Genomic DNA, 55,361 nt, shown 5'->3' on the forward strand with positions numbered 1-55,361 from the left:
ACCAGACGGCTGCCGAGCACCCCGGTCAGGACCTGGAGCCTGGCGTGCCGGGCGGCCCGCCGGATCGCCTCGACCGTCAGCTCGGAGTCGCCGTCGGGCGCGGTGCCGAGGACGACGCAGACGTGTTCCGGGGAGTTCCAGCCCAGCGCCGCCGCGCGGGAGACCGCGCCCTCGTCGGCCTCGCCGGACAGCACCGCGTTCACGACGAGGGATTCCAGGCGGGCGTCCCAGGCACCGCGGGCCTCGGCGGCCTGCGCGTACACCTGGGCGGTCGCGAAGGCGATCTCGCGGGCGTACACGAGCAGGGCCTCGCGCAGGACCGACTCGTCTCCCGGCGCCGCGACCTCCTCGATCGCGGTCTCCATGACCTCGATCGTCGTGCGCACCATCTCGACGGTCTGGCGCAGGGTGATCGCCCGGGTCAGCTCGCGGGGCGCGGTGCCGAAGACGTCGGTGGAGATGGCCTGCGGGGTCTCGGGATGCCGGAACCACTCGGTGAACGCGGCGATGCCGGCCTGGGCGACCAGGCCGATCCACGACCGGTTCTCCGGCGGCATGGCCCGGTACCACGGCAGCGTCTCGTCCATGCGGGCGATCGCGTTCGCGGCGAGGCGGCCGGAGGACTTCTCCAGCCGGCGCAGGGTCGCGGTGTGCGGGTGGGCGGCGTTCGCGGCGGGCTGCTCAGGATCGGGTTGGGGCACGGGACAAGACTGCCTTATCGGAACCGCGGCCCGTCGGGCCGGGGGCTACGGTGGTCCCTGTGATTTCCGTACGGCGCTCCGCGGACCGCTTCCGCGGGGGCGACGCCCCCGCCGGCATCGAGTCCTTCCACGCCTTCTCCTTCGGGCACTTCTACGACCCCGACCACCTCCGCTTCGGCGCGGTCCTCGCCTGCAACGAGGAGCGTCTCGCGCCCGGCGCCGGATTCGACGAGCACCCGCACAGCCACACCGAGATCGTGACGTGGGTGGTGGAGGGCGAGCTGACCCACCGCGACTCGGCCGGGCACTCCACCGTCGTACGCCCCGGCGACGTGCAGCGGCTCAGCTCGGGTGCCGGGGTCCGGCACGTGGAGCGCAACGACGGCGAGGGACCGCTGGTCTTCGTGCAGATGTGGCTGGCGCCGCGGGGCCCCGGCGGCGAACCCTCGTACGAGGTCGTGCGCGGCATCGCCGACGCCACGCCGTACGCCCTGCCGGCGGCCGGCGCGCTGCTGCACGTGCGGCGCCCCGGGGCCGGCGGGCGGACGGCGGTCCCGGACGCGCCGCTGGTGTACGTCCATGTCGTACGGGGCCGCTTCGGCCTCGGGGAGCACGAGCTGGGGCCCGGCGACGCGGCCCGGATCACCGGGGCGGACGGCCTGGAGCTGGTGGCGGCCGCCGCCCCCGCCGAGGTGCTGCTGTGGGAGATGAGCGGCTGACGGTGCGTCAGCCGCGCAGTGCGCTCTTGGCCTTCCACCACTCCCAGGGCACGTTTTGGACGCCGTAGCCGTTGCCCTCGGCGACCGTCCCCTTGGTGTCCGCGCCCTTGATCTCGAACGGGTCGCCCACCCGGACCCGGCCGTAGGAGTACGCCGCGTCGGAGTCGCTCATGCCGATGCAGCCCGAGCTCATGTTGGCGTTGCCGAAGTGGGCGGCGTTCCAGGGCGCGGCGTGTGCGTACATCCCCGACCAGGCCGGACGCGTCGAGTGGTCGACCATCTTGTCGTAGGCGTCGCCCAGGCCCACCGTCTCCGAGCTCATGTCGGCGACTCCGCCCGTGACTGAAGTCGCGAGCTTCCTGCGCCGGTGGCTAAGCCTTCGCGCAGAGGACCAGCCCGGCCCTGTGCTTGACGTTCAAGGCGCCTACTGCGTCGGCGTTCTCGACGAACCCGCACCTGGCGCACTCGAACTTCGCTTGGGTGACACGGTTCTCCCTGGCGACGTGCCCGCATCCTCCGGCTGAGGGTGGGCGGGTGCGGGAGGTGTTGCGGGCACCTACCGGGATCACTCGGTGAGCGGCACTTTCAGCCTTCTGCGCCAGGATTCCGAAGAACATCCCCCGACCCGCGTCCAGGGTGCTGCGGTTCAGCCCAGCCTTGGCGTCGGCTTCGCTGCTGCTCGCCGGGTGCGGGATCCGGGCCAGCGAAGCGGTCGAGGCGGGCGGCCCGGCCGTCGTCCCCGTCGTCCCCGACCGGTTGGAGAGGATGCTGCTCTTCTTCGTCGGGCCGGACGGCAGGCCGGTCCCCGTGGCCAGGCCCCTCGACTGGGGGAACAGCCCCCCGCCGACCGCCGAGGCGCTCGCCGTGCTGCTCGCCGGCCCCACCGAGGAGGAGCGGGCTGCCGGGCTCACCACCCGGCTGCCCGCAGATCCGGAGCCGGTCGAGGCGGTGCCGGCGGCCCGGGAGGACTCCGTACCGGGCGCGCCGGAGGCGGTCCAGGTCACGACCGCGTTCGCGGTGCGCCCACTCGACGCCGCCGCCGTCCGGCAGCTGGTCTGTACGACGGCACACGCCGAGGACCCCGAGGGCCTGGTGAAAGTGGCTCTCACGGGCAGCGACGGCTCGCTGCCGGCCACCGGCTGCGTCTAGGCGGCGGCCGGGCCGAATTCGGCGAGCACGGCGTCCGTGAACTGCGGCCAGACCTCGACGGCCCACGGCCCGAACGCCCGGTCCGTCAGTGCCACGCACGCGATCCCCGCGTCCGGGTCCACCCACAGGAACGTGCCGGACTGGCCGAAGTGTCCGAAGGTGCGCGGCGAGGACGAACCGCCGGTCCAATGCGGGGACTTGGAGTCGCGGATCTCGAAGCCGAGGCCCCAGTCGTTCGGGTTCTGGTGGCCGTACCCGGGCAGCACGCCCTTCAGCCCCGGGTGGACGACGGCGGTGGCCCCGGCGACCGTACGCGTGTCGAGCAGGCGCGGGGCCTGGAGTTCGGCGGCGAACCGCGCCAGGTCGTCGACGGTCGAGACGCCGTCCTTGGCGGGCGAGCCGTCCAGCGACGTGGCCGTCATGCCCAGCGGCTCCAGCACCGCCTGGCGCAGGTACTCGGCGAAGGGAATGTCCGTCGCCTTCGCGATGTGGTCGCCGAGGACCTCGAAACCCGCGTTGGAGTAGAGCCTGCGCTCGCCGGGGGGCGCCATCACGCGGTGCTCGTCGAAGGCGAGGCCACTGGTGTGGGCGAGGAGGTGGCGGACCGTGGATCCTTCGGGGCCGGCCGGCTCGTCGAGCTCGACGGCACCCTCCTCGTACGCGACGAGCGCGGCGTACGCGGCGAGCGGCTTGGTGACCGACGCCAGCGGGAAGCGGTGCGCGGTCGGGCCGTGCGCGGCGGCGACGGTGCCGTCCGCCCGTACGACGGCGGCCGCCGCGGTGGGTACCGGCCAGTTCTCGGTCATCGCCAGGCTCTGCATGGGTACGAGCGTAAAGGCCCTAGAGGTCGAGCCGCATCGAGGGGTCGGGCTTGCGGACGAAGCCCAGCGAGGCGTAGAGCGGCTCCGCCTCCTCGGAGGCGTTGAGGCCGACGCTCACCACGCCCGCTCGCGGAACCAGTCCAGCAGCGCCTCCATGCACGCGCGGGCGTGGCCGCGGCGGCGCTGGTCCGGGTCGGTGGCGACGCTGAGGACGTGACCGACGGCGCCGTGCGGATTGCCGGAGCGCCCGATGCGGTACTCGACCGTACCGGCGGTGAGCGCGGCCAGGGCTCCCGGCCGGTCCGGGTGGTCCATGACGAAGGCGGCGAAGTTCCCGTCCGGGTCCGCCGGTCTCCCGCGCAGGGTGGGGAGGGAATCGGTGTGCCAGTCGGACGGGTGCGCCCCCCCGCCCGAGCGGAGTCGGGAGTTTGGGAGAGTGCTGGTGGGGAAGACCGAGTCGATCATCACCTGGCGCAGGCGGAGGACTTCCGCGGCGTCGGCGGCGTCGGCACGGCGTACGCGGCTCACGGGGACGGAGGATAGTGCGCACGGCCGGAAACTTCTTCAGGCTTACGGTTGCTTCGAGTGCACTCCAAGGTCCTAGCGTGGAGGCCATGACCGTGACGGAAACCGCACCCGCGCGCACCGACGTCTGCGGAGCGGCGCCCCGGGCGCACCCCCGCCCCGAAGGCCAGGACCACTACACGATCAGCGAGGTGGCGGCGCACACCGGGCTCACGGCGTACACCTTGCGCTGGTACGAGCGGATCGGCCTCATGCCGCACGTCGGCCGCTCGCACACCGGCCAGCGGCGGTTTCGCAACAGGGACCTGGACTGGCTCGCCTTCGTCGGCAAGCTGCGGCTGACCGGGATGCCGGTCGCGGACATGGTCAGGTACGCCGAACTGGTGCGGGAGGGCGAGCACACCTTCGAAGCGCGCCAGGAACTGCTGGAGGCCACCCGCAGGAACGTGCGCACGCGCATCGCCGAGCTCCACGACACGCTCGCCGTACTGGACCACAAGATCGACTTCTACGCGGACGCCCGGCGGGCGTCGGAGAGGGCCTGAAACCCACATGAGCGACAGCAGGATCCAAAAAGTCCAGCTCGGCACCGGCGGACCGGAGGTCGGCGTACAGGGCCTGGGCTGCATGGGCATGAGCTTCGCGTACGGACCCACGGACGCCGATGAGGCGCGGGCCACGCTGGAGCGGGCGCTGGAACTCGGCATCACGCTGTACGACACGGCGGACGCGTACGCGGCCGGCGAGAACGAGAGGTTCCTGGCGCCGTTCTTCAGGGCGCACCGGGACGAGGTCGTCGTCGCGACGAAGTTCGCGCTGGCGATGGACCCCCGCGACCCGGCGAAGCGGATCATCAACAACGACCCCGCCTACATCCGCCAGTGCATCGAGAACAGCCTCCGGCGCCTGGAGGTCGACGAGATCGACCTCTACTACATGCACCGGCGTGACGTGAACGTCCCCATCGAGGAGACGGTCGGCGTGATGGCCGAGCTCGTGCGCGAGGGCAAGGTCAAGCACCTCGGACTGAGCGAGGTCACCGGCAGCGAGCTGCGGGCCGCGCAGGCCGTGCACCCGATCGCGGCCGTACAGTCCGAGTGGTCGCTGTTCAGCCGCGACATCGAGGCGGGCGTCGTACCGGCGGCACGCGAACTCGGCGTCGCCCTGGTCCCGTACTCCCCGCTCGGCCGCGGCTTCCTCACCGGCTCCTTCACCAGCGCCGAGAAGGACCTGACCGAAGGCGACTTCCGCCGCAACCAGCCGCGCTTCAACGGTGACAACGCCGTCGCGAACGCCTCGCTGCTCGACCCGGTGCGCAAGCTCGCCGAGGGGCGCAATGCCACGCTCGGGCAGGTCGCGCTCGCCTGGGTGCAGCAGCAGACGCAGGTGCACGGGCTCCCCGTCGTACCGATCCCGGGAACGCGCAGGCGCACCCGGGTCGAGGAGAACGCCGCCGCCACCCGGCTCCTGCTCACCGAGAGCGAGATGGAGCTGCTCGAACCGATCGCGGACCAGGTGGCCGGCGGCCGGTACGCGGACATGACGTTCACCTCCGCCGGGCGCGAGTAGCGAGGACGGGAGGGGCCGGCGGGATCCGCACCGGCCCCTCGCTCCGGAGCCTCACGCCAGCCCCAGCGCGAACACCGCGAAGCCCGCCGCGAGCAGCCCCGCTGCCGCGCGGCGGGCCTTCGTCGTCCTCGTCCACGGCGTCTCGAACCCGCGCGTGTAACGCCCGATCAGGATCAGCAGCCCCGCGAACACCGGCAGCCACGCCGCCCTCGCCAGGACCCAGCCCAGCGAATCGGGCGCCGCCGTCAGGCCCGCGACCGTACCGAGGAACGAGCCCGGGACGGCCGCGGCGAGCATCGCCGTCTGGTGCCAGCACAGCACCGTCATCGCCGACAGGTTGATCACCACGACCGGGGCCCACAGCGACGGCCTGCGCAGCAGCCTGCCGATGCGTTCGCGCAGCAGGATCGCGGCGCCGCTCTGGGCCGCGGCGAGGGCGAGGACCAGCAGGGACGGCGGGTGCGAGTTGGTGCGGGCCTCACCCGGTACGCCGACCATCGACGCAGGGTAGTGGAAGGCCAGCAGCAGCACGGCGAACAGGGCCGCACCACCCGCCAGCAGCAGGACGCCGCCGCGCCTGCCGATGCGCTTCTCGCCCCAGCAGACGCCGAGCTGGTACGCGAAGAGCCAGCCGGGGAGCAGGTTCAGCAGGTTCAGCCAGGACGGCACGGCGTCGGCGTACGGGCCGTAGCGCAGGAAGTCGACGACGGCGACAAAGCCGATGAGGGGTGCGGCGGCCCAGGCGCCCGTCGCGCGGGCGGCGCGGACGCAGTACGGGGTCAGGGCGGTCACCGCCACGTACACGCCCACGAACCACAGTGGCTGGATCACCAGCGTCGCCCCGGTCCGCAGCGTCGTGCCCGGCACCCCCAGCGCGTACAGCACCGGGATCATCACCGCCCACACGGCGGTCACACCGAGCACGGGCCGGCCGAGCCGCGCGATCCGGCCGCGCAGCCACGCGCCGGTGGAGCCCTGGTGGCGGCGGTACGACAGGGCCGAGGCGTAGCCCCCGACCAGGAAGAAGATGCCCAGCATCTGGAGCACCCAGCTCACCGGTGCGAAGAAGCCGAAGGAGGAGAGCGGGCTGGCGTTGTGCAGGGCGCCGTCGCCGTCCAGGGTGAAACCGCCGAGCATCCAGTGGCCGGTGGGCACGGCGAGGAGGGCGAGCGCGCGCAGGCCGTCGACCGCGCGGTCGCGGTGGGCGGGGGTCCGCGCCTCGATCTTCGCTGCGAGGGCGCTCATCACAGCTCCTCCCCGAGGGTGATCGCGGCGAAGGCACGGAGGGACCGGGTGCCGGGGGCGAAGTAGCCGGTGTGTCCTTCGGCGTCACCGGCCGGGACGCGGCGGGCGCCGAAGGCGGGGGCGGTGGGGTCGGCGCCGTGGCCGAGGCCGGCGAACTCGACGTTCGGGATGTCGTCGATCCAGTCGGACGGGCTCTTGGCGGCCCATACGCGGGCGTCCGTGCGCAGGTCGCCGACGTTCTTCGCGCGCATGCCGGGGGAGCCGAGGGCCACGACGTCGGCGGCATCGAGGCGCGGGGCGGCCAGGCCGCACACCACCGAGCCGTAGCTGTGGCAGAAGAGGGCCGGATCCGGGGCGCCGGTCGCGTCGAGCCCGTCCGCCAGCCGTGCGAGACGGCCGGCGCCGGCCTCGGCGAGGTCACCGGTGGCGGCGTCCGGGCCCAGGCCGACGGGGGTGGTGTACCCGGCCCACGCGATCACGGCGGTGCGGTGGCCCTTCGTCGCGTCGCGCAGCGACCTGGCCATGCCGGCCGGGGTGCCGTAGGGGTCCTTCGTACGGTCGAAGGTACGGGCGTCCATGTCCGACCCGGGGACGACGACGGCCACGTGCTCGGCCGTGTCCAGATCGCCGTACACCTCGGCGGCCCGACCACGGCCGCGCGGGTCGAGGGCGAGGATCTGACGGCCGGGGTCCGCGAGGCGGTCGAAGCCGTGGGCTTGCGCGGTACGGGAGTTGGCGGCGTAACGGAGCTCCACGGGGACGCCGTCCAGGTTGCCGACGACGGTGGGGTGACGGCGGACGAGGTCCCGCTGCCGACCGGGGGAGAGGGCCGCGAAGAACCGGGCGATCCGGGCGGGGGTGGTCGCGACCGGGTCGGGCAGCCCCTCGCGCTGCCAGGCGGCGCTGCCGGGGGGCGGGCCGGTGACGGGCTCCTGCGCGGTGCCGGAGGCCCAGCCGGCCGTGCCCGAAACGACGGTTGTCGCGAGAACGACCGCGACCAGGGTCCTCTTGCAACGGCGCATGGGTGCCTCTTCTTCCTCTTCCGGCGGGTGACGGAGAGGAAGGTAGGAAGACGACGCCTGCGGGGGCGTCACACCGGAGAGCCAAGTCGGAAGTACTACCGGGGTACGGGGGGTACCGGGGGCGTGCCGCTCCGGGGTGCCGTTCCCGTAGGCCCCGGCACCCGGCACGAAGCCCTCACCGGGGCACCGTCACGCCCCCGGCGAGACCAGCCCCGACTCGTACGCGAAGATCACCGCCTGCGCGCGGTCGCGCAGGTCCAGTTTGGCCAGGACGCGGCCGATGTGCGTCTTGACCGTCTGTTCGGCCAGGATCAGGTGGGTCGCGATCTCCTGGTTCGAGAGGCCCCGGGCGATCAGCTCCAGGACCTCCGTCTCACGCGGCGTAAGCCCGTTGAGCCGCAGCGACGGGTCCTTCCGGGGCGCGGGCCGCAGCCGCGCGAAGTCCGCGATCAGACGCCGCGTGACCGACGGCGCCAGCAGCGCCTCTCCGGCCGCCACCACCCGTACCGCCGAGATCAGGTCCGCCGGGGGCGCGTCCTTCAGCAGGAATCCGGATGCCCCGGCGCGCAGCGCCTCGTACACGTAGTCGTCCACGTCGAACGTGGTGAGCATCAGGACCTTCGGCCGGTGGACGACCCCGGCCGGCGGATCCAGCAGTTCGCGCGCCGCCGCCAGCCCGTCCGTCTCCGGCATCCGGACGTCCATGAGGACCACGTCGGGGTGCGTGCTCCGGCTGACCTCGATCCCCTGCCTCCCGTCCGGCGCCTCGCCCACCACGTCGATGTCGCTCTGCGCCGACAGCAGCGCGGCGAACCCCGCCCGCACCATGGCCTGGTCGTCGACGATGATCACGCGGATGGTCATGGGGCGGTGGGATCCTTCGCGCCGAGGGGAAGCCGGGCGGCGACCCGGAAGCCGCCGTCGGGCAGCGGGCCCGTGTCGAGCGTGCCGCCGGTCAACCGTACGCGTTCACGCATCCCGACGAGGCCGTGACCGCCCGCTCCGCCCGCCTCCACGGGCGAAGCCGGCCCGGCGGGCGGCCCGTTGACGACGAGGACGGTCAGGTCCGTGCCGTCCGAGGAGACCGAGACCCGGGTCGTGGCGCCCGGCGCGTGCCGTACGACGTTCGCCAGGGCCTCCTGCACGATGCGGTACGCCGAAAGGTCGACGGACTGCGGCAGCCGACGCGTGCCGGCGAGGTCCGCGGTGAGCGACAGCTCGGCGGGCACCCCGGCCCGCACCGTCGCCTCGACGAGCTGCTGGAGCCGGTCGAGGCCGGGCTGCGGCCCCCGCTCGCCCGTCGTGTCCTCGCTGCGCAGCACCGACAGGAGCCGTCGCATCTCGGTCAGCGACTCCCGCGCGCTCGCGGCGATCGAGGCGAACTCCTCCCGCGCCTCGGGGGAGAGGCCGCCGACGCGGTACGGCGCGGAGTCCGCCTGCACGGTGATCACCGACATGTGGTGGGCCACGACGTCGTGCAACTCGCGGGCGATACGGGTGCGTTCCTCGAGCAGTGTGCGCCGGGACCGCTCCGCCTCGCTGATGGTCTCCTGCTCGACGAGCCGCCGCTGCGCGTCCCCGCGCTCGCGCAGCGCGCCGCCGATCACCAGGACGACCGCGCTGAGCACGATCAGCAGGACGTTCGTGCCGTCGCTCTCTTCGGGGAAGAACTGGCCGAGGACGAGGCCGGCCACGCCGGTGACGATCCATACACCGATGAGGGTCCGGCGCGTCTCGCGCAGCGCCAGCGCGAGCATCAGGAAGAGGTACGCGACGATGACGGGCGGCGTCCACGGCCAGATGCCGCTGCCGTCCGGACCGCCCAGGGCGAACAGCCCGCCGACGACATCGGCGGGCAGGATGATCCACCACGCCTGGAGCGGCCGGTGCGCGACCATCAGCAGCGGAACGGTCTGGGCGGCGGCGATGGCCCCGGCGAGGCCGCCGGACACGGCGTAGTCGTGGGTGAGGACGGTGACGGTGACGGGGAGGAACGTGGCGACGAGGGCGAGCGCCACGGCGTACGGCAGCAGCCGCTGCCACTGCTGCGGGGCGTCGGCGAACAGGGGCGTCGGCGGGTGCGAGGGGTGGGACACGGCGTGGGCGAGGGCGCGCAGGTTGCGGCGCCCGGCGCTGATCAGGCCGTCGGCGGGGGGCGGGGGCGGGGGCGTGGGCCGGTGCGGGGAGGGTTCGGTCATGGCCCGGCCAGCGTAGGCAGGCGGTCCGCGTACGGGCGTCATACCGTGGGGTGCGAAGCGGTCCCGTACCCCGGTATGACGCCCGTCTACAGCTCCGCGAGCAGCTCCGCCTTCTTCGCGGTGAACTCCTCGTCGGTGACCAGGCCGGCCCGGTGCAGGTCGCCGAGGTGCCGTATCCGCTCGGCGATGTCGGCGGGGTCGCGCCGCCCGGAGACGTGGGCGGGCACGGGCTCGGCCGGTACCGCGTCCAGGGCGGCCGCGCTTCCGCTGCGTACCGCACCGAGCACCGCCGCCGCGAACGGCAGGGACTCGTGCACCGGCCCGTAGCCGAGGCCGAAGACGACGGCCGCCGGGTCCTGGTCGGCCTGGGCCGACTGCGGCGAGGCCGTGGTCATGGAGCCGGCGCGCCGCAGGAGCCGCAGGTAGCCGTCGAAGACATCGGGGGAGCGCCACTCGACGCCGTTCAGCTCCTGGACCCGGAAGCTCTGGTCGCCGGCCTTCCACTTGGCGGAGGACGCGCCCGTCCAGAACCAGCGGAACGACACCTGCGACCCGTCGAAGGACGCCTTCCCGTCGTACGCCTTGAAGTGCAGCGGGGCCTGCGGGGCGGCCACCAGGAACTTCTCGGCGGGCAGCTTCGCGTCGGACCCGAGCAGGGCGCGCAGTGCGTCGGCGTAGTACTCGGCGAGGGTCTCGCGCTCGGCCGGCAGCACCAGCCGGTACGGGTCGGCGCCGTCCCGCAGCTGTCCGGCGGCGGCCTCCATCAGCGGGTCGGCACCCGGTCTAGGGATCGCGTGCAGGACGACTGTGCCGCGCTTGCCCGGCGTCAGGGTCACCGACGCCAGCGCCTCGTGCGGGATGCGTCGTTCGCCGAGCGCCTGGAACAGCTTCGGCGTGCGGATCCCCCGTTCGAAGCGGATGAGCACGGAGTCGTCCTCGAACTCCCAGGTGGCATGAATTCCGGCCAGCACATCACCCATGCGGCTCATCGTATGCGGCGCGCGCCCGCGCGTCGCCCCTCGGCGCCGGCCGCAATGTCGGGGCCGCACTCCGGTCGATACGGCGTTCTACGCGCGTCAGTTCGCTTCCGCACCGGAAATTCCGCTCCGACAGGCCCCGTCACCGTCCGCGCAGCTGATGGTGGAGTACGAGCCGACGCCTATCCCGGCGAAGTTGCTGAGACTTTCCGTCCCCGGCTCGAAATAGCCGGTGTGCCCGATCGCGCCGGACGCGGAGAAGACCCGCGCCCCGAACTCCGGCCTCACCGGGTCCGCGCCGTGGCCGAGCCCGCCGACCTCCAGGTACGGCACGCCCTGGATCCAGTCGTCGCGGTCCCGGGTGGCCCACACGCGGGCCCCGGTGCCGAGCTGTTTCGCGCTCTCGACCCGCATGCCGGGGCTGCCCGCGACCGCGATGTCGGCGACCCGGGACGGCAGGGCGGGGGCGGCCACGCCGCACACCACCGAGCCGTAGCTGTGGCAGAAGAGCGACACCTCCGAGTCGCCGGGCAGGGCCCGCACGAGGGAGTCGAGCCGCCTGGAGCCGTCCCGGGCGAGCTTGCCGATGGCCGCGTCCATGCCGACACCGACGGGCGAGGTGTAGTCGGCCCAGGCGATGACGGCGGTACGGGTACGGGGCGCCGCGGCGCGCTCGGCGGCGTACAGGGACTTCGCCATGCCGACGGGCGCGGTGTGCTTGCGGCGCGTCCGCTCGAAATTCACCACATTGGTGTCGACGCCGGGGACGACGACCGAGACCCGCTCGGCGCGTCCGAGGTCACCGAAGACCTCGGCGACCCGGCCGGAGCCGTCGGGGTCGAAGGCGAGGATCCGCCGCCCCTCGCCCATCAGCGACTCGAAGCGGTGCATCCTGCGGTCCGCCGTCTGGCGGCCCGCCAGGGTGAGCCGCTTGTCGTGCACGCGCTCCCGCTCGACCGCGCGGGCCCGGGCGAGCGCCAGGCGGTTGGCCCGGTAGCGCAGGGTGAGCGGGACGCCGTTCAGGTTGCCTACGACGAACGGGTAGCGGTCGACCAGCCGGGCGCGCTGGGAGGCGGTGAGACCGGCGAAGAAACGAGCCAGCAGGCCGGGTGCGGAACCGGCCTCCGGAAGGTCGGTTCCGTCGATGCCGTCCCGTGCCCAGGCGGCGAGCGATGCCGTACGGAGATCGGAGCCGCCCTGGTGACGGCGTATCGCGGTCCACCCCGTGGTGGCCAGCAGCACGAACACCACGGCGAGAGCGAGCAGCGCGCGCCACGCGTTGAGGGTGGGGGAGGTGTCGAAGGAAGTCACTGCGGGCCACCCTAGGAGAAGCATGAGGCCCGCTGTGAAATCAGTGACGCGGATCACGTTTCAGGGCGGAAACGGCAGGGGCGTCATCACACCGCGTGTGCACCCGGCGTACGCGCCGACGTGCGCCACTCCGCGGCGAGCGCCGGCCCGAGGTGGTCCAGGTAGAGCTCGGTCAGCGTCCTGATCGACTCCATGCTGGCGTCCTCGCCCTGCCCCCACAGCCGCCCCGCCACCCGCATGACGCCGGTGAACGCCGCCACGGCGACGCGCGGCCGCGGATCGGCGTCCAGGTCGAGCTCCTCACGCTCGGCGACGATCCCGGCTATCCGCTCCTCCAGATCGGTGGAGCGGCGCAGATGGGCGGCGAGCAGGGCGGGCGTCGATTCGATCATCCGGTAGGTGCGCATGTGCAGCTCGACCGGGATGACGGCCTCGATCGCCTCGCCGATGGTGTTCCAGGAGCCGAGGACGGCATTGCGCATGGCGGCGAACGGGCCCTCCTCCGGGGGGCGCGCGAGCAGTTCCGCCACGAAGTGCGACTCCACCATCTCCTGGACGGCGAAGGCGACTTCCTCCTTGCTGGCGAAGTAGCGGAAGAAGGTGCGCTGGGACACCTCGACGGCGTCGGCGATCTCGTCGACGGTCGTGCGCTCGTACCCCTGTGTGGTGAAGAGCTCCAGCGCGACCCGCAGCAGGGCGTCGCGGGTGCGCTGTTTCTTGCGCTCGCGCAGCCCCGTCGTCGACTCGATCGTCGCCTGCCGCTCGGTCATTCGAAGGTAGCCTCTTTCGCCTTTGTCCAGCTCAGGATACCTGTGAGCTACCTGACAGTTACCGGCGAGTGAATTCGTTTGTCAACTGTCAGTCACTGACATTAGCTTGAGCGGTATGACTAGTCAGACGACCATCGACAAGGCTCCGCCGCCGCAGGAACCCGCGGCGGGGCCGGCCAAGGGGCTCCGGGGACACCCTTGGCTGACGCTCTTCTCCGTGGCGATCGGCGTGATGATGGTCGCGCTCGACGGCACGATCGTCGCGATCGCCAACCCGGCCATTCAGAAGGACCTCGGTGCCACGCTCGCCGACGTCCAGTGGATCACCAATGGCTACCTGCTCGCCCTCGCCGTCGCCCTCATCACCGCGGGCAAGCTCGGCGACCGCTTCGGTCACCGCCAGACCTTCCTGATAGGCATCGCCGGCTTCGCCCTCGCCTCCGGGGCCATCGGTCTTTCCACCGAGATCGCCCTGGTCATCACCTTCCGAGTGCTCCAGGGCCTGTTCGGCGCGCTCCTCATGCCGGCCGCGCTCGGCCTGCTCCGCGCCACCTTCCCCGCCGAGAAGCTGAACATGGCCATCGGCATCTGGGGCATGGTCATCGGTGCTTCCACCGCGGGCGGTCCGATCGTCGGCGGCCTGCTCGTCGAGCACGTCAACTGGCAGTCCGTCTTCTTCATCAACGTCCCCGTCGGGATCGTCGCGCTGGCCTTCGGCCTGGTGATCCTCAAGGACCACCGCGCGGCCAATGCCCCGCGCTCCTTCGACATCCCCGGCATCGTGCTGCTCTCGGGCGCGATGTTCGCCGTCGTCTGGGGCATCATCAAGGCCGGCGAGTGGGGCTGGGACAGCCCCAGCACCTGGGCCTGGCTGGGAGCTTCCGTCGTCCTCTTCGCGGTCTTCGCCGTCTGGGAGACGAAGGTCGCCGAACCGCTCATCCCGCTCGCCATGTTCCGGTCCGTCCCGCTCTCCGCGGGCGTCGTCCTCATGGTCCTCATGGCCATCGCCTTCATGGGCGGCCTCTTCTTCGTGACGTTCTTCCTCCAGGGCGTGCACGGCATGAGCCCGGTCGACAGCGGTCTGCACCTGCTGCCGCTGACCGGCATGATGATCGTCTCCTCGCCGCTCGCGGGTGTGCTCATCACCAAGTTCGGCCCGCGGGTCCCGCTGGTCGGCGGCATGGTCGCCACCGCGGCCGCGATGTTCGGCATGACGACGCTCTCGGCCGACACGAGCACGTTCATGATGTCCCTCTGGTTCGGTCTCCTCGGCCTCGGTCTCGCGCCGGTCATGGTCGGAGCCACCGAGGTCATCGTCGGCAACGCCCCGATGGAGCTCTCCGGCGTCGCCGGCGGCCTCCAGCAGGCCGCCATGCAGGTCGGTGGCGCGCTCGGCACCGCGGTCCTCGGCGCGATCATGTCCTCGAAGGTCAGCGCCGACTTCGCGGGCAACTGGAAGGAGGCGGGCATCCCGATCCCGGCCGACCCCAAGCTGGAGGAAGCGGCCGAGTTCGCCTCCGTGCCGACCAAGGAGCTGGCCAAGGCGGGCCTGGAACCGCCCGTCATCGACAAGATCGGCGCCGTCATCCATGACACGTTCGTGTCGGGCATGCACCTCGCCTTCACCGTCGCGGGCGCCGTCGCGGTCGTGGCGGCGCTCGTCGCCACCCTGACCAAGCGCGGTGAGAACGCGGACGCGGCCGCGGGCAGCGCCCACATCTGACGTCCTCCGACGTCAACCCGGTACGTACGACAGCCCCGCCGGACGGTTCCGGCGGGGCTGTCGCCTATCCGGGTGGAACAGCCCCCGGCACCTTCCGCCACCCGTTCCCGCAGCTCAGGGTGGGAGCGACTGATCCACACCACACGGGGGCCGATTCCGATGTTCCACATGCGTACGACCGTCCTCGCGGCCGGGCTCCTGGCCGTCACCGCGCTGCTGCCGCAGACCGCCCACGCCGCGCCGCCCCGCCTCGGGGCCTGTGCGACCGGGGAGCTCTGCCTCTGGGCGAAGCCGGACTTCAAGGGCGGGCGCCAGGCCCACGAACTGTCCGGCATCGACATCGAGAGCTGCGTCCCCCTGCCGGCCGGCACCGACGCCCAGGCCCTCGCCAACCGCACCGGCCGGCCCGTCACGACGTACCAGTCCGGGGAGTGCGAGGAGACGGGGGAGTTCGAGACCTATCCGGGGGGCGGGACCTGGGTGCCGCAGTCGCCGTACCGGGTGCGGGCCTTCAAGGTGTGGGAGAACTGAGGGGGATGCCCGCCGGAAAGCGGGGCAACTGGTCGTCAAGCCCGGATCACACGAATTCCAGGGCACGACTCAGGGAGTGACCATGGCGAGCAACAGCCGTACGCACAGCCCGTCCAACACCAGCGCCCTCAGCTGGGTCTCGCTCATCTGCGGCATCATCGGCTTCTTCACGCTCGGGATCATCCTCGGCCCGATCGCGCTGATCACCGGCTGGATCGCGATGGGCAAGCGCTTCAACAGCGGCAATGTGCCGGCCATGATCGGCTTCATTCTCGGTGCGGTCATCACCGTCCTCGCGGTCATCGCGCTGATAGGCGGCGCGGCCGTCTACGGCATGTCGATCTGACGCGCTACGCCGGACGCCGTGGCGCCGGGGCCGTCCCCACGGACGGCCCCTCGCGCATGCCGGGGGCCGGGGCCGCCGCCCCCGACGTCAGTTCCGAGACCTGCGCCCGCAGCGCCCGCACCTCCTCCGTGAGCAGCTCGATCGCGGCCGTCTGGCGGCGCTCCTCGGCGTCGTCCCGGTCGAAGCGGGAGATGAACCACGCCGCGATGTTCGCGGTGACGACACCGAGCAGCGCGATGCCCGAGAGCATCAGGCCCACCGCCAGCACCCGGCCGAGTCCTGTCGTGGGGGAGTGGTCGCCGTATCCGACGGTCGTCATCGTCGTGAACGACCACCACACCGTGTCACCCAGCGTCTTGATGTTCCCGCCGGGGGCGTCCCGCTCGACCTCCAGCACGGCCAGCGAGCCGAACATCAGCAGGCCGATCACCGCGCCCCCGACGTACGTCGTGAGCTGGACCTGGGGAGCCGTCCTGGCCCGCCGGCCGACCAGCAGCAGCGTGGAGACGAGCCGGAGCAGCTGGAGCGGGCGCAGCAGCGGCAGCACCACCGCGAGCAGGTCCAGCGGGTGGCTGCGGACGAACGACCACTTGCCGGGCGACAGCGACAGTCGTACGACGTAGTCCAGGGCGAACGCGCCCCAGACCGCCCACTCGGTCACCAGACAGATCCGGCGCACCGCGTCGCCCGCGTCCGGCGCGACGATCGGAACCGCGTACGCGAGGGCGAAAGCCACCGCCAGCCCCAGCAGGGGCCCCTGTGTGCGCTCTTCCCACCTGGCCTGCGCTGTCTGCACCTTCATGCCCCGAATGGTAGGGAACGACGAACGGGCGGCGGAGCCAGCAGGCCCCGCCGCCCGTTCGTGTCCTGTGGGCGTTACGCGTCGCCGCCGGCCGCACCGGGGTCGGCCGCGGTCACGTCGAGCAGCTGGTAGCGGTCGACCGCCTGCTTCAGCGCGGAGCGGTCGATCTTGCCCTCCTTGGCGAGCTCGGTGAGCACCGCCAGGACGATCGACTGCGCGTCGATGTGGAAGTAGCGGCGCGCCGCACCCCGCGTGTCGGCGAAGCCGAAGCCGTCCGCGCCGAGCGAGGAGTACGTGCCCGGGACCCAGCGCGAGATCTGGTCCGGAACCGAACGCATCCAGTCCGAGACGGCCACGAACGGGCCCTGCGCGCCGGAGAGCTTCTCCGTCACGTACGGCACGCGCTGCTCCTCCTCCGGGTGGAGCAGGTTGTGCTCCTCCACCGAGACCGCGTCGCGGCGCAGCTCGTTCCAGGAGGTCGCGGACCAGACGTCGGCCTTGACGTTCCACTCCTCGGCGAGGAGCCGCTGGGCCTCGACCGCCCACGGCACCGCCACACCGGAGGCCATGATCTGGGCCGGAAGCTCGCCCTTCTCGCCCTCCTTGAAGCGGTAGATGCCCTTGAGGATGCCGTCGGTGTCGACGTTCTCGGGCTCCGCCGGGTGCTGGATCGGCTCGTTGTAGACGGTCAGGTAGTAGAAGACGTCCTCGGCGTTCTCGCCGTACATCCGCTTCAGGCCGTCCTGGACGATGTGCGCGATCTCGTACCCGAACGCCGGGTCGTACGCGACACAGGCCGGGTTTGTCGAGGCGAGCAGCTGCGAGTGGCCGTCCGCGTGCTGGAGGCCCTCGCCGGTCAGGGTCGTACGGCCGGCGGTCGCGCCCAGGACGAATCCGCGTGCGAGCTGGTCGGCCATCTGCCAGAACTGGTCGCCGGTCCGCTGGAAACCGAACATCGAGTAGAAGACGTAGACCGGGATCAGCGGCTCGCCGTGCGTGGCGTACGCCGAACCCGCGGCGATCAGCGACGCGGTGCAGCCGGCCTCGGAGATGCCGTCGTGCAGCATCTGCCCGGTGGGCGACTCCTTGTACGCGAGCAGCAGCTCACGGTCGACCGCCTCGTACTGCTGGCCCAGCGGGTTGTAGATCTTCGCGCTCGGGAAGAACGCGTCCATGCCGAAGGTGCGGTACTCGTCGGGCGCGATCAGCACGAAACGCTTGCCGATCTCCTTGTCCCGCATGAGGTCCTTCAGGACGCGCACGAACGCCATCGTCGTGGCGATCGACTGCTGACCCGATCCCTTCCTCGCGGCCGCGTACGTCTTCTCGGCCGGCAGCGGCAGCGGCTTGGCCCGGACGACACGGGTCGGTACGTACCCGCCCAGCGCGTTGCGCCGGTCGTGCATGTACTGGATCTCCTCCGAGTCGCGGCCCGGGTGGTAGTACGGCGGGTAGCCCTCGTCCAGCTGCTTGTCCGTGATCGGGATGTGCAGCCGGTCGCGGAAGCGCTTCAGGTCCTCGACCGTCAGCTTCTTCATCTGGTGGGTCGCGTTGCGGCCCTCGAAGTTCGGCCCCAGCGTCCAGCCCTTGACGGTCTGGGCGAGGATGACGGTCGGCTGGCCCTTGTGGGCCTTGGCCGCCGCGTACGCCGCGTACACCTTCTTGTGGTCGTGACCGCCGCGTCCCAGGTGCAGGATCTGGTCGTCGGTCATGTTCTCGACCATGGCCCGCAGGCGGTGGTCGTCACCGAAGAAGTGGTTGCGGATGTACGCGCCGGTCTCCGTCGCGTACGTCTGGAACTGGCCGTCGGGGGTCGTGTTCAGCTTGTTGACCAGCACGCCGTCGCGGTCCTGCGCGAGCAGCGGGTCCCAGCTCCGGTCCCAGACCAGCTTGATGACGTTCCAGCCGGCGCCCCGGAACTGCGACTCCAGCTCCTGGATGACCTTGCCGTTGCCGCGCACCGGGCCGTCGAGGCGCTGGAGGTTGCAGTTGACGACGAAGGTCAGGTTGTCCAGGCCCTCGCGGGCGGCGATGGACAGCTGGCCGAGCGACTCGGGCTCGTCCATCTCGCCGTCGCCGAGGTACGCCCAGACGTGCGACTTGGAGGTGTCGGCGATGCCGCGCGCCTCCATGTAGCGGTTCATCCGCGCCTGGTAGATCGCGCCGAGGGGGCCGAGGCCCATCGACACGGTCGGGAACTCCCAGAAGTCCGGCATGAGCCGCGGGTGGGGGTACGACGACAGACCGTTCGGGGCCTTCGACTTCTCCTGGCGGAAGGCGTCGAGCTGCGCCTCGTTCAGCCGGTCGAGCAGGAACGCGCGGGCGTAGATGCCGGGGGACGCGTGTCCCTGGAAGAAGATCTGGTCGCCGCCGTCGCCCTCGTCCTTGCCGCGGAAGAAGTGGTTGAAGCCCACGTCGTAGAGTGAGGCGGAGGAGGCAAACGTGGCGATGTGACCGCCCACGCCGATACCGGGGCGCTGCGCGCGGGACACCATCACGGCCGCGTTCCAGCGGGTCGCGTTGAGGACCTTGCGCTCGATCTCCTCGTTGCCGGGGAAGAACGGCTCGTCCTTGGTGGCGATGGTGTTGACGTAGTCCGTGCTGCGCATCTCGGGGACCGCCACGCGCTTCTCCCGCGCGCGCTCGATCAGACGGAGCATCAGGTAGCGGGCACGCTCACGGCCCCGCTCGTCGACGGCGGCGTCGAGGGAGTCCAGCCATTCCCGGGTCTCTTCAGGATCGAAGTCCGGGACCTGGCTCGGAAGGCCGCCAATGATGATCGGATTGCGATCGGATCCGGAAGCCACGCTGTTCCTTCGCTGGTTGGGTCTTGAGAGGTGTCGCGCCGCATCCATCGTGTACCCCGGAATCGCAAACGTCATCTTTACCGAGGAGTAACCATCGCTCGGTGAGAAGTGCGGCACCGGCCGAGGACGGATCCGGCCGAATCGCAACCCTACGCCCGACACGTTGATGCGTTCCGTAAGGCCGTTCGGGACCGATTGGCCTACCGAAGCCACGGAAGCCGTCAAACGTGGTCGAATGGTGTGGGATGAATCACGAAGAGGGCTCAGGAGGTGTCCCCAGGCCCATCCTTTGGGCGGGATCGGGGGCGGGGTACTTGCGAGATTCGTCCCGCACGTGTGGACTACGGCCAATGCCCCGCGCACGCGCGGGTCCGAAGCATTTTCCAAAACATGATCAGGAGGCAATCCGTGAGCGCGACCGCGGACCACGCGGAGGAGCGGACCAACCTTGCCGCGAGGCTGGGTTTCCAGCCCGAGCAGGTGGTCCAGGAGATCGGCTTCGACGACGATGTCGATCAGGAGCTCCGCGAGGCCATCGAGGAACTCATTGGCACCGAACTCGTCGACGAGGACTACGACGATGTGGCTGACGCCGTCGTGCTGTGGTTCCGAGACGAGGACGGGGATCTGACGGACGCGCTGGTCGACGCTACGCAGCTGATCGACGAAGGCGCCCCCGTCTGGCTGATGACGCCGAAGACAGGCCGTGAAGGCTATGTCGAGCCGAGCGACATCAATGAAGCCGCGCAGACCGCGGGTCTGTCTCAGACCAAGAGCGTCAACGCGGGCAAGGACTGGACCGGCAGCAGGCTGGTTACCCCGAAGGCGGCGAAGTCCGGCAAGCGCTGAGCGAAGAACCGACGCAGACGACCGGACACCGTCACCGGACGCAGTCAGGGCCCCCTCCGACCTCGGTCGGCGGGGGCCCTTTGCGTAGGGTGGAGCCCCGGAACGGACTGAGGGGGGCGACGCTTCCATGGCGGCAGAGGTGGGCACCAAGGCCCCGGATTTCGAGCTGAAGGACAACCACGGCCGGACCGTGAGGCTCTCCGGCTTCTGGGTCCCGGACGGCCCGGGCGGCGACGGCGGGGCCAGGAACGTGGTCCTGCTCTTCTACCCGTTCGCCTTCACCGGCGTCTGTACGGGCGAGCTGCGCGCGCTCCGCGACGAGCTGCCGAAGTTCGTCAACGACGACGTACAGCTGCTCGCCGTGTCCACCGACTCCATCCACACCCTGCGGGTCTACGCCGAGCAGGAGGACATCGAGTACCCGCTCCTGTCGGACTTCTGGCCGCACGGCGAGGCCTCGCGCGCGTACGGCGTCTTCGACGAGGACAAGGGCTGCGCGGTGCGCGGCACCTTCGTCATCGACAAGCGGGGCGTGGTGCGCTGGACCGTGGTGAACGGCCTGCCCGACGCGCGCGACCTGAATGACTACCTCAAGGCCCTCGACGCTCTCTGACGTACCCGAGAAATCGGGGTTCCGGGCATGCTGCGCGGGGGAACCGGTCACTAGGATCGACTCGTTGATCCGATACCAGCGCATTACGGGGGTCCCTCGGCCCCTCGACACATATGGGAGGACTCGTGGGAGTCAGCCTCAGCAAGGGCGGCAACGTCTCGCTGACCAAGGCCGCCCCCAACCTGACCGCGGTCATCGTCGGTCTGGGCTGGGACGCTCGTACCACCACCGGGGGTGACTTCGACCTCGACGCCAGCGCTCTGCTGACCAACGCGGAGGGCAAGGTCACCAACGACTCGAACTTCGTCTTCTTCAACAACCTCAAGAGCCCCGACGGCTCGGTCGAGCACCTCGGCGACAACACCACCGGTGAGGGCGAGGGCGACGACGAGGTCATCAAGGTGAACCTGGCCGCCGTGCCGGCCGACGTCGCCAAGATCGTTTTTCCGGTCTCGATCTACGAGGCCGAGGCCAGGCAGCAGAGCTTCGGCCAGGTGCGCAACGCGTACATCCGCGTCGTGAACCAGGCCGACAACACCGAGCTGGCGCGCTACGACCTGAGCGAGGACGCCTCGACGGAGACCGCGATGGTCTTCGGCGAGCTGTACCGCAACGGGGCGGAGTGGAAGTTCCGGGCCATCGGCCAGGGGTACGCCTCGGGCCTGCGCGGCATCGCGCAGGACTTCGGCGTCAACGTCTGAGCGGGACCCCCTTCACGTCCGGCGTCGCACGTGCACGTGCGACGCCGGACGCGCCTCACCACTCATTTCCGTACCGCGGGGAGGAAGCAGGATCATGGGCGTCACGCTCGCCAAGGGAGGCAACGTCTCCCTCTCCAAGGCCGCACCGAATCTCACCCAGGTGCTGGTCGGGCTCGGCTGGGATGCGCGCTCCACCACAGGAGCCCCCTTCGACCTCGACGCCAGCGCGCTGCTGTGCCAGAACGGCCGCGTGCTCGGCGACGAGTACTTCGTCTTCTACAACAACCTCAAGAGCCCCGAGGGCTCGGTCGAGCACACCGGCGACAACCTGACCGGTGAGGGTGACGGCGACGACGAGTCGATGATCATCGACCTCTCCCTGGTGCCCGAGCACTGCGACAAGATCATTTTCCCGGTCTCGATCCACGACGCGGACAACCGCGGCCAGACCTTCGGCCAGGTCAGCAACGCCTTCATCCGCGTGGTCAACCAGGCCGACGGCCAGGAGCTGGCCCGTTACGACCTTTCCGAGGACGCTTCCAGCGAGACCGCGATGATCTTCGGTGAGGTGTACCGGTACGGCGGGGAATGGAAGTTCCGGGCGGTTGGACAGGGGTATGCGTCAGGTCTGCGGGGCATCGCCCTAGACTTCGGGGTCAACGTTTCGTAAAGCCGCGCACGGCGCGGGGGAGACCCGTACTTACACGATGGGGTAGCCAGTGGTTCTGAAAACCTTCGGCTGGTCGTTTGCCGTCACGGCACTCGGGCTGGCTTTCGCCGCCTGGCAGTGGGGGTGGGAGGCGTTCGGGGTCGTACTGATCCTGTCGATCCTCGAAATCTCGCTGTCCTTCGACAACGCGGTGGTCAACGCCGGAATCCTGAAGAAGATGAATGCCTTCTGGCAGAAGATCTTCCTCACCATCGGCATCCTGATCGCCGTCTTCGGTATGCGGCTGGTCTTCCCTGTCGCCATCGTCGCGATCAGTGCCAAGGTCGGTCCCATCGAGGCGATCCAGCTCGCGATGGACCAGCCCAAGCAGTACGAAGCCCTGGTCACGGACGCCCACCCGGCGATCGCGGCCTTCGGCGGCATGTTCCTGCTCATGATCTTCCTGGACTTCATCTTCGAGGACCGGGACATCAAGTGGCTCGGCTGGATCGAGCGTCCGCTGGCCAGGCTCGGCAAGGTCGACATGCTGTCGGTCTGCATCGCGCTGATCGTCCTGCTCGGCACGGCGATGACCTTCGCGACCCACGCGCACACCAGCTCGGGCTACCAGGACAAGTCGGCCACGGTGCTGCTCTCCGGCGTCGCCGGCCTGATCACGTACCTCATCGTCGGCGGTCTCTCCAGCCACTTCGAGAACAAGATCGAAGAGGAAGAGGAGCGCGAGCACGAAGAGGAGGAGAAGGCCAAGGCGGAAGGCAAGGACCCGTCCCTCGTCGGTCTGGCGGGCAAGGCCGCGTTCTTCCTCTTCCTGTACCTGGAAGTCCTCGACGCCTCCTTCTCGTTCGACGGTGTCATCGGCGCCTTCGCCATCACGAACCACATCTTCTGGATGGCGCTCGGCCTCGGCATCGGCGCGATGTACGTACGTTCGCTGACGGTCTACCTGGTCCGCCAGGGCACCCTGGACGACTACGTCTACCTGGAGCACGGCGCGCACTACGCGATCGGCGCGCTCGCGGTCCTCCTGCTGATCACCATCGAGCACGAGATCAGCGAGCTCATCACCGGTCTCATCGGTGTCCTCCTCATCGCCGCCTCCTTCTGGTCCTCGATCCGCCGCAACAAGCGGCTCGCGGCCGCCGAGGACGGCAAGGGGCCGTCCTCGGGAGACAAGACTGAGGTCCCGTCCGGGGTGTGACCCGGCAGGGATTGAGGAACGCTCTGAGCGGGGCGGTCACGAGGCGTCGGCCTCGGGGCCGCCCCGCGGCCTTGCGTGCCGTTGTGCGGGGTTTTCAAGAGATATCTGAGGGTGGGGGCGGGATGGCTTTCTGGGACGGCATGCGGCGGAACAGGGCCGATCAGTTCGCGTCCGGCAATGCCGCGGCCAACGCGATCGAGCTGACCAAGCGGAACCCTTCGGTCTCGCTCACCAAGCAGGGCGCGGCCACCGGCAATCTGCGCGTCAACCTCTCGTGGCGGATGCGCACTTCCGACATCGGAGGCAAAACGCGGCGCAGCGGCAGTCTGCTGCGCCGGCCGCTCAAGTTCTTCCAGCCGGAACTGGTGCAGGCGCACACCCAGGGCGTGGTCAACGTCGACCTCGACCTCGGCTGCCTCTACGAGCTGGTGGACGGCACCAAGGGCGTCGTACAGCCGCTGGGCAGCTTCTTCGGGAACCTGAACGCGCCGCCGTACGTACAGCTCAGCGGCGACGACCGGTTCGGCGCGCCGTCGGGCGAGACGATCTATGTGAACCTCGACCACCGCGAGGCGATCAAGCGGCTGCTGGTCTTCGTCTACATCTACGACCAGACGCCGGCCTTCGACCGTACGCACGCCGTGGTGACGCTCTTCCCGAGCAACGGCCCGCGCATAGAGATCGAGCTCGACGAGCACGCCCCGCAGGCCCGTTCGTGCGCCGTCCTCACCGTCGAGGACGTCAAGGGCGACCTGGTGGTGCGGCGCGAGGTGAAGTTCGTCTACGGCTTCCAGGCGGAACTGGACCGGCTGTACGGGTGGGGTCTGCAGTGGGGGCGCGGCTACAAGACCAGGGCCTGACGGGCCCGACGGGCCCGGTCTCCGGGCCCGTCGGGAGTCGCGTTCCCCAGATGTGCCTTCTAGGCGCGGACGAACTGCGGCCCCTGCGGCGGCAGCCGGAAGTTCGGGTCCGGTGCGAAGGCAGCGGCGGCGGCGGGCTGCGGGTAGCCGTAGGCGGGCTGGGTCGACGCCGACTGGGGATAGCCATAGGCGGGCGCGGTCGTCGGCTGCGGGTAGCCGTACGCGGGCTGAGCGGGGTGGAGCGGCGGCTGGGCGGGCGGTGCGGGCGGCTCGGGGGCCGGGGCGGGTCCTGCCGCGGACGCCGCTGCCGACGCGGGTTCCGCGGCCGCTCCCTCCGCCCCCTCCGTCTCGTCCACCGAGATGCCGTGGTCCGTGGCCAGGCCGATCAGACCGTTCGAGTAGCCCTCGCCCAGCGCCCTGAACTTCCAGCCCTCGCCGCGCCGGTACAGCTCCCCGCAGATCAGCGCGGTCTCCGCACCCGTCTCCGGCCTGATCTCGAAGTACGCGAGCGGCTCGCCGCTCCCGGCCGCGGTGGTGTCGTACACCTCGATGCGCAGGTCCCGTACGTGCTCGAACGGGACGTTCTCCGTCGAGGCGACGATCAGGATCCGGTCCACGGCCGGTTCGAGCGCCGTGAGGTCCGTCTGCACCGAGTCGGTGACGCCGTCGGGCATGCGCTTCTTGCCCAGGCTCCGGACCAGGCCCGAGGGGTGGCGGGGCTGGTTGTAGAAGACGAAGTCCTCGTCGGAGCGCACGCGCCGGTCGACGCCGAGCAGCAGGGCCGAGGCGTCCACTTCGGGGACGTCGGGGCCGGGGGTCCAGCGCAGCACAGCCCGTACGGCCGTGGCGTCGAGCGGGACGTTCGAGCCCTTCAGCATGGCGTGCGTCATGCCTGTCATCCTGCCTTCCCGCGGCTCCCGCGGACAACGCGGGGCCCCGTTTCCTTGTGGTCGGAGGTCGTGCTTTTGTGTGAGTAACCTGAAGTTCATGCGCACGGGGAACTCTTGACACGGCCCCTACGTACTATTACCGGCCACAGAGCAATGGGCCGACACGGCAGCACGGGGGGATTTTGATGCGTCATTTCGGGCATATCCCGCCCACTGTCCGAGAGGGCCTCTTTCATCAGGAGCCGGTCGCGTTCGATGCCGGGTCCTCGGCCCGTACGCTCTCCGCCGCTCTCGGCGCCACGCTCTACAGCCCGGCAACCCGGCCGGCGCTCGCCGACGACGTGGTGAAGCAGGCGGGGCGCGGGGTCGTCTCGATGGTGCTCTGCCTGGAGGATTCCATCGACGACGCGGAAGTCGCCGGGGCCGAGGAGAACCTCGTCCGGCAGTTCGCCGAGCTCGAGGCGCGGGGCCCGGAGCTGCCGCTGCTGTTCGTCCGGGTCCGCGAACCCGGGCAGATTCCCGATCTGGTGCACCGGCTGGGCCCCTCGGCGCGGCTGCTGTCCGGATTCGTACTGCCGAAGTTCACCGAGGAGCGTGGTGTCGCCTTCCTGGAGGCGCTCGCGGCCGCGGAGGCGGCGAGCGGGCAGCGGCTGTTCGCGATGCCCGTCCTGGAATCACCGCAACTGCTCCACCTGGAGACCCGGGCCGAGACGCTGGGCGGTATCGCCCGCACCGTCGACAAGTACCGGGAGCGGGTGCTCGCGCTGCGCCTGGGCGTCACCGACTTCTGCTCGGCGTACGGGCTGCGCAGGGCGCCCGACATGACGGCGTACGACGTGCAGATCGTGGCCGGGGTCATCGCCGACGTGGTGAACGTGCTCGGGCGCTCGGACGGCACGGGCTTCACGATCACCGGTCCCGTGTGGGAGTACTTCCGGCTCCAGGAGCGGATGTTCAAGCCGCAGCTGCGCCGCAGCCCCTTCGTGGGGCAGGCGGAGGCGCTGCGGGCGTCGCTCATCGAGCACGACATGGACGGGCTGCTGCGGGAGATCTCGCTCGACCGTGCGAACGGGCTGCTCGGCAAGACCTGCATCCATCCGTCGCACGTGCTGCCCGTGCACGCGCTGTCGGTGGTCAGTCATGAGGAGTTCAGCGACGCGCAGGACATCCTGCGGCCGGAGCGGGGCGGTGGCGGAGTGATGCGTTCCGCTTATACGAACAAGATGAACGAAGTGAAGCCGCACCGCGCGTGGGCCGAACGCACGCTGCTGAGGGCCGAGGTCTTCGGGGTGGCCCGCGAGGACGTCGGCTTCGTGGAGCTGCTGACCGCCGGAATAACCGGCTGAGGCGGCTGACGGCCGGTGGCTGGGCCGGACGGGCCGACTGCCGACTGCCGACCGAGCCGGCTGAGAGCGAGACTGAGATGGGGACGGACGACGTGGTGTGGTCGGGAACGTGGGTCGCGGAGCGGCTGGGCGTCGAACTCGTCGCCGACGGCGAGGGGCAGCGGCCCGACGGCTTGAACGATCTGCTGGGACTGGCCCTGCGCCGCAATCCGAAGCGAGCCCATCTGCTGGTGTCGAACGTGCTGGGCAAGCACGTGCCGCAGCTGCCCTCCCGGGTGTACGGGGCGGGATTCGCGCTCGGCGAGGACGTACGGAAGCTGCTGGGTGACGAGGCGGCCGCACGCGCGGTGGTCCTCGGATACGCCGAGACGGCGACGGGACTCGGCCACGCGGTCGCGGACGGCGTGGGCGTGGCACCGTACCTCCACTCGACGCGCCGCCCGGTCGACGGCGTGCCGGCGGCGGGCGGCTTCGAGGAGTCCCACTCGCACGCCACCTCGCATCTGCTGCTGCCGGAAGATCCCGGGCTGCTGGCCGGCGAGGGGCCGCTGGTCCTCGTCGACGACGAGTTCTCCACCGGCAACACGGTGCTCAACACCATCCGCGACCTGCACGGGCGGTACCCGCGCGAGCGGTACGTGATCGTGGCCCTGGTCGACATGCGTTCGGCACGGGACCGCGGGCGGCTGGAGGAGTTCGCGCGGGAGATCGGCGCGCGCGTCGACCTGATCGCGATGGCCTCGGGCACGGTCCGCCTGCCGGAGGGCGTACTGGAGAAGGGCCGGGCCCTGGTGGCGCGGTACGACCCCTCTCCGCCACCCCACTCCGGCTCCACGTCCCCGGAAACCGGCGCTGCCGCCGAACCGGACGGCACCGGCGCCGGGATCAGCACCGGCACCGGGCCTGCCGGGGCCGGCGCCGCTTGCCCGGAGCCCGCCCGCGCCACTTCCCGGGCCGCCACGCCCACCCGCGTCGAGCTGGGCTGGCCGAGCGGTGTGCCCGATGGAGGACGGCACGGGTTCGCACCCGCGCACCGGGCCGTGCTGGAGGGCGCGCTGCCGGGCATGGCCGACCGTATCGCCGGAGCACTGCCCGAAGACGCGCGCCGCGTACTGGTTCTCGGCTTCGAGGAGCTGATGTACGCGCCGCTCAGGCTGGCCACCGCGCTGGAGGAGCGCGTCGAAGCCGAGGTGCGGTACTCGACCACCACCCGCTCACCCGTGCTCGCCGTCGACGACCCGGGTTACGCGATCCGCACGCGCATCGTCTTCCCCGCGCACGACAACCCCGCCGACGGCCCCGGCGCGCGTTACGCCTACAACGTCGCGGGCGCCGGCTTCGACGCCGTCGTCGCCGTGGTCGACTCAGCCGCCGACACCCCCGCACTGCACGCCCCCGACGGCCTCCTCGCCTGCCTGGCCGCCCACACCGGGCACGTCGTGCTGGCAGTCATCCCCTCGTACATACCCGCGATACCCGATGTGCCAGGCATACCCGAGATGCCCGAGCGACGCGTCCCCGAACGGCAGGAACCGCCCATGCCCGAGCCCCTCCGCGGCCCCGCCTTCTCCTCCTACGCACCGGAGGACGTCGGCTGGCTCCTCCAGGACCTCTCGGGCGTCGAGCTCGAGGCCCCGACGGAGGAGCGCGAGGAAGCGATCCAGAGCGGCGGCGCGCACTACGCCGAGTCGCTCCCCGTCGAGTACCAGCCGAGCGCCCAGTACCAGCAGCTCTTCATGGCCGCCCTGGAGACCTCGGCCACCCGCATCGCCCGGGCCGTCGCCACCGTCACCGAAACCGTCCTGGCCGAACGCTCACCCTTTCCCGTCCTGGTCTCCCTGGCCCGCGCCGGCACGCCCGTCGGTGTACTGATGCGCCGCTACGCCCAGCACCGGCACGGGCTCGACCTCCCGCACTACGCCGTCTCCATCGTCCGCGGCCGGGGTGTCGACGAGACCGCCCTGCGCTGGCTGGCCGCACACCACGACCCGGTCGACGTCGTCTTCGTCGACGGCTGGACGGGCAAGGGCGCGATCACCCGCGAACTCGCCCAGGCCCTGGACAGCTTCGCCGCCACCACCGGCATCGACGGCTTCAGCCCGGAGATCGCCGTCCTCGCCGACCCCGGTGGCTGTGTGAAGACCTACGGCACGCGCGAGGACTTCCTCATCCCCTCCGCCTGCCTCAACTCCACCGTCTCCGGTCTGGTTTCGCGCACGGTCCTCCGTTCCGACCTGGTCGGCCCCGACGACTTCCACGGGGCGAAGTTCTACCGCGAACTCGCTGACGGCGATGTGTCCGGCCACTTCCTCGACACCGTCGCCGCCCGTTTCGACGAGGTCGCGGACGCCGCGGACGCCGAGGTCAAGGAACTGCTGTCGGCAGACCGCGCCCCCACCTGGGAGGGCTGGGCGGCCGTCGAGCGCATCAGCGAGGAGTACGGCATCCACGATGTGAACCTCGTCAAGCCCGGCGTCGGCGAGACCACTCGTGTCCTGCTGCGCCGCGTCCCCTGGAAGATCCTCGCCAAGCGCGGCGCCGGCGCCGACCTCGACCACGTGCGCCTCCTGGCGGAGCAGCGCGGAGTCCCCCTCGAGGAGGTCGACGGACTCCCGTACACCTGTGTCGGGCTGATCCATCCCCAGTACACACGCGGCGCCACCGGCGCGGACGGCAAGGCGGTAACAGCGAAGTGACCAGCCGCCCTCCCGTTCTTGTCGCCAGCGATCTCGACCGCACTCTGATCTACTCCACCGCGGCCCTCGGCCTGCGCATGCCCGACGCCGAGGCGCCGCGCCTGCTCTGCGTCGAGGTCTACCAGAGCAAGCCGCTCTCCTACCTCACGGAGACCGCCGCCGGCCTGATGACGCAGCTCGCTGCCGCGACCTGGTTCGTACCGGCGACCACCCGCACCCGCGAGCAGTACCAGCGCATCCGGCTTCCTGTCCCCACCCCCCGTTTCGCGATCTGCGCCAATGGCGGTCACCTTCTTGTCGACGGAGTGTCCGACCCGGACTGGCAGGCCCAGGTGGCGAAGACGCTCGCGGACGAGTGCGCCTCCCTGGCCGAGGTCCGCGCCCACCTCGTCGCCGCCGCCGACCCCGCCTGGCTGCTGAAGGAACGGGTCGCCGAGGACCTCTTCGCCTACCTCGTCGTCGAGCGCGCGCTGTTGCCGGACGAGTGGGTCAAGGAACTCGGAGAGTGGGCACAGGCCCGAGGCTGGACGGTCTCCCTCCAGGGCCGCAAGATCTACGCCGTACCGAAGCCGCTCACCAAGAGCGCGGCCATGCGCGAGGTGGCCCGGCGCACCGGCGCCACTCTCACCCTCGCCGCAGGCGACTCCCTCCTCGACGCGGATCTCCTGCTGGCCGCCGACCACGGCTGGCGACCGGGACACGGCGAGCTGGCCGACACAGGCTGGACCGCCCCTCAGGTCACCGTCCTCCCCGAGGCCGGCATCGCGGCGGGCGAAGAGATCCTGCGCTCCTTCATCCACGCCGCCGGCCGACACCCGGCCTGAGCATCCGAACGCCCACGAAGAGCAGCACCGCCAGCACGGCCCCCACCAGCACCACCTTCGAGTATGTGGAGACATAACCCGTCACGTCCGTCCAGTTCTCGCCCAGTGCGTAGCCGGCGAGGACGAAGACGGTGTTCCATATCGCGCTGCCGAGCGTGGTGAGCCCGAGGAAGACCGGCAGCGGCATGCGCTCGACCCCCGCGGGCACCGATATCAGGCTCCGGAAGATCGGAATCATCCGCCCGAACAGGACCGCCTTGGTGCCGTGGCGCAGGAACCAGGCCTCAGTCCGCTCGATGTCGGAAACCTTCACCAGCGGCAGCTTGGCCGCTATCGCGACGGTCCGGTCACGCCCGAGCAGCGCCCCCACCCCGTACAGCGCGAGGGCACCGATCACTGAGCCCGCCGTGGTCCACAGCAGGACGGCGATCAGGCTCATCTGCCCGGTACTGGCGGCGAATCCCGCCAGCGGCAGAATCACCTCGCTGGGCAGGGGCGGGAACAGGTTCTCCAGGGCGATGGCAATGCCGGCGCCCGGCGCCCCCAGGGTGTCCATGAGGGAGTTGATCCATTGTGGTGCGCTGCTCTCGGTCATGCGATCCACATTAGGAATCCGGACCTGAAGCCACACTGAAGAAAACCGCAGGATTCCCGGCGTCAGCCACAGGAAAACACTGCGGTTTTCCGCAGTGTGCGGGCCCGCGCCGCCCGGCCAGCGTGCTTGATCATGAAAGCAGTCGTGTGGCGCGGAGTCCGGTTCGCGGCAGGTCTCGTCATCGGGGCGTGGTCCGCGGTCGCCGAGCCGGTCTTCGTGCTCGTCCCCGGAGTGGCACCGCTGCTCGTGCTGGCGTGGCCGCACGGGCGGCAGACGGTGATGCGCCCCGTCGCGGCCGGGAGCCGCCGCCTGACCGAGTTCGAGCGCGGCCGGCTGGGCACCTTCCTCGGAATACGGATATCCGAGACGTACGCGAGCGAACGCGCCCTGCGCTACCTCGCCGCGCGCTGGACGCTGGGCCTGCTCGGCGCCGTCGTCCTGGTCTCCGTCCTCATCGGCGCCGGCTACGGAACCTTCTTCGTGTACGGCTGGCTGATCGCCGACATCGAGTCTCCCGGCATGGTCGCCTTCGGCACCCTCGGCGGGCTGGTCCTGCTCTTCCTGGCGTTTCGGGGAGTATTCGGAGTCGCCTCACTGGAGGGTCAGCCGGCCCGCCACTTCCTCGGCCCGAGCCACCAGGACGAGCTGGAGCGCCGTATCGCGCAGCTGGCCGCCAGCCGCGCCGGAGTCGCCGAAGCCGTCCTCGACGAACGCCACCGTATTGAAAGGGACTTGCACGACGGGGTGCAGCAGCACCTCGTGGCCCTGGGCATGCTGCCCGGCCGCGCCCGTCGCAGCCGGGACGCCGAACGCGCACAGGCGCTGCTGCGCCAGGCCCACGAGCAGAGCGGCGAAGCGCCGGCCGAGCTGCGCGAAGTCGCACTGCCGGGAAACAGTGGCTACAGTCGCCGGGTTCTGGCCGTACACCGATATCTGGGCACCTGAGAGGGACGCGATGAGCAAGGGAAACAGCACCCCCGTCACCGACGAGCTGTACGCGTACATGCTGGCGCACAACCCCCCGCTGGACACCGTGCAGCGGGAGCTCGTCGACATCACCTACCGGCAGTTGCCGGAGCACGCGGGCATGCAGTCCGCCGAGGAGCAGGGGCCGCTCCTCGCCTTCCTGGTCCGGCTGACCGGGGCACGGCACATCGTCGAGATCGGTACGTTCACCGGTTTCTCCGCACTGTCGATGGCGCAGGCCCTGCCCGCGGACGGCCGGCTGATCACGTGCGACGTCTCGGAGGAGTGGACGGCGTACGCGCGCGACGCCTGGGCGAAGGCGGGCGTCGCCGACCGCGTCGAACTGCGCGTAGGCCCTGCCCTGGACACCCTGCGCGCCATGCCCGCGGAGCCGCACATCGACGTCGCCTACCTCGACGCAGACAAGGTCAACTACGTGCCGTACTGGGAGGAGCTGGTGCCCAGGATGCGGCAGGGCGGAGTGATCGCCACCGACAACGTCTTCTTCCACGGAGGCGTCACGGACCCGGACGCGACGGGCGCGGCGGCAGCGGTCAAGGAGTTCAACGACCGGGTGACGGCCGACGCGCGCATGGAGAGCATCATGATCCCCGTCGCGGACGGCGTGACGCTGTCCAGGAAGCGCTGACCCTCAGCCGCAGCACCCGCCGCCGCAGCACCCGCCTCCGCCCCCGCCGGAGGGCGCGGCCGAGGCGGACCTGGCCGTACCGCCCACGGCGACGGCGGACAGCAGCTTGACGGTGTCGTCGTGCCCGTCCGGACAGGTGGCGGGCGCGGAGGACTCGGCCATGGGCCGGTTCAGCTCGAAGCTGGTGCCGCAGGAGCGGCAGCGGTACTCGTAACGAGGCATGCCCACAGGTTACTGAGTCGCCCTCCGGTTCAGGAGCCCGCGCCCCGTTCCTCACGGATCTCCGAGACGACCCGCGCCACCGTGCGCCGTACGGCCTCGGTCTCGGTCAGGAAGTGCCAGTAGTCGGGGTGGCGGCCTTCCAGACCCGCGACGGCCCGTTCCAGCCGGGCCACCGAGTCGTCGAGCGGACGGGCATGCCGCGGATCGGGCGTATTGCGCCCGGCCATGGCCAGCCGCTGAGCGTCCCTGATCGTGAACCGCGTCCGCTCGATTTCCTGCTGCGGGTCCTTGGACACGGCATTGAGCCGCTGCAACCGGTCGCCGGCGGCCGAAACCGCCTCGTCGGTGGAGTTCAGCAGCGCCCTGACCGTGCTGAGCAGGGAGACGGCATCGGGCCACCGCTGCTCGTCACGCGCCTTCGCCGCTTCCGCGATCTTCTCCTCGGCCTGCCGGACCGTTTTCGCTGTCTGCGCGGGTACGGTCTGCAAGTCCTGCCAACACGCGGCGGTGAACCGGCGCCGCAGCTCGCTCAGGACCGGTTCGACCTTGCCCGCCCGGGTCGTCAGCGCCTGGGCCCGGGTCCGCAGCGACACCAACCGCCGGTCGATCTCCGCCGCCCGCTCCGGCAGCCGCTCGGCCTCGGTCCGCACGGCGTCGGCGTCGCGCAGCACCTGGTCCGCACGCTGCAGGGTCTCCGGTACGCCGTGCCGTCCGGCGCCCTCGTTGAGCCTGGTCAGCTCGGGCGCGAGGGCCGCCAGCCGGGCCGCGAGATCATCGGCCCTGAGCCCCGAGGCCCGTACCGCATCCAGCGCGTTGCTCGCCGCGAGAAGCGTCTGACGGGCCCGCTCCACGGCGGGCGCGAGCCGGGCGAGCTGCGTCTCCGCCGTGTCGAGCAGCGGCCCCAGCCCCTGCGCGTACCGGTCGAGCTCGCCCTTGACCCGTACCAGCTCGTCCTTGGCTTTGCTCAGCTCCGTGCGCGCCTTGGCGGCCGTGGCGGCCTCCAGGTCGTCACGGTCGAGGTCGTGGGCGTCGACGGCGGTGATGTACGTATGGCTGACCTCGTCGATGCGCCGCCCCAGCGCCGCGAAGTCCTCCACGGCTCTGCGGGCCTTCGGCGAACTGTCCACCGCCGTGATCGTCTCGATCGAGATCCGCAGGTCGCGCTGGGCGGTGTCCAGTTCGTAGAAGGCCGCGGCGGCCTCGTCCTTGGCGGCCTGGGCGTCGGCGCGCACATTCTCCCCGCGCCCGCCGAACCAGCGCCTCGTACCGCCGCCCGCGAAGGCGAAGGGAAGCGCGACGATCAGCGGCACCGGCAGGAGCACGAGCGCGACGACGTCCCGGACGGCACCCGCTTTCGTACGGCGGCGTACTCGCTGCGTGTACGGCTGCGCGTGTGTCGCCGTCACATCCCTCTCCCGTGCTGTGTCCGCCCCTGCCCGGTACATTCTCCCACCAGGTAAGGACGAACACACGGGCCGGTTAGTTCGCGCTTCGCAGGGTGATTTCCCCGTTGTCGCTGTTCGCCCTCACCACATGGGGGCTGCTCGGGTCGCGCGGCACGTCGACCCGGACGTCGCCGTTGTCGCTCCTGGCCGTCACGCTGTACGTGGCCCTGGGCAGGTCGAGACCGATCTCGCCGTTGTCGCTGCCGGCCTCCACCCGGTCCGGGACGACGGTGAAGGCCACCCGCACACTCCCGGAGTCGGAGACCGCTTTCACCCTCTTCGACGAGATCCCCTCCGCGACGATCTCCCCGTTGTCACTGGACAGGTCCAGCGGGCCGCCGGAGTCCTTGACGATCACCTCGCCGTTGTCGGAGCGGAGCGTGAGGGCGGTGTCGAACCCGGTGGCCGTGACCTTCCCGTTGTCGTCCTTCACGGTCACCGCGACCCCGCGCGGCACCTTCACCCGGTGCCACGACTCGCAGTCGCTCACCATCGCGTCGCAGTGCTGTCGCAGCACGAGTTCGCCCCCCTTCATCCCCCAGGTGGACTCGGGCCCCTCACCGAGGAACACCCACCCGTCGGCACGCCGCGTGACTTCGACGTCCTTCACGTCGGCCGGAACCAGTTCGAGGACCGAGTCGTCGGCGTCGATGGCCAGCGTCTTCCCGCTGAACGGAAACGACCGCTGCTCGACGGGCGCGTCCTTGGCCTCGCTCCCGCCGCAGCCACTCAGAGCGACCACGGCGGCTACGGCCCCGCCGACGGCGAGAAAGGTGCGGGTACGGAGTGCCACGGTGATCGATCCCCCAAGTAGTCCCAGCGTGAGCCTTCACCGTACGAACGGCCCCGCCCCGGCGCGATGCGGACCACCACCGAACCGGGGTGGGGTTATCCCCACCACCGCCCGACGCCGTCCGGCCGGGGAACGGATTGCCATCCCTCCCCGTGGGCCATGTACGCTGTTGCCTCATCCACGGGTGCGTAGCTCAGGGGTAGAGCGCTGCTCTTACAAAGCAGATGTCGGCGGTTCGAAACCGTCCGCGCCCACCAGTGCGAAGGCCCCCAACCGATCATGGTTGGGGGCCTTTGACGTCCACTTCTGATGTCAACGGGCGCAGTCGCCCACGGTCGGGACGCTGCCGCTTCAGCACGCGGTCCAGGTGACTCACCGCCTCGCGCCGGGTGTCCTGGACGGCGTGGGCGCGGATGTTCATCGTGGCCCCGGTCTGACTGTGCCCGAGGATCTCCGTCACGAGGCGGGGAGCGGCGCCGGCGGCTGCGCGCAGGGGGCAACCTGCCGCAGCCGTTACCGGCGGAGCGGGGCGGCGCAGAGGGCGAGCGGAGGCGGTGTGTGCTTCCCGCGACGCCCTTGGGCCGTCCTCGTACACCTCACCGCGGACACGCTGCCGCTGAGTACGGACCCGTATCTCCCGCTGTTCAAGCACCCGTCGTCGCTCCGCTCCTCCGGGCGGGAGACGGGGCACGGGGCATGGGGCATGGGGCATGGGGCCAGAACAAGCCTCCGGCGGGGGACCGGCCGACGCCGGGGCGGAGAGGGGGCGGAGAGGGGGCCCCGCACCCGAGTGCGTGTGCGGCGGGGCAGGCGTGGGAGGGGAGCTGAGCCGAGGTGAGTGGTGGGATGGGCCGGTCAGCCGGCATGCGCTGCTAAAGGGCGGCCAAGTAGGCGAACGCCCCTGCTCCGCAGCCAAGGATCAAGAGCTGAACCGTGCCAGGAATGTGCCATCGCAGGGCGAGCAGACCACCGCCTGTGACCGCAGCACCACCAGCCAGGAACCACATCGCTCGCCGCGCGAAATCCGGTGCCTCCGGCGCGTTGCCTCCGTTGAGACTGTCGGCCCAGCCGGAAATCCCATAGCCGTACAGCAGCCAGGCCATGGCCAGGAGGTCGATGACGAGCAGCGCGACGCTTGCCCCCACCTGCCGGCCGGTCGACGGATTGTTCACGAGTTCCACGCCCCCACAAGGCCGCTTGAAGGCGACTCCCCGTCGATCGCCACGCGAGCCAGCATGGTGGCCCCGTCGGCGCTTCACCTGAGCACGCGTACTCAGACGCCCCCAGTTGTGTCCGGGCCACCGGTGCTCCCGGACCCGTCGCGTCGGTGCTCGACCGCGCCATGGAGACTCCGTCGATGCGCTCGTATCTGGTGGAGGGCGCGTCCGCCTGCCAGGATCAGGCCGTGATCAAGCCTTCGAAAACCGCAAGATTGAGCAGAGCCATGGACTGGGCGGGGTTGATCCCCTCCACTCTCATGCTTGCAGCCGGCATCAGGGAATACCGCGACAGCGGGTCCCTCGGGTGGCTGACGGGCGGAGTGCTCCTGGTTCTGGTCAGCCTGTGGGTGGTCTGTCGCGGGACGGCCCGCCGAAGCGGCAAGGCCGCCGGTTCGCCGTAGGAGTACAGCAGCGCGGTACCGCCACCACGGCGACCGCCCCGCCCGCTACCGTCTCTCCGAGGCCTCGTAGCGGCCGGCACGACCCTCGCTGACCGATCCTGCCGGAACTGCGGACCAGAAGGTGTACGACGCAGACAGCCGCGTTGCCGCAGCCGTGCCGGGTACAGGGGCCGGCCACGGTCGACCAGGGTGGCTTCAGGTGCCATCCGGGCCCGCCGGCCCGGCCGAAGAAGCCGCGGGTCATCGGCAAGGCGGCCCAGCACCTCTCCGGAGCGGGTGCCGCAGGTTCGAATCCTGCCGGGGGCACTTACGCAGATCTCGCCGAGGTCCAAAGCCTCCGGGCCTCGGCTCCCCTCAGGGACGGAAGCTTGGTGAGGTACCCCTATTTGGCGAAACTGCCCAGTATCCAACGGCGTATCCGCTACGGTCGGCTTCTTTCGCCACGCCCCTTGGGGGATCCATGTCGCACAACCCGCCGCCGCAGCAGCCGCCTTGGGGCCAGCCGCCCGCCCCTGGGGGCCCCGGCCCCTACATGCCCTACACGCCTCCGGCCCCGCAGCCGGAGCGCTCGAAGTGGACACGCAAGCGGGTGCTGATCCCGGCTGCGCTGATGTTGTTCTTCATCGGCGTCGTCGCCGGGTCCGACGGCGAGACGGAGTCCGACACCGTGGCGAGCAAGAAGGCGGCGCCTGCCGCAACCGTGACCGCGACGGTCACAGACACCCCGGCGCCGGCTGCCACGGTGACGGCGACGGCGACGGCGACGGCGACGGCGACGGTCAAGCCGGAACCTGCGCCGACTGTGACGAAGACCGTCCATGTCACGGTGGCCCCCGCTGCGGGAGGCAGCGACGACGGCAGCGACGACGGCAGCGGATCTGGCGGTTCGGCCTACTACGCGAACTGCACCGCGGTGCGCGCCGCCGACGCCGCTCCGATCCGTACGGGGGACGCAGGCTACGGCAGGCACCTGGACCGCGACGGTGACGGCGTCGCCTGCGAATAGCGCACGTCGCACAGGGTGCCCCTCGGAAAGCACAAGGGCTTCGTCATCAGGCAAGGGTCGCCGTGGATGCGTGCCGTTCGTTTCGGGGTCGTGCTGACATTCATCGCTGACATCAACGACGGCTGACATCAACGACGGCTGACATCAACGGCAACGAGCGGTCGATAACGCCCCCGTCTTCCGTACGCCCCTGTGTCGCCAAGTCCCGCTGATCGGACGTGCACAGCGGATGCCGGCGGTTCGAAACCGTCCGCGCCCACCAGGCGTGACCAGACAGAACGCCCCCGCCGAGCACGGCGGGGGGCGTTCCGGCGATCCAGTGGGAGCAGACCGGGAGAACGGCCCCGCATGTCCGGCCGCGGCAGCCCGCACGGAACCACGGGGCGGGGAGACCCGGCTACACGGAGGAGGCGGCGACCGTCTCCACCGCTTCGAGAGCCAGGCCCCACGGGTACCCCTCCGGCTGCCCCTGGAGCCCCTGGACCGGCTCGTTCGGCGTGAACCCGCCGTCCCCGTACAGCACCGTCACACCAGCCCCCCGCAGCATCGCCACCGACCGTTCGAACTGCGGGTGCTGCACGTGGGCCGCGTTCACGCACGGCGTCGTCACCAACGGAATCCGCTTGCCGATACCCTCGGCGGCCACGCCCACGACGAACGACGAAGTGATTCCCTGCGCCCACTGGTTGACCGAGTTGAACGTCGCCGGCGCGAACAGGATCGCGTCCGCCTCCGGCCACACGTCCGGTTCGCCGGGCAACTTGTACTCGGAGCGCACCGGATGCCCGGTCAGCACGGCCAGCCCGTCGAGGCTGTTGCCGAGCCAGCGGGCCGCGGTCGGCGTCAGTCCCAGGCACACGTCCCACCCGCGGGCCTGCGCGTCCTCGACGATCCGGGCCACGTCGAATACGGGCGGTGCGGCCGAGCAGAGCAGGTACAGAGTCCTCGTCATGCCGTCCAGTGGATCACACGCAACAACCCCCGGACCAAGAGGAACAGGGGCGGATGGCGGGTTTTGGACCATGGAGCACGGAGGCGGTTCCGGCGGGGCGGAGCACTGCGCGGACGCTGCGCGGGGGCCGGCTGTTTCGTGTGGTCGTCCGGGCTGGGGCCGCGAGGCGTGGGCTATGTTGAGCATCAGTGGGACGAGAGGGAGGCACGCCGGTGCCATCAAGGCAGCAGGCACGCGCACAGGCGTCCGCGATCACGCCGGGAAGGCAGTCTCCGGACACGGAGGCATCTCCCACGGACAGCGTGCGCGCACTGTTCGGCGGCCACCGGCTGTCCCCCGCGCAGCGGCGTATCGCCCAGTACATCGTCGACCACCTCACCGAGGCCGCCTTCCTGTCGATCACGGACCTGGCGGAGCGCGTCGGGGTGAGTCAGCCGTCGGTGACCCGCTTCGCGTCCTCCCTGGGCTTCAGTGGGTACCCCGCCCTGCGGGAGGCCCTGCAGCCCATCGCGCTCAGCTCCGTCGCGGGCTCCCCGGACACGCGGGAGACGCGGGAGGAGATCCGCCGCAACGAGCTGCAGGCGGCCGTCGACGCCGAGATCGAGAATCTGGAGAGCCTGCGGCGCACCCTCGCCGATCCCGGCCGGGTCCTCGACATCGGCCGGGAGCTGGCCCGGTCCGTGCCTCTGACGGTTCTGGGGCTGCGGATCTCCGTGTCGCTGGCGGAGTACTTCGCCTACGCGGCGCGGCGGATCCACCCCGACGTGCGGCTGGTGACCCGCGGGGGCAGCGTCGCCTACGACGCGCTGCTCCAGTCACGGGAGGCGGGCGGGACGTGGGTGGTGGCGTTCGCGATGCCCAGGCACGCGAACGAGACCCTGGCGGCCCTGCAGGCCGCCCGCAGCACGGGGCTGCGCGTCGCGCTGATCACCGACCTGACGCTCGGTGCGCTCGTGGACGAGGCCGATGTGGCGCTCACCGCCGGCACCGGATCCCGTCTCGTTTTCGACTCCTATTCGGCGCCGGGCGTCCTGTCCGCCGCCGTCCTCCAGGCCATGGCCGACGCCGACCCCGTGCGTACGCAGTCGCGGCTGGAGGGGTACGAGCAGGTCGCGGAGCAGCACGACTTCTTCATCGAGGACTGAACCGGGCCGGGACGGGGTCACGGGGTCACGGGGTCACGGGGTCACGGGGTCACGGAACGCAGCTTTTCATAACACGTGAGGAATGAATTTTTTCATACCCTTGCTTACTCGGCCGTATATATGTTTACTGCCTGTGGTCGCCGCATCCTCACGCCTCACATGACCGGACACCCACGGGCGGCGCACTCCTCCTCACGCCGGCCCACGGGTGTTCCACCCGGGCACTCCGCTTTCCCCGGCGGAAGCCCCCTTCGGCGGTCCCGGTCAACCCCTGGGCCGGGACCGCCGCACACCTCCGCGGGGCTCCGCGACCGGAGAACCCGTCCACCATCCCGCCGGAGCGACGACGATGCCGCAGATCCTCTCACCGACCGGCCCGGACCGGCCGTGTCGGGTCAAGGCCCCCGGCACCCAGGACTGGGAGCGCACGGCGGCCCGGTGGCCGCGGGACCTCCTGCCGGCCCGCTACGCCGGGTACCCGGCGCTCACCCGCCACCCCTCCTCCTCGCCCGCCACGCGCAGCTCCAGGTCGGGCACGAGATCCGTGCCGTACGGGTCGCGCTGCGCACCTGCCGGGCGGAACTGCCCGCCCTCGACGTCTCCGAGAGGGTCATCGAGAGCACCATCCGGCTCTGCGCCGTCGAGCTGGAGCAGCTCGGCCGCCTGGCCCGCGCCGTCCGGCTCGTCACCGAGGCGCTCCTCGCCGGCGCCCGTACCGGCCAGGAGCGGCAGGGCCGCCGAGCGGGATTCCCGTCCGCGGCGGCCGTGCCGAGGAGGGCGGCCCGGGGATACCGTCGTGGTATGTGCCGCAGCATCAAGACGCTCCGTCCGCCCGTTCTGCCCGGGGAAGCCTCCGACGAGGAGATCGACGCGGCTGCCCTGCAGTACGTGCGCAAGGTCTCCGGGTTCCGGGCGCCCGCCGCCCACAACCGCGAGGTGTTCGACCGGGCCGTCGCCGAAGTGGCCGGGGCGACCCGCAGACTGCTCGCCGGGATCGAAGTGCGAGGAGGGGCGGCCAGGCAGGGCTAGGGCGCGGCCGGCGCGGGGGCCGGCGCCGGGCGGCGTACGAACAGGGCCGCCAGGGTGCCCGCCACGAACAGAGCCAGCAGCGAGACCGCCGCGCCCAGCCACGACGCGCCCAGCCACTGGGCGCCGAGATAGCCGAGGCCCACGCTGTAACCGGCCCAGGCGACGCCCGCCAGGGCCGACCAGGGCAGGAACTCCTTCACCTTGCGGTGTGCGGCGCCCGCGCCCAGGGAGACGACGGAGCGGCCCGCCGGGGCGAAGCGGGCAATGACGACGAGGATGCCGCCGCCACGGCTGAGCGCGGCGCCGAGACGTTCCTGCGCGGTGGTCAGGCGGTGTGAGCGGGCGATGGCGCGGTCGAGGCGCTCACCGCCGCGCCAGGCCAGGCGGTACGCCACGAAGTCGCCCAGTACGGACGCCGCCGTCGCGCACACCATCAGCGCCAGGATGTCGGGCACCTGGTGCGCGACCTGGCCGGTGGCTCCCGCGACGGTCGTGGTGCCCGCCGCGGCGGCGGTGGCGGCCGTGATCACCAGGACTCCGCTGGGGAGGACCGGTACGAAAACGTCCAGGACGACGGAGAGCGCGACCACCGCGTAGATCCAAGGGCTGCCGGTCAGCGCCCCCACACTTTCCAACAACGTGACTCCCCGGTTCGTGACAACGCCGCGACGTCGCAGGGGAGCGGCAGGGGCGGCAGTACAGCCATACAGCGTACGCCTGCCATATCGGCCGAGATCGTCAGGGGCCTGACGATGTTGGACATGTCACGCTCCGCGGGCTGTCGGGAATACGGCTGGGAACAGGGCCGGGAGCACGGCCGGAACAGCGGGAGGGAGCGGTCGGGTCAGGTCGGGGTCCGGTCCGTCGGCAGCGAGGTCAGGACCGCGGCCGTACGTACCGTCACCGCCGTCCGCAGCGCCGCGCGCGCCACCGCGTCCGCGTCCGCCAGCGTCACCGAGTCGACCCCGGGCCTGGCGCCCGCCGCGGTCACCCAGTGCACGCCCTCCGTGGGCACTCCGAACGCGAACCGCCCGGGGTGCGGCCGCCCCTCACCGTCCGTCAGGCGGTACGGGCGGCGGGTGACGTCGAGGCCGCCCGTCTCGTACCCGTCGACCGTGTGCGGACGGCACTGGCCGGTCTTCAGGAGGCGTGCGAGGAGCTCGTCCGACGTACGCCGCAGATCGGGCTCCGGCAGCCGTGCCTCGATGAGCGTCGTGGCCGCGACCTCGGACCCGGCTATGTCGGGGGAGCGGGCGACGAAGGCGTGGTCCGCGGTCTCCACCGTCATGCGCGGACCCACCACGTCCAGCACGCCCGCCTCGATCAGCGCCGTCATCTCCTCGATCCTCCTGCGCGGCGGCCCGATGGAGAGGAAGGCGTTCAGCGGCGTGTACCAGCGGTCGAGATGGTCGCGGCGGGACGCGCCCGGCAGGCCGGCGTGGTCCACGATCTGCCGCAGTTCGTTGCGCAGGTCGCGCAGCACGTCGAGGGCGGCCTTGCGCGGGCCCGCCACGTTGCCGAGCGCCGCGTGCGCCGCGTCCCGCCGCAGGTGGCGCAGCAGCCAGGCGCGGTGGTCCGCCGGGTCGCGGAAGGTCTGTCCGGTGTACGGGCGGGCGGTCAGGTCCCAGCACCAGCGCTCCGCGTGCGGCACCCCGAACGCGGCCAGCACGTCCGCCTCCTCGGCGCTGCGGTGCGCGGTGGCGAGGAAACGCCCGCGAAAGCCGGTGCCGCCGCCCGGTGCGGCGGTGGCGTGTGCGCCCAGCAGCGTCTCGTAATAGACCGTCTCCACCTCCTTCGCGACCAGCGGCCATATCTCGGCCAGGAAGTCGGGCGGGTCGCCCGCGTCCGCGCGGGCGCGGAAGGCCGCGATCACGCGGGGGGTCAGGAGCAGCGGCTCGTGCCGGCCGTACGGGCCCTTCGCGTTGTCGCCGCGCGCCTGGTGCGGCACGCCGCGCCGCGATCCCGCGAACAGGCGCGGTTCGCGGCCCGAGCGGTGGTAGACGAGGCCGCCGTCCGCGGCGTGGGTGAAGGTGCCGCCGCGCCCTGCGGTCAGCAGCGCCATGTGGTCGAAGAAATTGAGGCCCAGGCCGCGCAGCAGAACGGGTTCGCCGGGGGCGAGGAACGACAGGTCGAGGTCGGCGGGGTTCGCGGGGAGCAGATGGCGCAGGCCGTGGCGGGCGGCGTGCGCGGTGAGACGCGCGTCCGACGGGCCGGGGTGCACGGGCAGGTGGCCCTGGGCGAGGACGACCGCGCTCAGGCCGGTGAGTACCTCGCCGTTGTCGAGGGTGAGGGTCTGGGGGGCGCCGGGGGAGCCGTGGGTGTCCTGGAGGTTCACGGCCCGCGCCGGGTGCACCCGTACGGTGACCGACTCCGGTGCCCCGCGCACCACTTGGCGGAACACCCACTCCAGGTAGCGGCCGTAGCAGGCGCGGGTCGGGTAGTCGTCGGGGCCGAGCGCCGCCTCGCCGCTCCGGGAGGCGGCCCACTCGTACAGGCTCGGCCCCGGGCGTATCGGGCCCTCGCAGCCGACGCTCGCGTCGGTGAAGAGCGTGACCTGCGAGGCCACCGTGTTCATCAGCAGCTCGGCGGGCTGGTCGGTACGCCAGACCCGGCCTGCCCCCGGCGGCGCGGGGTCGACGACGTGCACCGTCAGCCGGGTGTCCGGGGCCAGGTCCGGCACGGAGGCGCAGAGCCTTTCGAGCACGCTGGTGCCGCGCGGGCCGGCACCCACGACAGCGATGGCTTGGTGCACTGCGGACAAAGCGTGGACTCCCGGGACGGGTGTGGCGGCGGGTGCGGTGTGGGGCGCCGGAGGCGGAGGGTTCGCATCATCATGCCGGGGGAGCACGGGAAGTCGTAGCCCTGTACCGGTGATCTCCACCCGCTGTGGGAAGGATCACGGGGCCGGACCGCGGGCCGGCCCGGACCCCGCCCGCCGGATCCGCCCGGGATCCCGGCCGCCGGCAGGTCCGGGCCGTCGGCCGGCGGCCCGCCCGGACCCTCAGCCGCCGGTCCGCCCCGGCCGGGTCAGGTCCCTCTCCAGTACGGTCACGAGCCCCGTGCCGCCGCCCTTCTTCGCCCGCGCCTGATCCAGCCGCAGCGCCGCCGAGCGGCCCCGCATCGTCAGCGTCATCAGCTGGTTGCCGAACCACGGCCCCGACGTCCTCCGCCAGCCGAGCCGCGGCTCCCTCATCCGCCCGTGCCGGGCCAGGAGACGGCCGATGCGCCGGCCCGTCCCGCTCCAGCCGAAGCGGAAGCCGAGCCGTATCGAGGCCGGGATGCTGTTGTGCACGGGGGAGCAGGTCAGCTGGACCACCTGCGCCGCCGGACCGCCCTCCTCGCCGCGCCAGCGCGCCTCGGCGACGTACGCGTGGTGCACGTCGCCCGACAGCACGCACACCGTCGCCGGGGCGTCGGGACCCGAACCCGCCTCCGCGATCATGTCGGCCAGCCGGTCGAAGGACTCCGGGAACGCCGCCCAGTGCTCCAGGTCCGCCTTCCTGCGCAGGTTCTCGCCGAAGCGCGCCCAGCGCGCACCCCGTTCGCCCCGGCACAGCGCCGCGTTCCAGCCCTCCGCTTCATGGATGAGCGGGGGCAGCAGCCAGGGCAGCGAGGTCCCGATCAGCAGGTGGTCGTACGAGGCCGGGTCCTCCAGCGCCTGGTCGCGCACCCACCGCTCCTCGGCGTCGTCGAGCATCGCGCGCTTGTCCTCCTCCAGGACGCGGGCCGCGCGCGTGTCGACCATCAGCAGGCGCACCCGGCCGAAGTCGCGCCGGTAGCTCCAGTGGACGCGCGCCGGCTCGTTGTCGGCGAGCGAGGCGAACTCCCGCAGGAGGTCCGTTCCGTCGGAGGCCGCCCGTACGGCCGCGTAGAGCTCGTCCTTCGCGAGCTCGGCGGGGGAGAGGTTGCCCAGGTGCTGGTAGACCCAGTACGACATCAGGCCGCTGAGGATGCGCTCCCGCCACCAGGGCGTGGCGCGCATGTCCGCCACCCAGGAGGCGCTGGTGTTCCAGTCGTCGATCACATCGTGGTCGTCGAAGATCATGCAGCTCGGGACGGTGGAGAGCAGCCAGCGCACCTCCGGGTCCAGCCACGACTCGTCGTAGAGCCGGGTGTACTCCGTGTAGTCGGCGACCCCCGCGCCCGGCGCCTCGCGCAGATCGCGCCGCGTGGCCAGCCAGCGCCGCGTCGCCTTCGACGTCTCGTCGGCGTACACCTGGTCGCCGAGCAGGAGCAGGACGTCGGGGCGGGCCGACGGCGGGGCCGCGGCCAGTCCCCGGGCGAGCGTGTTCAGCGCGTCGGGCCCCACCGGGTCCTTGCCGCCGTGGGCCGGCGCGGCCCACCGGCACGAGCCGAAGGAGACGCGCACCTCCTCGTCCGGCCCCGCCGGTGTGCGGATGGTGCTCGGCGGGAAGCGGGAGTCTTCGAGCGGCCACGCCCGGTGCCCGTCGAGCAGCACCTCGTACGCCGTCTCCGAACCGGGGCGCAGCCCGGTCACGATGACCAGCGCGTAGTGGTGTCCGGCGATCTGGAACGTGCGGGACGAACCGCCCGCGCCGCCCGTTCCGTCCTCGCACCGCACCTCCGCCGTGCACGGCCGGTCCGCCTCGACCCAGACGGTCGCGGCGTCGCCGGCCCCGTCGACGTACCGCAGCAGTGGTCCCAGCCGCAGCCCGGCCATGTGGTGCCCTCCTCCGTCGCGTCCCGTACAGGGATCGGCCCCGTGCGGGGTTCGCCCCCGTACGGTACGGAACGACGGAGGAGGGTGGTGGGATTCCTGCTCAGCAGTTGTTCAGAACGCTCTGGAGCGCGCTCTTCTCCGCGGAGTTCACCGTCAGCTTCCAGTGGTGCTTCACGTCCACCCACATCCGGGCGTACATGCAGTGGTAGGCGGTGCGCGGCGGCAGCCACTCGCCCGGATCCTGGTCGCTCTTCTCCTGGTTGACGTTGTCGGTCACGGCGATGAGCTGCGGCTGGGAGAGGTCGTTGGCGAAGGACTGCCGCTGCGCGGTCGTCCAGCTGCTCGCGCCCGAGCGCCAGGCCTCGGCGAGCGGGACCATGTGGTCGATGTCGACGTCGGACGCGGCGGTCCAGGTGGCGCCGTCGAACTCGGAGTACCAGCTGCCGCTGACGGCGGCGCAGCTGGAATCCTGCTGGACGTTCGTACCGTCGCGCTTGAGGACGACCTCGCGCGTGTTGCAGGTGCCGGACTGGGTGATCCAGTGCGGGAACTTGTCGCGGCTGTAGCCGGTGGACGAGCCCTCGGCGCGCTCGGTCAGCTCGCCGAGGTACGTGCGGGCGGTGGCGGCGCTCACGGGGGTGGGCGGAGACGCCTGGGCGGTGGAAGACGTGAGCAGGACGCTCGTGCCGGCGAGGGCGGCAGACGCGGTGAGTACGGCGATCCGGCGCGGTATTCGGAGCGTTCGGGGCGTGCGGAGCGGCACTCGACGCGCGTAGACACCTGACATGTGAACTCCCTTGTGGTGGGGACCGACCGGACTGCCCGTCGCCGGGCCCGGTCATCGTGGCGGCGCCGGGTTACCGGGGGATGGGCGCCGGGTAACAGCGTGACGACATGAACACGTCACATCAAGGGTTCCGGCGTTCCGGCACCGTTCCTCCACCGCCCTAGAGTTGGGCGGTGACCGCCTCGTCAGCGCCGCCCCTCGCCGCAGCGGGCAACGTCCTGCTGCCCGTCGGCCCCGTGCTCGGAGCCGCCCTCGCCGTGCTGCTCGCGGTCGCGGTGACCGTCGTCGCCTGCGCCCGCCTCTCCGGCGACGGATCCCGCGGCCGGGCCCGCTCCGTCGCCACCGCCGGCCTGCGGGCCGCCGTCCAGCTCGCCGCCGTGTCCCTCCTGATCGGCTGGGTCGTGCGCTCCGGATGGCTGCTGCTCGCCTTCCTCGCCCTGATGTACGCCGTCGCCGTACGCACCGCCGGGCGCCGCGTCACTCCCAACGGCACCTGGTGGTGGGCCGCCGTGCCGATCGGCGCGGGCGTCGTCCCCGTGGTGGCCGCGCTCGTGCTCACCGGGCTCGTACCGGTCGACGGCATCGCGCTCGTCCCCGTCACCGGCATCCTCATCGGCGGCGCGCTCACCGCGACGGTGCTGGGCGGGCGGCGGGCGCTCGACGAGCTCGCGGTACGGCGCGGGGAGGTGGAGGCGGGCCTGGCGCTCGGCCTCGTCGACCGCGAGGCCCGGCTGGAGATCGCCCGCCCCGCCGCCTCGGACGCGCTGCTGCCGGGTCTCGACCAGACCAGGACGGTGGGACTGGTCACACTGCCGGGCGCCTTCGTCGGCATGCTGCTGGGCGGCGCCTCGCCGCTGCTCGCCGGGGTGGTGCAGCTGTTCGTGCTGGTCGCGCTGATGGCGGTGCAGGCGATCGCGGTGGCGGCGGTGCTGGAACTGGTGGCGCGGGGGCGGCTGCACCGGGACCAAGGGGCCTGAGGGGGCCGGAGCCCGTTCGCGTACCCTGTACGGAGCAGAAGGGGAGTAGCTCTTCGCCGGACCGTCGACATACTGCTGAGCACGCCTCAGCCGGCGCCCGGAGGCGGACACGGAACCACGTCCGCCAGCGAGACCTTCGGCCGCAGTGTTGTTGTCTTTCCACGACGCTGCCGTGCCGAAGCGACCCCTGATTCACGCAGGTTCCCCTCGGCGCGGGCAGCCCGACCGATTGAGGAACCCCACCCCCGTGATCAGTTTCACCATCATGGCGATCACCTTCGGCACCGTCTTCCTCGCCGAACTCCCCGACAAGACCGCCCTGGCCGGTCTCATGCTCGGCACCCGCTACCGCGCGTCGTACGTCTTCGCGGGCGTCGCGGCCGCCTTCGCCGTCCACGTGGCCCTCGCCATCGCGGCGGGCAGCGTACTGACCCTGCTGCCGCACCGGCTGGTGCAGGCCGTCGTGGGCGTCCTCTTCCTCGCGGGCGCGATGGTGCTGCTCTTCAAGAAGGACGACGGCGAGGAGGAGGTCAAGGCCCCCGCCGACCAGTCCTTCTGGAAGGTCTCGGGCGCGGGCTTCATGCTCATCCTGGTCGCCGAGTTCGGTGACCTCACGCAGATCATGACGGCCACCCTGGCGGCCCGCTACGACAACCCGGTGTCCGTGGGCATCGGCGCGGTGCTGGCCCTGTGGGCGGTCGCGGGCATCGGCATCGTGGGCGGCCGCACGCTCATGAAGTACGTGCCCCTGAGTCTGATCACGAAGGTGGCGGCGGCGCTGATGCTGGCACTGGCGGCGTTCAGCCTGTACGAGGCCGCCGTCGGCTGACCGCCGCCCCTCGGCCGCTTCCCGGCCCGCCCCTGCCTCCGCTGCCGCCGGTCCGTCCCGGCGCCGCCCGCACAGCCCTGCCGGCGCGCGATTCGGCGGCTGCCGGTGCGGGCCGGGGCACGCCCGCCCCGGACGGGCCCAACCCGAGCGGCGCTGTTCGCACCGGGCCGGCTTCCCGAAGGCCCGGTACCGGGCGGCCGCCCTCGGGCGCGCCCCGGCGTCCGCCCGCTCTCAGGCGGTGACGTGCAGCCGCAGCGTGCCGTCGGGCAGGGCCTCGATCCGTACCTGCGTGAGGTCGTTCACGTGCACCGTCGGGGCGTGGACGGCCGCGCGCGGCCCCACGCCCACCACGCGCATCCCGGCCGCCCTGCCCGCCGTGATGCCCGCCTCGGAGTCCTCGAAGACGATGCAGTCGGCCGGGGCGTGGCCCAGCTCCGCCGCGCCCTTCAGGAAGCCCTCGGGGTCCGGCTTGCTCGCGCCCACCAGCTCGGCGGTGACGCGGGTGCGCGGCATCGGCAGCCCGGCGGCCGTCATACGGGCCTGGGCCAGCCCCTCGTCGGCCGAGGTCACCAGGGCGTGCGGCAGGCCGGCCAGCGCGGCCATGAAGGCGGGGGCGCCGGGGACGGGCACGACGCCCTCGACGTCGGCGGTCTCCTGGGCGAGGAGTTCGCGGTTGTCGGCGTGGTTCTGCTCGACGGGGCGCTCCGGGAGGAGGACGGCCATGGTGGCGTACCCCTGACGGCCGTGGACGACCTTGAGGGCCTCTTCCGGGTCCAGGCCGTGCGCCTCGGCCCAGCGGCGCCAGACGCGCTCCACGACGGCGTCGGAGTTGACGAGCGTGCCGTCCATGTCCAGGAGGAGCGCGTGGGCGTTCAGAACGGTGCTGGCCGGCATCGGCGTACTCCAGAGCGCGGAGGGAAGAGAACAAGCGGCCCCGCCCGCCGGTCAGGGAAAACGAGCGGAGGCCACTTTGTTCCATCACGATACAAAAGAGTCGGGGGCAGCGCCACCCCGCCCCCTGCCGGGGCGCCGGCGGAGGCTGCGCCGCGGCGCGAACGCCATGGCCCGTCAGGGCTCCTCCGTCTCCGCCTCCAGCGCGCGGCGGGTGTGGGGGCCGTAGGTTCCCTCCGGGTCGCCCTGGATGTACTTGTACGACTGGTACGTACGCACGGCCTCCTCCACCCGGCCGTCGAAGCGACCGTTCCTCCGGCCGCGGTAGAGCCAGAGCTGCGCCAGCCTGTCCTGGAGTTCCGCGACCTCGGGGCCCCGGTCGCCCCTCCTCAGCGTGGCGGCGGGCTCCGGCGGTTCCTCCGCCGTGGTGGTGGTCCGTACGGCGGAGGGCGTCGCCGGCGCGGCCGGCTTCGACGAGCCGGCGGAAGCGCTCGGGGACGCGGCGGCCGAGCGCGAGGCGGATGCGGAGGCGGACACCGGTGCGGACGCCTCTGCGGACGTGGACGTGGACGCGGAGGCGGACGGGGAGACCGACGCGGAGGCCGAGGCCGACGGCGAGGGAGTCGGAGACCGCGACCCTGCGCCGGACTCCGACGCGGACGTCTCGGGGCCGTCGCTCGCGCTCGGCACGCCGGTCACCGTGTCCGGCAGTGCGCGCTCCCGCTCGTCGTCCCCGGAGAACAGTCCGCCCGCGAAGACCGCGGTGCCCACGACCGCGGCAGCGGCCGCCCCCACCGCGAGCCACGGCACCGGCCCTTTGCGCTGCCGCCCGCGGGGCTCCGGCGGCTCCCCGCCGGAGCCGGAGCCGTGTGCCGGGCCCGCGCCGGACGGAGGTCCGTACGACGGCACGGCGCCCATGAGGGCAGTGGTGCCGGCGGCGCCGGTGGCATCGTCCCCGGGCCCGCCCCCCGGCCCGTCCAGCACCTCCGGCGGCATCGTCATCGCCGCTTCGCCCCCAGGCCCCGCGTACGACGACGACGGCAACGGCGCCCCGGCGTCCGTCTCCTGAAGCGTCACGTACGGGCGTATCCGCAGCGGATCGAAATCCTCCGCCGCGGCGATCTCGGCCGACCGCTCGGCCCGTACGGCCCGGGCCGTACGCTCCGCGCACCCGCAGCCGGGTCTGCCCGCGTCGTCGGACGCGGCCCCCCGGCCCGTACCGCACTCGGGACATATGTGTCCGTTCATCTTGGGTCCCCTCCTTCGAACTGCCAGCGATTATGCAGATCCGCCGGGGGATTCCCAGCAGGTGCGCTCCGCTCGGCAGGCTGTATCCGCCCGCACCACCCAGGATGGAAAGGGTGCACGACTCCCAGGGGACCCGAGGAGAAGTCCATGGCCCAGCAACCGGGCGGCGCCCCCGCCGCGGCCCCGGCCGCCGGCCCCGGCACAGGCACGGGTGACAGCCGGCGGACCATTCTCGTAGCCATCGGAGCGCTGCTCCTCGGCATGCTGCTCGCCGCGCTCGACCAGACCATCGTCTCGACCGCCCTGCCGACGATCGTCAGTGAACTCGGCGGCATGGAGCACCTGTCCTGGGTCGTCACGGCGTACATGCTCGCCGCGACCGCGGCCACGCCCCTGTGGGGCAAGCTCGGCGACTGGTGGGGACCCGACCGGCCGACCGATCTGATCAAGCTGGTCAAGGAGTTGAGCGCCGAGGTGAGCGGCTCCGACGAGGAGCGCCCGTACGCCCCGGCGCCCAGGTCCGACCACACGCTCTGAGACCCGTCGCGCTCCGAGTCCCGTGGCACCCGCTCCCACGGCGGCCGGGCCGCCCTGCGGGGCTAAAGGGACTTGGCGAACCAGTGCTCGGCGTACGGGCCGTTGTTGAACGCCGGGACCTCGGCGTACCCGTGCCGGGTGTACAGCGCCCGCGCCTCCACCAGGTCGTCGCGGGTGTCCAGCCGGACGCGCTTGACGCCGAAGCCGCGGGCCGCCGTCTCGATCGCGCCCAGCAGCAGGGCGCCGCCGCCGGTGCCGCGGAAGGCGGGGCGTACGTACACCCGCGTCAGTTCGGCGGTGTCCGGGTCCATCACGCGCAGCCCGGCACAGGCGGCGGCCGCGCCGTCGTACCGGCCGACGACGAACTCGCCCGTGGGCGCCGTGAGCCGCTCGACGCCGTCGCCGGCGAGCCCTTCGTCCACCTCCCGCGCGGTCGCGGGGCGACCCCAGTAGCGGCTGGCCACCTCGTCGTAGTAGGCGCGGCGCAGCGCCGTCGCCTCAGAGGTGTCGTAGCGCTCAGGGGTCACGTTCCAGGTCATGGTCACGTCTGTACCGGAGCGCCCGGCCGTTTGGCCAACGGATTACGGGCAACCCGCTGCGTAACAAGCCGTTGACGGAACGAGAACCGGGAAGGCAGCCATGTCCACACTCTGGATCATCGCCCTGTTGGCGGTGGTCGTCATCGCCGTCGTCGCCGTCTTCGTCGTCGCCGGACCGGGCAGGGGCGGCGGCGGTCGCGGGCTCAAGAGGCGATTCGGCCCCGAGTACGACAGGGCCGTGGCCCGCCACGACGGTGACACCAAGGCGGCCGAGCGCGAGCTCGACGAGCGCGTGAAGCGGTACGGGTCGCTGGAACCGCGGCCGCTGCCCCCCGAGACGCGTGAGCAGTACGTCGCCCGATGGGCCGGTGTCCAGGAGCAGTTCGTGGACTCCCCGCGCCAGGCCGCCGCCGAGGCCGACCGGCTGCTGGCACGGCTCGCGGCCGACCGTGGGTTCCCGGCCGACGAACAGTACGACGAGCAGGTCTCCGCGCTCTCCGTGCACCACGCGGGACATGTGGAGGGCTACCGCAGGATCCACCGTGCGGCGCACACCGACAGCAGTACGGAGCAGATGCGCGAGGCCATGCTCGACGCGCGTGAGCTCTTCGAGGCGCTGGTCACCGCCAAGCCGGCGGACAGCGGCCGGCACCGTCCGCACCACGCCGGCGACCGTGACCGTGACCGTTCCGGCCGGGCCCGCTCCCACGTCTCGTGGTCGCCGGGCCGGGGCCACCACGCGAAGGGAAGTGGCGCGTAATGACGTACGAGACCGACGCGGCCAACCGTGCACAGCGGCAGCAGCCGCCGTCGCAGCAGCAACCGCAGCAGCACCCCCCGCAGCCGCCGCCACCGCCGCTCACCGTGCCCGGGCAGACCGCCCGGCACGCGACGACAGAACCCGGTCACGAAACCGGTCATGGCCCCGGTCCCGGTCACAGCCCCGGTCACGAGACCGCCTCCGCCTCCGCGGCGGCCGCTCAGGAACCCGCCCCTCATGGGCTCCTGCCGCACGGCGAACGCGACAAGCTGGCCCTGCGCCTCCAGCAGGCAGTCAACGCCTTCGTGGACGGCCCGCGACGCTCGGTCGAGGAGGCCGACAGCGTCTTCGAGGAGGCGGCCCGCTGCCTGACCGAAGCCGTGGCCGAACGGCGCGGCTCCCTCCGCACGGCCTGGGCGGGCAGGGACCGCGAGGCCGAGACGGAGGAACTGCGGGTGGCCCTGCGTACGTACCGCGAAGTGACGGAGCGTCTTCTGCGGATATGAGGTTCCGGCTGTTCGCGGCACCGGGCAGAATTATCTGCCCGGTGCCGCGAACAGCTCTGCGCATTCGCTTTGGGTAACGTACTGGATGTAATGAGCCACTGAATTCTGCGACCGAAAGCGGTTGAGCATGGCGACAGTGCAGAAGCCCGACGCCAACGCTGCGGAATCCCTCGTTTCGCCGGTCAGTTCGCACAACGAATGGGATCCACTGGAGGAGATCATTGTCGGGCGTCTCGACGGCGCGACGATTCCCTCCCATCATCCGGTCGTGACCTGCAACATCCCGCCATGGGCGGCGCGGTTGCAGGGACTTGCCGCCGGTTTCAAATATCCGCGCGCGCTGATCGAACGGGCGCAGCAGGAACTCGACCAGTTCATCGCCCTCCTGGGGTCCCTCGGCGTCACGGTCACGCGCCCGGACGCGGTCGACCACAGACAGCGCTTCAGCACCCCCGACTGGTCGTCGCGCGGCTTCTGCAACACCTGTCCGCGTGACAGCATGCTCGTGATCGGCGACGAGATCATCGAGACCCCGATGGCGTGGCCGTGCCGGTATTTCGAGACGCACTCCTACCGCACGATCCTCAAGGACTATTTCCGGCGCGGCGCGCGCTGGACGGCGGCACCGAAACCACAGCTCACCGACGAACTGTTCGAGGTGGATTTCCGTGTCCCCGCGGCCGGTGAGCCCATGCGTTACATCCTCACCGAGTTCGAGCCGGTGTTCGACGCGGCGGATTTCGTGCGCGCGGGACGCGATGTGTTCGTCACGCGGAGCAACGTCACCAACGGCATGGGCATCGACTGGCTGCGCCGTCATCTCGGCTCCGGCTACCGCATCCACGAGATCGAGAGCCGCTGCCGCACGCCCATGCACATCGACACGACGTTCCTCGTGCTCGCGCCCGGCAAGGTGCTGGTCAATCCCGAATACATCGACGTCGACCGTCTGCCCGACGTCCTGAGTTCGTGGGACGTCCTGATCGCTCCCGAGCCCGACCCGATCGACGAGCGCTTGCTCAAGGTCACCTCGATGTGCGGCAAGTGGCTCAGCATGAACATTCTCATGGTCGACGAGAAACGGGTGATCGCGGAGCGGCACCACACCGGCATGCTGCGCGCGCTCGAAGCGTGGGGGTTCGAGCCGATCCCCTGTGACCTGCTGCACTACGCGCCGTTCGGCGGCTCGTTCCACTGCGCGACACTCGACGTCCGGCGCCGCGGCACGCTCGAATCGTATTTCGACTGAGCGGTCGCCGGTCCGGGAGCGCTGAAACGGCTGTGCCCCGTACCGGATCGGTCCGGGTACGGGGCACAGGGCCGAAGCCGGGCAGTGGCCGGTGCCGTCCCCGGGCCGGCGCGGCCCGGGGGCGAATTGCCGCTGCGGGAGACCTAAGCGCCCTTGGGCGCGGCCTGCTGGACCACCTCGAACGACCACAGCGTGGAACCGGAGGCGGCGGGCTTGGGACGCTCGCCGCCCTCACCCGCGCCCGGACCCTGGTGGGCGGCCTTCATCGGCCCCTCCATCCAGGCCTGGAACGACGCCTCGTCGGCCCACCGGGTGTAGACGAGGTACTGGTCGGTGCCCTCGACGGGCCGCAGCAGTTCGAACCACTCGAAGCCGTCGGAGTTCTCCACGGACCCGGCCCGCGCCGAGAACCGCTTCTCCAGTACCTCGCGCTGCTCGGCGGGCACACTCAGCACATTGATCTTCACGATGCTCATGCGGCCATCCTGCCGTACGAAGCCCGCAGTTCGCGGGCCTCCTCCTGCGTGGCGACCGACGGCGGCGAACCCGGCAGGGGCCTGCGGGCGCTCTCCGTCATGAAGAACACCGCGATGCCGCCGACGACGGCCGCGGCCATCATGTAGTAGGCGGGCATCATCATGTCGCCGGTCGCGCCGATCAGCGCGGTGACGACCAGCGGCGTCGTGCCGCCGAAGAGCGAGACCGAGACGTTGAAGCCGATCGACAGCGAGCCGTAGCGCACCCTGGTCGGGAAGAGCGCGGGCAGCGCGGACGGCATCGACGAGGTGAAGCAGACCAGCAGAAGTCCCAGCGTGCCCATGCCGAGTGCGATGGCGAGCAGCGAACCCTGGCGGATCAGCAGCAGGGCGGGCACGGACAGGACCAGGAAACCGGCGCAGCCCGCGGCGATCACCGGACGGCGGCCGACGCGGTCGGTGAGACGGCCCATGAAGAGCTGCGCGCACATCATCAGCGCCATCACGCCGAGGACCACCAGCAGGCCGTGCGTCGCGTCGTACTCCAGCTGCTCGGTGAGGTACGTCGGCATGTACGAGAGCAGCATGTAGTCGGTGACGTTGAAGACGAGCACCAGCGCGATGCACAGCAGCATCGTCCGCCACTGTCCGATCAGCGTGTCCTTCAGGCCCGCCTTCTCCTTGCGGGCCGCCTGGTCCGCACGCGCCTCCTTCTCCAACCGGGCAAAGGCCGGGGTCTCTTCGAGGCGCAGGCGCAGGTAGAGGCCGATGATGCCCATCGGGCCCGCGATCAGGAACGGGATGCGCCAGCCCCAGGAGACCAGGTCGTCGGCGCTGAGCAGGGCGGTCATCAGGGTGACCAGGCCGGCGCCGCCGATGTAGCCGGCGAGGGTGCCGAATTCGAGGAAGCTGCCGAAGAAGCCGCGGCGCTTGTCGGGCGCGTACTCCGCGATGAAGGTGGAGGCGCCGCCGTACTCGCCGCCCGTCGAGAAGCCCTGGACCAGGCGGGCCAGGAAGAGGAGCGCGGGCGCCCAGATGCCGATCGTCGCGTACGACGGGATCAGGCCGATCGCGAAGGTGCCCGCCGCCATCATGATCATGGTGATGGCGAGGATCTTCTGGCGGCCGACGCGGTCGCCGAGCGGGCCGAAGACCATGCCCCCGACGGGCCGTACGAGGAATGCCGCCGCGAATGCTCCGAACGTCGACAGCAACTGCGCGGTGGGGTCGCCGGAGGGGAAGAAGACCTTCCCGAGCGTCACCGCGATGTAGCTGTAGACGCCGAAGTCGAACCACTCCATGGCGTTGCCCAGGGCGGCCGCCTTCACCGCCCGCCTGACCATCGCGGGATCGGTGACGGTGATGTCGGGGGTGTCGGTGATGGCGGATCGGGGGTCAACGGGTGTGGGGGTCGGCACGAATTTGCCCGCCTGCGCTTTCTCGTGTGGGACGGCACGGCATGAGCCGCCTCGTCGGGGCGGCCCAAAAAGACCATAGGTGCTTAACCGGTCTTTACGGATGGTGCGGAGTTGATCGCTCTTCGTTCACCCGACCACCCGCCAGCTGGGCAAACGTGCCGTACACCGGGTCTGCCC

At 71.3% G+C, this 55,361-nt stretch carries 53 protein-coding genes, 1 tRNA gene and 5 pseudogenes (1 of these 59 only partly in view); 28 read left to right on the forward strand and 31 right to left on the reverse strand.

Annotated features, from left to right (window positions below):
- Positions 1–701, reverse strand: the 5' portion of a protein-coding gene (locus tag BN1555_RS22095; protein WP_093801002.1) for a PucR family transcriptional regulator. The gene continues 499 nt to the left of window position 1, outside the view; only the first 701 of its 1,200 coding nucleotides appear in the window; it begins with the start codon at positions 699–701; the stop codon falls past the left edge of the window.
- Positions 702–760: 59 nt separating this feature from the next.
- Between BN1555_RS22095 and BN1555_RS22100 the strand changes: the two genes are divergently transcribed.
- The gene (locus BN1555_RS22100; RefSeq protein ID WP_176710097.1) at positions 761–1,420 is read left to right on the forward strand and encodes a pirin family protein; all 660 of its coding nucleotides are present in this window, start codon (positions 761–763) and stop codon (positions 1,418–1,420) included.
- A gap of 7 nt (positions 1,421–1,427) precedes the next feature.
- Here the strand turns inward: BN1555_RS22100 and BN1555_RS22105 are convergent.
- Both BN1555_RS22105 and BN1555_RS22110 read right to left on the reverse strand, forming a co-directional pair.
- A pseudogene (locus BN1555_RS22105) lies at positions 1,428–1,757 on the reverse strand (L,D-transpeptidase); the annotation flags it as partial.
- Positions 1,758–1,791: 34 nt separating this feature from the next.
- Positions 1,792–2,094, reverse strand: a pseudogene (locus BN1555_RS22110) (zinc ribbon domain-containing protein); the annotation flags it as partial.
- Between BN1555_RS22110 and BN1555_RS22115 the strand changes: the two are divergent.
- A complete protein-coding gene (locus BN1555_RS22115; protein WP_255306123.1) occupies positions 2,078–2,569 on the forward strand; it encodes a hypothetical protein in 492 nt (163 codons plus the stop codon). The pseudogene BN1555_RS22110 and the gene BN1555_RS22115 overlap by 17 nt on opposite strands.
- Here the strand turns inward: BN1555_RS22115 and BN1555_RS22120 are convergent.
- Together BN1555_RS22120 and BN1555_RS22125 are read right to left on the reverse strand one after the other, a co-directional pair.
- Positions 2,566–3,390 carry a serine hydrolase domain-containing protein gene (locus tag BN1555_RS22120; protein ID WP_093801004.1) on the reverse strand — a complete coding sequence of 275 codons (825 nt, stop codon included), beginning with the start codon at positions 3,388–3,390 and terminating at the stop codon, positions 2,566–2,568. The genes BN1555_RS22115 and BN1555_RS22120 overlap by 4 nt on opposite strands.
- Before the next feature lie 19 nt (positions 3,391–3,409).
- Positions 3,410–3,918, reverse strand: a pseudogene (locus BN1555_RS22125) (GNAT family N-acetyltransferase).
- A gap of 86 nt (positions 3,919–4,004) precedes the next feature.
- Between BN1555_RS22125 and BN1555_RS22130 the strand changes: the two are divergent.
- Complete coding sequence (locus BN1555_RS22130) at positions 4,005–4,460, forward strand: MerR family transcriptional regulator (protein ID WP_093801005.1); 456 nt, start codon at positions 4,005–4,007, stop codon at positions 4,458–4,460.
- Between the two features lie 7 nt (positions 4,461–4,467).
- Positions 4,468–5,484, forward strand: coding sequence for an aldo/keto reductase (locus BN1555_RS22135; RefSeq protein ID WP_093801006.1), 1,017 nt, complete (start codon positions 4,468–4,470; stop codon positions 5,482–5,484).
- A gap of 51 nt (positions 5,485–5,535) precedes the next feature.
- Here the strand turns inward: BN1555_RS22135 and BN1555_RS22140 are convergent, their stop codons facing one another.
- The 7 genes from BN1555_RS22140 to BN1555_RS22170 form a co-directional block, all read right to left on the reverse strand.
- Positions 5,536–6,729 (reverse strand): acyltransferase family protein, encoded by a 1,194-nt coding sequence (locus tag BN1555_RS22140; protein WP_093801007.1) that lies wholly within the window; start codon positions 6,727–6,729, stop codon positions 5,536–5,538.
- Complete coding sequence (locus BN1555_RS22145) at positions 6,729–7,751, reverse strand: alpha/beta hydrolase (protein ID WP_093801008.1); 1,023 nt, start codon at positions 7,749–7,751, stop codon at positions 6,729–6,731. Before BN1555_RS22145 ends, BN1555_RS22140 begins: the two co-directional genes overlap by 1 nt.
- Positions 7,752–7,940: 189 nt before the next feature.
- Positions 7,941–8,615, reverse strand: a complete 675-nt coding sequence (locus BN1555_RS22150) for a response regulator (RefSeq protein WP_093801009.1) — start codon at positions 8,613–8,615, stop codon at positions 7,941–7,943.
- Entirely contained in the window at positions 8,612–9,949 is a 1,338-nt protein-coding gene (locus BN1555_RS22155; protein WP_255306124.1) for a sensor histidine kinase, read from the reverse strand. The genes BN1555_RS22150 and BN1555_RS22155 overlap by 4 nt, the downstream gene beginning before the upstream one ends.
- An 86-nt stretch (positions 9,950–10,035) precedes the next feature.
- Positions 10,036–10,929, reverse strand: coding sequence for a DUF4429 domain-containing protein (locus BN1555_RS22160; protein ID WP_176710098.1), 894 nt, complete (start codon positions 10,927–10,929; stop codon positions 10,036–10,038).
- Positions 10,930–11,025: 96 nt separating this feature from the next.
- Positions 11,026–12,237, reverse strand: coding sequence for an alpha/beta hydrolase (locus BN1555_RS22165; protein ID WP_093801012.1), 1,212 nt, complete (start codon positions 12,235–12,237; stop codon positions 11,026–11,028).
- An 86-nt stretch (positions 12,238–12,323) separates the two neighbouring features.
- Positions 12,324–13,007 (reverse strand): TetR family transcriptional regulator, encoded by a 684-nt coding sequence (locus tag BN1555_RS22170; protein WP_093801013.1) that lies wholly within the window; start codon positions 13,005–13,007, stop codon positions 12,324–12,326.
- Between the two features lie 115 nt (positions 13,008–13,122).
- Here BN1555_RS22170 and BN1555_RS22175 point away from each other — a divergent pair, with 115 nt between their 5' ends.
- From BN1555_RS22175 to BN1555_RS22185, 3 genes are all read left to right on the forward strand, one after another.
- Positions 13,123–14,730, forward strand: a complete 1,608-nt coding sequence (locus BN1555_RS22175) for an MFS transporter (RefSeq protein ID WP_093801014.1) — start codon at positions 13,123–13,125, stop codon at positions 14,728–14,730.
- A gap of 168 nt (positions 14,731–14,898) precedes the next feature.
- Positions 14,899–15,261 carry a peptidase inhibitor family I36 protein gene (locus BN1555_RS22180; protein WP_093803554.1) on the forward strand — a complete coding sequence of 121 codons (363 nt, stop codon included), beginning with the start codon at positions 14,899–14,901 and terminating at the stop codon, positions 15,259–15,261.
- 82 nt (positions 15,262–15,343) lie between these two features.
- Positions 15,344–15,607, forward strand: coding sequence for a small hydrophobic protein (locus BN1555_RS22185; protein WP_141662876.1), 264 nt, complete (start codon positions 15,344–15,346; stop codon positions 15,605–15,607).
- 4 nt (positions 15,608–15,611) lie between these two features.
- On the opposite strand, the gene BN1555_RS22190 is transcribed toward BN1555_RS22185, so the two are convergent.
- Together BN1555_RS22190 and aceE are read right to left on the reverse strand one after the other, a co-directional pair.
- On the reverse strand, positions 15,612–16,409 hold the full coding sequence (locus BN1555_RS22190; protein ID WP_093801016.1) for a potassium channel family protein: 798 nt from the start codon (positions 16,407–16,409) through the stop codon (positions 15,612–15,614).
- Positions 16,410–16,483: 74 nt separating this feature from the next.
- The gene (aceE, locus tag BN1555_RS22195; RefSeq protein WP_093801017.1) at positions 16,484–19,216 is read right to left on the reverse strand and encodes a pyruvate dehydrogenase (acetyl-transferring), homodimeric type; all 2,733 of its coding nucleotides are present in this window, start codon (positions 19,214–19,216) and stop codon (positions 16,484–16,486) included.
- Between the two features lie 408 nt (positions 19,217–19,624).
- Here aceE and BN1555_RS22200 point away from each other — a divergent pair, with 408 nt between their 5' ends.
- The 6 genes from BN1555_RS22200 to BN1555_RS22225 all read left to right on the forward strand — a co-directional run bounded on the left by BN1555_RS22200 (position 19,625) and on the right by BN1555_RS22225 (position 24,107).
- On the forward strand, positions 19,625–20,065 hold the full coding sequence (locus BN1555_RS22200) for a DUF3052 domain-containing protein (RefSeq protein WP_093801018.1): 441 nt from the start codon (positions 19,625–19,627) through the stop codon (positions 20,063–20,065).
- Positions 20,066–20,192: 127 nt separating this feature from the next.
- Positions 20,193–20,678 carry a peroxiredoxin gene (locus BN1555_RS22205; protein ID WP_093801019.1) on the forward strand — a complete coding sequence of 162 codons (486 nt, stop codon included), beginning with the start codon at positions 20,193–20,195 and terminating at the stop codon, positions 20,676–20,678.
- A 125-nt stretch (positions 20,679–20,803) separates the two neighbouring features.
- Entirely contained in the window at positions 20,804–21,379 is a 576-nt protein-coding gene (locus BN1555_RS22210; RefSeq protein ID WP_093801020.1) for a TerD family protein, read from the forward strand.
- A gap of 94 nt (positions 21,380–21,473) precedes the next feature.
- Positions 21,474–22,049 (forward strand): TerD family protein, encoded by a 576-nt coding sequence (locus BN1555_RS22215; RefSeq protein WP_093801021.1) that lies wholly within the window; start codon positions 21,474–21,476, stop codon positions 22,047–22,049.
- Between the two features lie 49 nt (positions 22,050–22,098).
- Positions 22,099–23,247, forward strand: a complete 1,149-nt coding sequence (locus BN1555_RS22220) for a DUF475 domain-containing protein (protein WP_093801022.1) — start codon at positions 22,099–22,101, stop codon at positions 23,245–23,247.
- 122 nt (positions 23,248–23,369) lie between these two features.
- Positions 23,370–24,107 carry a TerD family protein gene (locus tag BN1555_RS22225; RefSeq protein WP_093801023.1) on the forward strand — a complete coding sequence of 246 codons (738 nt, stop codon included), beginning with the start codon at positions 23,370–23,372 and terminating at the stop codon, positions 24,105–24,107.
- Between the two features lie 59 nt (positions 24,108–24,166).
- On the opposite strand, the gene BN1555_RS22230 is transcribed toward BN1555_RS22225, so the two are convergent.
- On the reverse strand, positions 24,167–25,006 hold the full coding sequence (locus BN1555_RS22230) for a TerD family protein (RefSeq protein WP_093801024.1): 840 nt from the start codon (positions 25,004–25,006) through the stop codon (positions 24,167–24,169).
- Between the two features lie 176 nt (positions 25,007–25,182).
- Between BN1555_RS22230 and BN1555_RS22235 the strand changes: the two genes are divergently transcribed.
- From BN1555_RS22235 to BN1555_RS22245, 3 genes are all read left to right on the forward strand, one after another.
- Positions 25,183–26,343 (forward strand): HpcH/HpaI aldolase/citrate lyase family protein, encoded by a 1,161-nt coding sequence (locus tag BN1555_RS22235; protein ID WP_093801025.1) that lies wholly within the window; start codon positions 25,183–25,185, stop codon positions 26,341–26,343.
- Positions 26,344–26,420: 77 nt separating this feature from the next.
- Positions 26,421–29,039 (forward strand): phosphoribosyltransferase, encoded by a 2,619-nt coding sequence (locus BN1555_RS22240; protein WP_093801026.1) that lies wholly within the window; start codon positions 26,421–26,423, stop codon positions 29,037–29,039.
- On the forward strand, positions 29,036–29,863 hold the full coding sequence (locus BN1555_RS22245; protein WP_093801027.1) for an HAD family hydrolase: 828 nt from the start codon (positions 29,036–29,038) through the stop codon (positions 29,861–29,863). The genes BN1555_RS22240 and BN1555_RS22245 overlap by 4 nt, the downstream gene beginning before the upstream one ends.
- On the opposite strand, the gene BN1555_RS22250 is transcribed toward BN1555_RS22245, so the two are convergent.
- Complete coding sequence (locus BN1555_RS22250) at positions 29,832–30,458, reverse strand: DedA family protein (RefSeq protein ID WP_093801028.1); 627 nt, start codon at positions 30,456–30,458, stop codon at positions 29,832–29,834. The genes BN1555_RS22245 and BN1555_RS22250 overlap by 32 nt on opposite strands.
- Before the next feature lie 132 nt (positions 30,459–30,590).
- Here BN1555_RS22250 and BN1555_RS22255 point away from each other — a divergent pair, with 132 nt between their 5' ends.
- The gene (locus tag BN1555_RS22255) at positions 30,591–31,403 is read left to right on the forward strand and encodes a histidine kinase (RefSeq protein ID WP_093803555.1); all 813 of its coding nucleotides are present in this window, start codon (positions 30,591–30,593) and stop codon (positions 31,401–31,403) included.
- A gap of 10 nt (positions 31,404–31,413) precedes the next feature.
- A complete protein-coding gene (locus BN1555_RS22260) occupies positions 31,414–32,073 on the forward strand; it encodes an O-methyltransferase (RefSeq protein WP_093801029.1) in 660 nt (219 codons plus the stop codon).
- A gap of 3 nt (positions 32,074–32,076) precedes the next feature.
- Here BN1555_RS22260 and BN1555_RS22265 read toward each other — a convergent pair whose 3' ends face one another.
- The 3 genes from BN1555_RS22265 to BN1555_RS22275 all read right to left on the reverse strand — a co-directional run bounded on the left by BN1555_RS22265 (position 32,077) and on the right by BN1555_RS22275 (position 34,539).
- Entirely contained in the window at positions 32,077–32,295 is a 219-nt protein-coding gene (locus BN1555_RS22265) for an FmdB family zinc ribbon protein (protein WP_093803557.1), read from the reverse strand.
- 29 nt (positions 32,296–32,324) lie between these two features.
- Positions 32,325–33,701 carry a hypothetical protein gene (locus BN1555_RS22270; RefSeq protein ID WP_093801030.1) on the reverse strand — a complete coding sequence of 459 codons (1,377 nt, stop codon included), beginning with the start codon at positions 33,699–33,701 and terminating at the stop codon, positions 32,325–32,327.
- A gap of 73 nt (positions 33,702–33,774) precedes the next feature.
- The gene (locus tag BN1555_RS22275; protein WP_093801031.1) at positions 33,775–34,539 is read right to left on the reverse strand and encodes a DUF4097 family beta strand repeat-containing protein; all 765 of its coding nucleotides are present in this window, start codon (positions 34,537–34,539) and stop codon (positions 33,775–33,777) included.
- 176 nt (positions 34,540–34,715) lie between these two features.
- Here BN1555_RS22275 and BN1555_RS22280 point away from each other — a divergent pair.
- A tRNA-Val gene (locus BN1555_RS22280) sits at positions 34,716–34,790 on the forward strand.
- Positions 34,791–34,810: 20 nt separating this feature from the next.
- Here the strand turns inward: BN1555_RS22280 and BN1555_RS40505 are convergent.
- Positions 34,811–35,017 (reverse strand): annotated as a pseudogene (locus tag BN1555_RS40505) (hypothetical protein); the annotation flags it as partial.
- A gap of 388 nt (positions 35,018–35,405) precedes the next feature.
- A complete protein-coding gene (locus BN1555_RS22290) occupies positions 35,406–35,714 on the reverse strand; it encodes a hypothetical protein (RefSeq protein ID WP_093801032.1) in 309 nt (102 codons plus the stop codon).
- Positions 35,715–36,686: 972 nt separating this feature from the next.
- Between BN1555_RS22290 and BN1555_RS22300 the strand changes: the two genes are divergently transcribed.
- A complete protein-coding gene (locus tag BN1555_RS22300) occupies positions 36,687–37,160 on the forward strand; it encodes an excalibur calcium-binding domain-containing protein (protein WP_255306125.1) in 474 nt (157 codons plus the stop codon).
- Between the two features lie 397 nt (positions 37,161–37,557).
- On the opposite strand, the gene BN1555_RS22305 is transcribed toward BN1555_RS22300, so the two are convergent.
- A complete protein-coding gene (locus BN1555_RS22305) occupies positions 37,558–38,112 on the reverse strand; it encodes a flavoprotein (RefSeq protein WP_093801034.1) in 555 nt (184 codons plus the stop codon).
- Between the two features lie 212 nt (positions 38,113–38,324).
- Here BN1555_RS22305 and BN1555_RS22310 point away from each other — a divergent pair, with 212 nt between their 5' ends.
- Together BN1555_RS22310 and BN1555_RS22315 are read left to right on the forward strand one after the other, a co-directional pair.
- Entirely contained in the window at positions 38,325–39,257 is a 933-nt protein-coding gene (locus BN1555_RS22310) for a MurR/RpiR family transcriptional regulator (protein ID WP_176710099.1), read from the forward strand.
- 801 nt (positions 39,258–40,058) lie between these two features.
- Positions 40,059–40,286, forward strand: coding sequence for a DUF2277 domain-containing protein (locus tag BN1555_RS22315; protein ID WP_093803561.1), 228 nt, complete (start codon positions 40,059–40,061; stop codon positions 40,284–40,286).
- Here the strand turns inward: BN1555_RS22315 and BN1555_RS22320 are convergent.
- From BN1555_RS22320 to BN1555_RS22335, 4 genes are all read right to left on the reverse strand, one after another.
- Positions 40,283–40,924 carry a DedA family protein gene (locus BN1555_RS22320; RefSeq protein ID WP_093801036.1) on the reverse strand — a complete coding sequence of 214 codons (642 nt, stop codon included), beginning with the start codon at positions 40,922–40,924 and terminating at the stop codon, positions 40,283–40,285. The genes BN1555_RS22315 and BN1555_RS22320 overlap by 4 nt on opposite strands.
- Positions 40,925–41,130: 206 nt before the next feature.
- Complete coding sequence (locus BN1555_RS22325) at positions 41,131–43,047, reverse strand: FAD/NAD(P)-binding protein (protein WP_093801037.1); 1,917 nt, start codon at positions 43,045–43,047, stop codon at positions 41,131–41,133.
- Positions 43,048–43,287: 240 nt separating this feature from the next.
- On the reverse strand, positions 43,288–44,967 hold the full coding sequence (locus tag BN1555_RS22330; RefSeq protein ID WP_093801038.1) for an alkaline phosphatase D family protein: 1,680 nt from the start codon (positions 44,965–44,967) through the stop codon (positions 43,288–43,290).
- Between the two features lie 100 nt (positions 44,968–45,067).
- Complete coding sequence (locus tag BN1555_RS22335) at positions 45,068–45,754, reverse strand: HNH endonuclease family protein (RefSeq protein ID WP_093801039.1); 687 nt, start codon at positions 45,752–45,754, stop codon at positions 45,068–45,070.
- A 173-nt stretch (positions 45,755–45,927) separates the two neighbouring features.
- On the opposite strand from BN1555_RS22335, the gene BN1555_RS22340 reads away from it, so the two are divergent.
- Together BN1555_RS22340 and BN1555_RS22345 are read left to right on the forward strand one after the other, a co-directional pair.
- The gene (locus BN1555_RS22340) at positions 45,928–46,731 is read left to right on the forward strand and encodes an ABC transporter permease (protein ID WP_093801040.1); all 804 of its coding nucleotides are present in this window, start codon (positions 45,928–45,930) and stop codon (positions 46,729–46,731) included.
- A 247-nt stretch (positions 46,732–46,978) separates the two neighbouring features.
- Positions 46,979–47,560 carry a TMEM165/GDT1 family protein gene (locus tag BN1555_RS22345; RefSeq protein ID WP_093801041.1) on the forward strand — a complete coding sequence of 194 codons (582 nt, stop codon included), beginning with the start codon at positions 46,979–46,981 and terminating at the stop codon, positions 47,558–47,560.
- Positions 47,561–47,791: 231 nt separating this feature from the next.
- Here BN1555_RS22345 and BN1555_RS22350 read toward each other — a convergent pair whose 3' ends face one another.
- Together BN1555_RS22350 and BN1555_RS22355 are read right to left on the reverse strand one after the other, a co-directional pair.
- Complete coding sequence (locus tag BN1555_RS22350) at positions 47,792–48,454, reverse strand: HAD-IA family hydrolase (protein WP_093801042.1); 663 nt, start codon at positions 48,452–48,454, stop codon at positions 47,792–47,794.
- Between the two features lie 174 nt (positions 48,455–48,628).
- The gene (locus tag BN1555_RS22355) at positions 48,629–49,699 is read right to left on the reverse strand and encodes a peptidoglycan-binding domain-containing protein (RefSeq protein WP_093801043.1); all 1,071 of its coding nucleotides are present in this window, start codon (positions 49,697–49,699) and stop codon (positions 48,629–48,631) included.
- Between the two features lie 147 nt (positions 49,700–49,846).
- Here BN1555_RS22355 and BN1555_RS22360 point away from each other — a divergent pair.
- A pseudogene (locus BN1555_RS22360) lies at positions 49,847–50,122 on the forward strand (MFS transporter); the annotation flags it as partial.
- Positions 50,123–50,298: 176 nt separating this feature from the next.
- On the opposite strand, the gene BN1555_RS22365 reads toward BN1555_RS22360, so the two are convergent.
- Positions 50,299–50,775, reverse strand: a complete 477-nt coding sequence (locus BN1555_RS22365; protein ID WP_093801044.1) for a GNAT family N-acetyltransferase — start codon at positions 50,773–50,775, stop codon at positions 50,299–50,301.
- A 100-nt stretch (positions 50,776–50,875) separates the two neighbouring features.
- Here BN1555_RS22365 and BN1555_RS22370 point away from each other — a divergent pair, with 100 nt between their 5' ends.
- The 3 genes from BN1555_RS22370 (at position 50,876) to BN1555_RS22380 (ending at position 53,290) form a co-directional block, all read left to right on the forward strand.
- Positions 50,876–51,535: a hypothetical protein gene (locus BN1555_RS22370; RefSeq protein WP_093801045.1), complete on the forward strand. Its 660-nt coding sequence runs from the start codon at positions 50,876–50,878 to the stop codon at positions 51,533–51,535.
- Positions 51,535–52,041 carry a hypothetical protein gene (locus BN1555_RS22375; protein ID WP_093801046.1) on the forward strand — a complete coding sequence of 169 codons (507 nt, stop codon included), beginning with the start codon at positions 51,535–51,537 and terminating at the stop codon, positions 52,039–52,041. Before BN1555_RS22370 ends, BN1555_RS22375 begins: the two co-directional genes overlap by 1 nt.
- Positions 52,042–52,168: 127 nt before the next feature.
- On the forward strand, positions 52,169–53,290 hold the full coding sequence (locus BN1555_RS22380) for an amidinotransferase (RefSeq protein ID WP_093801047.1): 1,122 nt from the start codon (positions 52,169–52,171) through the stop codon (positions 53,288–53,290).
- A gap of 143 nt (positions 53,291–53,433) precedes the next feature.
- Here BN1555_RS22380 and BN1555_RS22385 read toward each other — a convergent pair whose 3' ends face one another.
- Positions 53,434–53,766 carry an antibiotic biosynthesis monooxygenase family protein gene (locus BN1555_RS22385; RefSeq protein WP_093801048.1) on the reverse strand — a complete coding sequence of 111 codons (333 nt, stop codon included), beginning with the start codon at positions 53,764–53,766 and terminating at the stop codon, positions 53,434–53,436.
- The gene (gene proP / locus BN1555_RS22390; RefSeq protein ID WP_255306448.1) at positions 53,763–55,148 is read right to left on the reverse strand and encodes a glycine betaine/L-proline transporter ProP; all 1,386 of its coding nucleotides are present in this window, start codon (positions 55,146–55,148) and stop codon (positions 53,763–53,765) included. The genes BN1555_RS22385 and proP overlap by 4 nt, the downstream gene beginning before the upstream one ends.
- Positions 55,149–55,361 lie beyond the last annotated feature (213 nt).

This window comes from Streptomyces sp. Wb2n-11, assembly GCF_001049855.1.
GTDB lineage: Bacteria > Actinomycetota > Actinomycetes > Streptomycetales > Streptomycetaceae > Streptomyces > Streptomyces altiplanensis.

Excerpts from the sequence above, each read along its gene's own strand:
- BN1555_RS22150 (WP_093801009.1), bottom strand. The coding sequence starts at position 8,615 with ATGACCATCCGCGTGATCATCGTCGACGACCAGGCCATGGTGCGGGCG.
- BN1555_RS22375 (WP_093801046.1), top strand. The coding sequence starts at position 51,535 with ATGACGTACGAGACCGACGCGGCCAACCGTGCACAGCGGCAGCAGCCG.
- BN1555_RS22225 (WP_093801023.1), top strand. The coding sequence starts at position 23,370 with ATGGCTTTCTGGGACGGCATGCGGCGGAACAGGGCCGATCAGTTCGCG.
- BN1555_RS22335 (WP_093801039.1), bottom strand. The coding sequence starts at position 45,754 with ATGTCAGGTGTCTACGCGCGTCGAGTGCCGCTCCGCACGCCCCGAACG.
- BN1555_RS22185 (WP_141662876.1), top strand. The coding sequence starts at position 15,344 with ATGGCGAGCAACAGCCGTACGCACAGCCCGTCCAACACCAGCGCCCTC.
- BN1555_RS22130 (WP_093801005.1), top strand. The coding sequence starts at position 4,005 with ATGACCGTGACGGAAACCGCACCCGCGCGCACCGACGTCTGCGGAGCG.
- BN1555_RS22355 (WP_093801043.1), bottom strand. The coding sequence starts at position 49,699 with ATGAACGGACACATATGTCCCGAGTGCGGTACGGGCCGGGGGGCCGCG.
- BN1555_RS22230 (WP_093801024.1), bottom strand. The coding sequence starts at position 25,006 with ATGACAGGCATGACGCACGCCATGCTGAAGGGCTCGAACGTCCCGCTC.
- BN1555_RS22380 (WP_093801047.1), top strand. The coding sequence starts at position 52,169 with ATGGCGACAGTGCAGAAGCCCGACGCCAACGCTGCGGAATCCCTCGTT.
- BN1555_RS22250 (WP_093801028.1), bottom strand. The coding sequence starts at position 30,458 with ATGACCGAGAGCAGCGCACCACAATGGATCAACTCCCTCATGGACACC.
- BN1555_RS22145 (WP_093801008.1), bottom strand. The coding sequence starts at position 7,751 with ATGCGCCGTTGCAAGAGGACCCTGGTCGCGGTCGTTCTCGCGACAACC.
- BN1555_RS22300 (WP_255306125.1), top strand. The coding sequence starts at position 36,687 with ATGCCCTACACGCCTCCGGCCCCGCAGCCGGAGCGCTCGAAGTGGACA.
- BN1555_RS22305 (WP_093801034.1), bottom strand. The coding sequence starts at position 38,112 with ATGACGAGGACTCTGTACCTGCTCTGCTCGGCCGCACCGCCCGTATTC.
- BN1555_RS22385 (WP_093801048.1), bottom strand. The coding sequence starts at position 53,766 with ATGAGCATCGTGAAGATCAATGTGCTGAGTGTGCCCGCCGAGCAGCGC.
- BN1555_RS22180 (WP_093803554.1), top strand. The coding sequence starts at position 14,899 with ATGCGTACGACCGTCCTCGCGGCCGGGCTCCTGGCCGTCACCGCGCTG.
- BN1555_RS22260 (WP_093801029.1), top strand. The coding sequence starts at position 31,414 with ATGAGCAAGGGAAACAGCACCCCCGTCACCGACGAGCTGTACGCGTAC.
- BN1555_RS22235 (WP_093801025.1), top strand. The coding sequence starts at position 25,183 with ATGCGTCATTTCGGGCATATCCCGCCCACTGTCCGAGAGGGCCTCTTT.
- BN1555_RS22350 (WP_093801042.1), bottom strand. The coding sequence starts at position 48,454 with ATGCCGGCCAGCACCGTTCTGAACGCCCACGCGCTCCTCCTGGACATG.
- BN1555_RS22215 (WP_093801021.1), top strand. The coding sequence starts at position 21,474 with ATGGGCGTCACGCTCGCCAAGGGAGGCAACGTCTCCCTCTCCAAGGCC.
- BN1555_RS22175 (WP_093801014.1), top strand. The coding sequence starts at position 13,123 with ATGACTAGTCAGACGACCATCGACAAGGCTCCGCCGCCGCAGGAACCC.
- BN1555_RS22255 (WP_093803555.1), top strand. The coding sequence starts at position 30,591 with ATGAAAGCAGTCGTGTGGCGCGGAGTCCGGTTCGCGGCAGGTCTCGTC.
- BN1555_RS22140 (WP_093801007.1), bottom strand. The coding sequence starts at position 6,729 with ATGAGCGCCCTCGCAGCGAAGATCGAGGCGCGGACCCCCGCCCACCGC.
- BN1555_RS22190 (WP_093801016.1), bottom strand. The coding sequence starts at position 16,409 with ATGAAGGTGCAGACAGCGCAGGCCAGGTGGGAAGAGCGCACACAGGGG.
- BN1555_RS22155 (WP_255306124.1), bottom strand. The coding sequence starts at position 9,949 with ATGACCGAACCCTCCCCGCACCGGCCCACGCCCCCGCCCCCGCCCCCC.
- BN1555_RS22160 (WP_176710098.1), bottom strand. The coding sequence starts at position 10,929 with ATGGGTGATGTGCTGGCCGGAATTCATGCCACCTGGGAGTTCGAGGAC.
- BN1555_RS22240 (WP_093801026.1), top strand. The coding sequence starts at position 26,421 with ATGGGGACGGACGACGTGGTGTGGTCGGGAACGTGGGTCGCGGAGCGG.
- BN1555_RS22205 (WP_093801019.1), top strand. The coding sequence starts at position 20,193 with ATGGCGGCAGAGGTGGGCACCAAGGCCCCGGATTTCGAGCTGAAGGAC.
- BN1555_RS22370 (WP_093801045.1), top strand. The coding sequence starts at position 50,876 with ATGTCCACACTCTGGATCATCGCCCTGTTGGCGGTGGTCGTCATCGCC.
- BN1555_RS22170 (WP_093801013.1), bottom strand. The coding sequence starts at position 13,007 with ATGACCGAGCGGCAGGCGACGATCGAGTCGACGACGGGGCTGCGCGAG.
- BN1555_RS22135 (WP_093801006.1), top strand. The coding sequence starts at position 4,468 with ATGAGCGACAGCAGGATCCAAAAAGTCCAGCTCGGCACCGGCGGACCG.
- BN1555_RS22315 (WP_093803561.1), top strand. The coding sequence starts at position 40,059 with ATGTGCCGCAGCATCAAGACGCTCCGTCCGCCCGTTCTGCCCGGGGAA.
- BN1555_RS22265 (WP_093803557.1), bottom strand. The coding sequence starts at position 32,295 with ATGCCTCGTTACGAGTACCGCTGCCGCTCCTGCGGCACCAGCTTCGAG.
- BN1555_RS22120 (WP_093801004.1), bottom strand. The coding sequence starts at position 3,390 with ATGCAGAGCCTGGCGATGACCGAGAACTGGCCGGTACCCACCGCGGCG.
- BN1555_RS22365 (WP_093801044.1), bottom strand. The coding sequence starts at position 50,775 with ATGACCTGGAACGTGACCCCTGAGCGCTACGACACCTCTGAGGCGACG.
- BN1555_RS22330 (WP_093801038.1), bottom strand. The coding sequence starts at position 44,967 with ATGGCCGGGCTGCGGCTGGGACCACTGCTGCGGTACGTCGACGGGGCC.